Genomic DNA, 57,671 nt, shown 5'->3' with positions numbered 1-57,671 from the left:
GAGGGTAAAGCGCAGCTGCAGCTTGTCCTTGAGAGTTTTCTGATCTAGGTTGATTTTGCCGATAACCCGCTCACTATCGGAGGTTTTGATGACCCCGCCCCGCTTGAAGTAGTTCACGCTGGCATTGAAAGCCGACTTCTCGGAGCCGCCCCCGTAGCTAATGGTGTGGTTGTGGCTCAGGCCGGTGCGCATCACCTCCTTCTGCCAGTCAGTATTCACGCCCGCGTCGTTGTCGGCGGGGCTGAGGCTTTTGCTGTTGGCATCGAGGTAGCCCCGCAGCTGGTCGCCGTTGAGCATCTCAATGGTGTTCGACACCTGCTCCACGCCCACGTAGCCGCTGTACGACACGGCCGCGTTGGGCTTCTGTCGGCGGGTAGTAATGATGATAACCCCGTTGGCTGCCCGGGCCCCGTAAATGGCCGTGGCCGAGGCATCCTTCAGTACATCAATGCTCACAATATCGTCGGGGGCTACCAGGTTGATGCTGGCCGCGGGTACGCCGTCAATCACGTAAAACGGCTCCTGAGCCTGACCCGTGCGCAGGGACGAAGCGCCGCGCAGCACCACGGAGGCCGTGGCGTTAGGGTCACCGCTGCGCGTAATGTTGAGGCCGGCCACCTTGCCTTGCAGCACCTGGTCGGGGGTAGCCACCACGCCGCGGTTAAACTCCTTCGGATCAACACTGCTGATGGAACTGGTGACTTCGCCCTTCTTCACGGCCCCGTAGCCAATCACCACCACGTCGTTGAGCAGCTTGGTGTCCTGGGCCAGAGCCACGTCCACGCTGGCCCGGTCGCCGATAGTTATTTCCTGCCCCAGGTAGCCCACAAAGGAGAAGACCAGGGTCGTAGCATCGTCGGGCACCTGCAGAGTGTAGAAGCCCTCCGAATTGGTGACAGTGCCCACGGTAGTACCCTTCACAATAACCGTGACGCCGGGCATGGCCGTGCCAGTGCTGGCGTCGGTAATCTTGCCCTTGATTTCGCGGGCGGCTTTGCGGCTGGGGTTGGGGGTTTCAGCAGGGGTAGGCCCACCTAATTTCAGGATGATGACGCCTTGCTTTTCCTCGAATTGCAGCGGCGTTTTGCGCGTCATCTGCCGCAGGATGTCGCCCACCTTAGTGTCGCGGAATTCGGCGGCTTCCACCCGGGCCTGCTGCACGTCGCGGGCTTCGTAGAGAATATTGACGCCGGTTTCGCGCTGGAGGCGCTGCAGGGCTGAAGCCAGCGAGCCGCTCTGCATAGCGAAATAGGGCACGGCGGCGCTGGTTTTCTGAGCCTGGCTAGCGGGCGGCAGCGCCGTGGCGGCGGCCAGCAGGGCCGTGGTCAGCAAGAGGGTACGGCCGTGCGGTCGGCCAGGAAAGAAGGGGTCCAGGTGCATCATACAAGGGGTAGAGTGGGGGCAAGGCGGTGCCCGGCAGGCCGTGGGGCCTGTGATGAGAAGAAGAAAGGAGAGGGGCCGGCAGGCGCGTTATTCTACCTGATAGGCGGTGGCAGAAAGCTTGGTAATGCGCAACTGGTGGCGTTGCAGGAGCACATTGAGCACGTCGGTAATCTGGTCGGCAGAAAGGGAGGGGTCCAGGGTTCCGGTAAGGGCTACAGTGGGGGCGGGGCGCCGCAGCGTGAAGTGCACGGGGTAATAATTCTCGAGCTGAAACAGGATGTCGGGCAAGGAGGCCTGCTCAAAGGTTAGCAGCTGGCGGGTAGGTAGGGCGGCGGTATAGTTATTAGAGGTAAGCGTAAGCTGCCCGGTGCGGGCGTGGTACTGGAGTTGGTCGTGAGGGTGCAGTACGCCCAGCACGCGCTGCTGGTGAGCTACCTGCACCCGGCCCGTGTGCACCAGCACGGTAGTGGCCGGTAGCTGGGGGTAGGCTTGCACCAGAAAAGAGGTGCCCAGCACTTTTACCGCTACTTCCCCAGCCTGCACCACAAATGGGTGGGCTGGGTCTTTGGTAACGCTGAAGAAGGCCTCGCCCCGCAGCTGCACGCGGCGCACTGCCCCGAAGGAAGCCACGCAGGTCAGCTCCGAGCGGGGCCGAAGCCAGACGTGACTGCTGTCGGGCAGCACTACCTCGCGCTGCTCGCCTACGCCGGTTGCGTAGTGCAGCAGCTCCGGTTGCTGCCCCCGGTGCCAGAGTACCGCTCCAGCCACCAGCAGCGGTACTATTACGGCCGCCACCCGTAGGGTGGGCCAGAGCGACAGCACCCGCCCGGAAGGCCGGGTACGGGCCCGAACCCCCTCCAGAATCCGGGCCCGCCGCTGGGCTTCCTGTTCCGGGTCGAGGAGCTCGTCATCGTCCGGAGTAGCGGCTACCAGCTCATCCAGCCAGTGCTCCACCTGCGGTTGTGGCCGGGCAGCCGAGTGGCCCCGCAAGTAGCGCAGCAGGTGGGCAGGTAAGTGGTTGAACCGGGAAAGAGGCGACTTCATACAAGAGTTGCACAAGCCCCGGCAAGTAACTACTGGCAGGGCCTGATTTAACGAAAGCGTAATCTGGTAGGAGAGAGGCGGCTAGCGTGTAACCTCACCCCCGGCCCCCGCAAATGCTTGAGGCGCATTACCACGGGGAGAGGGGGAGCCTGACGAGACTCAGAGGCGGATGTGCCAAGAGCCAGCCACGGGCTGCCAACCCAAGGAATAACGAATCAGAGGCGGATACATCCGTTTGCCAGGGCTAGCGGCGCTTTTTGGGGCCAGCAGTGGAAAGCACTTCCGGTATGGCCTGGCCGGTGCAGGCGCTGGGCAGCTTGCTTTCCACTAGCATGGCGGCCGTGGGGGCAATATCAGTGATGGTGTGGTATTGGTAGCTGATGCCCGGCGTGATGCCGGCCCCAAACCAGAGCAGGGGTACGTGGCTGTCGTAGGCGTAGCCCGAGCCGTGGGTGGCGCCTACCCCCATTTCCCAGGTCCAACCGGGTTCCAGCTCAAAGCGCACATCACCGAAGCGCTTGTAATACAAGCCATTCTGAAGTTTGGATTCCAGGTAGGCCGTTTGGCTGCTCGCTAGTAGCTGGGCCGAGGTGCTCACCTGAGCAATGCCGTCTTGGTTGCGCAGGTACTCGGCCAGCATCTCCTGTACCCGGGCCAGCTCCAGCTTGCGGCTGGCAATGAGCGGGCGGTTGAGGTAGTACATGTTGTTGCGCTCCGTCTCAATCCAGGCGCCGGGCCCCAGCTGTTGGTTCAGGTAGTCGGCAACGCCTTTGTTCAGGGTAGCGTGCGACTGGGCCCCGCTGGGGGCATGGTGCCGAGCCAGGTAGCGGGGCACTTCGCTGGCGCCGTGGTCGGCGGTCAGGAAGATGGTGTAGTTGCCCTTGCCCACAGTTTTGTCCAGGGCCTGCAGCAGGCGGGCAATTTCCAGGTCCAGGCGCAGGTAGAGGTCGTTTTCTTCCTTGGACAGGGGGCCGAAGGTGTGGCCGACGGGGTCGGGGCTGGAGTAGCTCAGGGCCAGCAAATCGGGCACGTCGTCGCGGCCCAGATCCGTGTGCGCCAGCGCTTCCAGGGCCAGGTCCGTCAGCAGGTTATTGCCGAAGGGCGAGATGTTGACCATCTCGTAGGGGGGCGGATTGAGCGGGGCCAGCTTGCTGAGCTCGTAGGGAAAGGTAGCAACCGTTTTGCCCTTGAAAATGCGCTCAAACGAGTTGGAATCGGCGACGCTGTTGAGGTAGGCCTCGGGGCCGCGCAGGGGCGTCCAGGTTTGCTGGCGGTAGTAGTCGGCCTTTTTCTGGGCGTTGAAATCGGCTACCCACTTGGGCAGCGCGGGCATGTAGTACGTGCTGGAAATAAAGTCGCCGGTGTTCATGTCGAACCAGAAGGCTCCATCGGCCATGTGGCCCGCCGGCAGGGCCGAGGCGCGGTCCTTAAGCGACAAAGCAATGACTTTGCTGCGCCCGTTCGAGACCATCTTCATCTCGTCGCCCAGGGTAGTGCTAACCTGGTTGCGCGCCGAAACGCCCATGCCTTTGGGAGTGCCTACCAACTGCACCGTGGAGTCATCGGTGCAGTACACATCACGGCGCAGGCGGCGGTCGTACCAGGAGTTGCCCACAATGCCGTGGTAGCGGGGGGTAGTACCGGTGTACACCGAGGAGTGGCCGGGCCCCGTTACGGTGGGCACGTAGTTGTAGTGGGTGTTGCGGCACTGAAACCCTTCGCGCAGCAGGCGCTTAAAGCCGTCGGGGCCCATCTGGTCGGCGAAGCGCGGGAGGTAGTCGGCGCGCATCTGGTCCACCATAATGCCCACCAGCAGCTTAGGTTTCTTAGGGCTTTGGGCAAGCAGAGCCGGTGCACTCCCCAACAGGAGTGCGGAAAGCAGAAGTTTTCGAATCATACTAGAGGAAGGCACTACCTCGGGGCGACATACGCCGGGGTGCCAAAGCGGAAAAGGAAGATGAAGAAGCCTACCCCGCCGCGGGCGTAAACCCGGCGGAGGCGCGTTCTGGTAAGAGCTACAGGCCGCAACTCGGCCACCTGATGACGAGCAACTTGCTTTTCCCGGCCGGGGCGCCATCTACTCTACCAGTTGCACTGCCTCGGTTTTGTAACTACTGTCTTTCGCTGATTTAACGAAGACGTAACACCAGCTCTCGGCGGCGGCTGACGCGGCTAGCTCAGGATTTTGGTTAGGAAGGGGGAAAGTTTGTGCAGGGCGCTGTTGAGTTGGTTGCGCACGGTTTGCTCGGAGGTGGCGAAGCGCTCGGCCATTTCCTTTACTGAAAAGTCTTCCAGCATGCCGAGCAAGAAGACTTCTTTTTCCTTGGGGGGTAGTACCTGAGCCTGCACCTGAATGGCGGCCAGGGTATCGTGGCTGACCAGGCGCTTGAGGCCCAGTTCCGTGCTGGGCTCTTGGGTAGCGCCGAACTGCTGAAGGTGGCGGGCCCGGATGTCGGCGTCGCGGAAGCGGGTAAGGATTTTTTTGCGCAGAGCCCCCACCAAGTAGGCCTGGGCGCTGGTGTGCACGCTGAGCCCGGCGCGGTTAGCCCACAGGTCGCAGAACAGCTCCTGGGTGAGGTCTTCCGCCTCCGGGGCGTCGCGCAGCACCTTATAGGCGTAGCGAAACAGGTCCTGCCAGTGCAGCTCAAACAGCTGTTCAAAGGCCTGGTAGTCGTCGTTGCGGATCCTCTCGAGTAACCCGAGTAAGTTGTCAGTAGCCACGGCGCGTTGTTTGCGCCAAATGTAGAGGGCCCCGGGTAGGATAACAGACGGGGCCGGCAGACATCATAAAAGCTTCATCCCGGAGTAATGAATTCATAAACTAAGAACTTAGCTGCGTGCTGGCTGCAGTTGCCGTACTTCATGCCTTGGCCTCGGGGCTGCGGGTGATGATCTTCCGGTGGCCACCGCCCGCTGGTACGCCCCGCTTACGGACGATAACCTGCAGCAGGACGCAATACAGGTTGCGTACCCCTTCAGCCTTACCGAAGGAAATCTTCCTCATGCCAGAAAGTAGAGCTATCGGGCAAGCAGGCACCCGCGGAGTAGGGGCAGCAGAAGTTAGGTCGTAACAATTTCTTCATCCTGCCTGCGTGACGGGGCAGGGCTATTCTGCGTTACCCTCCAGGTCGCCTGTTCCGTGGCCGCTTCGGGTATGGCATCTTCTCCCGTATCAATTGTGCTGCTGGCCGGCAGCGGGCTGGTTTTGTTTCTGTATGCTGTAAGCCGCTTGGCCTTGGCGCTGCGGCACGTGGCCAGCCAGCAGGTGCAAAACGTGCTGCACCGGTTTACCAGCACCATTCCCCTGGCTATGCTCACGGGCACCGTCGTAACCGCCCTGCTGGACTCTTCTTCCGTTGTTATTATCCTGGCCATTGCGCTGGTAAGCGCCGGGGCTCTGCCCTTTCGCAACTCGCTGGGGGTCGTACTGGGAGCCAACATTGGCACTACTATCTCCAGCCAGCTTTTCGCCTTTGATCTGGGGCAGTATGCTATTGTTGCCATGCTACCCGGCTTCGTGTGGCTTTCCGTAAGCAAAAAGCGCACGGGGCGCACCGCCGGACGGGCCCTGTTCTGCTTTGGTCTGCTGTTTTTCAGCTTGTACTTGGTGGGGGAGGCCGCCGCGCCCCTCCACGACTATAAGGGGGTGCAGGCCTGGCTGCTGCAACTAGAAAACCCTGTGCGCGGGGCCGGCACCGGCGCTATCATAACCCTGGTAATCCAGTCTTCGTCCGCAACGCTGGGTATGGTGATTAAACTAGCGGCAAAGGGGCTGCTAACTCTGCCCGCGGGTATTGCCGTGATGCTCGGGGCCGAACTGGGCACCTGCTCCGATACCCTGCTGGCTACCCTGGGCCGGGGACGCGCAGCCCTAAAGACCAGCCTTTTTCACCTGGGTTTCAATACTATTTCTATTGCCCTGGGCTTGGTACTGATTGCGCCCTTTACCACCCTGGTGCTACGCCTTGCGGGGCAAGCCGACGTAGCCCGACAACTGGCACACGCGCACGTGCTGTTTAACGTGGCTGGGGCGCTGCTCTTCGCTCCCTTGGTTCCGCTGTGTCAGCGCCTGCTGGACGCCTGGCTGCCCGAAGCGGCCCCCTCGCTACAGCTGCGCGTTCAGCCAACCTAAGCGTTACCCTTCTGCCCGGGCCTACCGCGAACTTCGCCGGCTTTCCTTTACGGAGGTGGTGCGCCGCGGCGCCCGGTGTATACGGTACAGGCCAAGGGCGGCTCAATTACATAAACCAGCCTTCACGGCCTGGTAACACTGTGCTTCTACCTTCACGGCCAGAACGTTACCTCTCCCGGATATGGCAGCAAAAAAGACTACCCCGCTAAATCGTCGGCAATTTCTCAGGAACTCCGCTCTGCTTTCCGGCGGCGTGGTGCTGCTACCTTCCTTACTCACCGGTTGCACCGAGGAAGGCAGCTTGCCGGAGTATACCGGCAGCTTTGGCTTTCACGAGGGGGTAGCCAGCTTCGACCCCACAGCCACCAGCGTGCTACTCTGGACCCGGTATACTCCCGCCGATAACGAAGCCGCTGAGGCACAGATACGCTGGGAAATAGCCGAGACCAGCAGCTTTACACCCCTGACGGCTAGCGGTACGGCTACGGCCACGGCCGCCGCGGACTATACCGTGCGGGCCGATGCGGCCGGCCTTACCGCCAACAAAACCTACTACTACCGTTTCCGCAACGAGCAAACCAAGGCCGAGTCCGTGGTGGGCCAGACCCGTACCCTGCCCACGGCCGGCCAGGTCGCCAGCATCAAACTAGCCGTGGTTTCCTGCGCCAACTATCAGGCGGGGCTGTTCAACGTGTACGGGGCCGTGGCCGAGTCAGAGGCCGACGTGGTGGTGCACCTGGGCGACTACATTTACGAGTATGGGCAGGGCCAGTACGGGACCACCAGCGCCACGGCCCGTCTGAACCGGGGCCATCAGCCACCCACGGAAATCCTGAGCCTGACGGATTACCGCACCCGCTACCGCCAGTACCGCGGCGACCAGCAGCTGCAACGGGCTCATCAGCTCAAACCTTTTGTCTGCATCTGGGACGACCACGAACTCACCAACGATGCCTACCTCGACGGGGCCCAAAATCATCAGCCCGAGGAAGGCAGCTTCGCCCAGCGCAAGCAGATTGCCCAGCAGGTGTGGCACGAGTACCTGCCGGCGCGGACCTCCGCCCCCGATAAAATCTACCGCAGCTTCGACTTCGGCGGCATTGCCCACCTGCACCTGCTCGATACGCGCCTGGCCGGCCGCGACCAGCAGCTGAGCCTGAGCGACTATTTCGGGAGTGGCGGCAGCTTTGATGCCACCCGGTTCGGGGCGGCCTGGCTGAACCCCAACCGAAGCCTGCTGGGGGCAGAGCAACGCACGTGGCTGGCCGCAGCCCTGGCTGGCAGCACGGCCCGCTGGCAGGTGTTAGGCTCGCAGGTGCTGATGGGCAAGATGTACATTCCGGCCGAGCTGCTGCCGCTGGTAGCTCAGCTGGCTTCCGGGGGTGCTACGGCGGCATTGCTGGCGCAGTATACTGCCCTGGCAACTCAGCTTATCGCCCTCAAGCAGCGCCTGCAGCAGAACGACCCCACTCTGACGGCGGCCGAGCGGGCCCGTGTGACGACGGTGCTGCCTTACAACCTGGATGCCTGGGACGGCTACCCCGCCGAGCGGGAAAAAGTATACGCAGCAGCCAGAGGCAAAAAGCTGATTTCCCTGGCCGGCGACACCCACAATGCCTGGTACAACGATCTGACCGATGCCACCGGGCGCAAGGCGGGGGCGGAATTTGCCTGCTCTTCCGTTTCCTCGCCCGGCTTCGAGGCCTTCTTTGGGGGCAACGCGGCGGCAGTGCAGGGTTTCGCTCAGTCCAACCAGCTTCTGATCGACGACCTGCACTACCTCGACGCCTCCCAGCGTGGTTACGTACTGGCCGAGTTTACCGCGGCGGCCGCTACGGCGCAGTGGCGGTACGTGGCAAGCCTGGAGCAGATAAACACCCAAACTACCACGGGTAAAACCGTTACTGAGTCGTAAACGCCGCAGCCTACGCCAGCTCAGTGCTAACGCTGGCCGGTATAAAACGGCCCGGCTGCAGAACGCTGTAGCCGGGCCGCTCGGTAGGGTGAGGATATGGGCTTATTCAACCACGACTTTGCTGCTGGCTCCGTCCGAGGCGCGCAGCAGGTACACGCCGGCGCTCAGCCCACTGGTAAGCAGACGGTCAGTAGCCGTAAGCTGGCGCACGGGCCGCCCGGTCAAGTCCGTCAGCGTACCCGATACGGGCCGGCTCAGGCGCACGCTCTGGCCCCGGCTGGGGTTGGGGTAGGCGAACAGGGGCTCGGCAGCGGGGCGGTTGCCGCGAGTGGCGGTGGGTACGGCTGGCTGCAGGGCATACACGGCCAGGGTGCTGCTGACTTCGTTGGCCAGCACCAGCAGGGGCTGCCCCGTGGGGCTGTCGGCGGCGGCAATAAAGATCAGGCCCTCGGGTCCCAGGTCGCCGGTACCGGCCGTGAGGCTGCGGTTGTTGGCGTACAGCTCCAGCACCGGGCTGGCCGGGTTGTTTATATTAAACACGGCTACCCCGCCTACCCGCTCCAAGGACACGAAGGCATACAGGTTGCTGCCGATGCGGCCCGTTGTGACGCCTTCCGGCTCCGGCCCTTTGTCGTCGGAGCGGTTCTTGCGCGTGGGCGCTTCCCCAAAGCTGTTGCTGGCATTGAAGATGTCTCCGTAGGTAGGAGAGGTGGACGTCAGGCGCTCCAGTAGGTTGCCGCTGTCATGCACCTCGGCCCCAGTGGTGGCGTTGTAAATGCTGAAGGAGCGGCCCCCAAAGGCGTAAATCTCATCAAAGTCTCCGTCTCCGTCGGTGTCGCCCAGGCGGTTGGTAACGTTGAGGCGGCCCAGGACGGCGGCGTTCTTGAGCAGGGCGGCGTTTGGGAAAACGGTGGGGTCGAGCACGTAGGGGGAGCTGGTGCTGGTAGTGCCCAAGCGCACCTGCTCGCTGAAGCCGGTGTAGTCGCGGGCGTCACCTTCGTTGGCCGTAATCAGGTAGGGCACCCCGCCCACCTCAAAGCTGGCCAGGGCATCGGGCAGGCGCATGCCCTTTACGGGCCAGTTGGCAATAAGCACATCCGTGGTCTGGTCGGAGGCGTCAATACCGTGGCCGGGCTGGCGCAGGTCGCTGTAGCCCACCGGGCGCAGGGCCGTAATCTGCTTGGTTTCCAGGTCCAGCACTGCAATGGCATTGTTTTCCTGAAGGGTCACGTAGGCCGTTTTGGAGTCGGCACTCAGGGCAATGTATTCAGGCTCCAGGTCCTGGGCCACGGTAGCGGGAGCCCCGGCCCGTCCGCCGTACACCCGAATGCCCTGGGCGCGCAGCGCAGCAGCTTGGCTATTATAGCTGGTAAAGCCTACCGTCGTGACGCTGGCCTGGGTAAGGCCGGCCACGCCGCCGCTCACGTCCACTACCGAAATGCTGCCTTCGGGGTCTACGCTGTAGTCGGCGCGGGGCTCGCCCTCGTTGGCTGTCAGCACGGTGCGCCCGTCCGGAGAGAAGGTAATCATGTCGGGCATAGCCCCTACGGTTACCTGCTTGAGGAAGGCTCCGTTCTGATCGAAAAACACCACGCTGCCCTCAGCCTGCGGATTCGTGTTTTCAATGGCGCAGGCTACCACCCCGTTGCGCACGGCCACGGAGTTGATGTTGCCGTAGGGCTTGATGTCGATGGAGGCCACCGGGGCCAGGGCCGTTGGGGTAGCCAGGCTAACAATGTCGAGCTTGCCGCCCAGGGAGTTAGCCACGTACAAGCGCTTGGCTGTTGCATCGTAGGCCGCTATTTCAGCCGAGTTCACCTGGGTGTTGCCGCTGAAGGGTGCGGCCGTCTGGTAGCTCTGCAGCAAGGTAAGCGTCAGGTTGCCCGCCGCCCGCGGGGCGGGGGTGTCGTTGTCGCGCAGGTACACCAGCACATCGGTGGCCCCAGCCGCAAGGGTAGCGTTGGTGGGGTTTTGCAGGCGCAGCACAAAGTACTCGGCCTCTTCGGCCAGGGCGTCGTCGCTGATGGGAATGGTCAGGGTTTGCGGGCCGGTAGCGCCGGCCGGAAACGTCAGCGTTTGGGTAGCGGCGTAGGTGAAATCCTGCCCGGCCGTGGCCGTACCCAGGGCCTGCAACGCTACCTCCACGGTGCTGGCCGCGGTGCCCGGGTTTTGAATGGCAAAGGAAAGGCTCACGGTTCCAGCTCCTTCGGCAACCGTAACGGTGGCGCTGGGCCGGCTGATGGTAGGGGTAGTCTGGGCCTGGCCGAGTCGGGCAATCAGGCTGAGCAGCAGGGCAGTGGCAGGTACTACAGCGTAAAGGGTAGGGCGCATATGCACTCGGTTAGGATGAGGGCTAAAGCTACCCGCAGCACATTACCGTAGCGTGACCAAGCTGTTAGAGAATTGTAAACTACCCGGCGGTTGGCTTCCTACTTTCCCTGGGTGTATAAGGGTGAAGAGAAGTGGCTTGCTACCCCCTCGTTTCCCTCAACCCCTGCCAGAAACTGCCGGTACCACCAGCCCGAGTCCTTTACGGTACGCTGCTGGGTGGCGTACTCCACGTGTACCAGCCCAAAGCGGGGTTCGTAACCTTCGGCCCACTCGAAGTTATCGGTAAAGGACCAGGCAAAGTATCCCTCCACCGGCACGCCCTCCCGCCGGGCGCGCAGTACCTGCCCGATGCAGGCCTGCAAGTACGCCTGCCGGGCTGCGTCGGCAACCCGTCCACCCCGGACCTCATCGGGAAAAGCCGCGCCGTTTTCCGTGACCAGCAGGCGCGGCGCGTTGGGGTAGCTGCTAAACTGCCGGAGCATGTGGTACAGGCTTTCCGGGTACACTTCCCAGCCCATCTGCGTGTAGGGCACCCCGCGGCGGGCGGCGCCTACCAAGTTGGCCCACAGCAGCGGTACGTAGGGCGAGTGACGCACTACTTCGCGGGTATAGTTCTGCACGCCCCAGAAATCGAAGGCAAAGGGCAGGCGCTGCTCATCACCCGGCTGCATATAGCGCGCTATCCGGCCCAGCAGTGGCAGGTCGGCCAGGGGGTAGCCCAGGCCCAGGGCCGGCTCGACGAACAGGCGGTTGAGGGCGGCATCGGCGCGGCGCACGACTCGCTCGTCGCGGGGTAGGCCCGGCCGCCAGGGCGTGAGGTAGGAGCAGGAAAAGGTGGTGCCAATCTGGGCGGAAGCGGACAGGGTGGCCCGCAGGGCCCGCCCCCCTTCGGCCTGGGCGAGGGAAGCGTGGTGGGTAGCGGCCAGAAAGGAGCCGAGGCCGCGGCGCCCCGGCGCGTGCAAGCCCAGCAGGTGGCCCGCCCCCGTAAACACCATGGGCTCATTAAGCACCATCCAGTGCTGCACCCGGTCGCCGAGGCGGCGGGCCAGCACCTGGGCGTAGTCCGAGAGCCAGCTTACGACGTCGCGGTTACCCCAGCCCCCGCGCTGCTGCAGAGCCTGGGGCAAGTCCCAGTGGTAGACCGTCAGCCAGGGTGTAATGCCCCGCGCCAGGCAGCCATCCACCAGCCGGTCGTAGAAATCCAGCCCCGGCGCGTTGACCGGGCCGGTACCCTCCGGCAGCACCCGCGACCAGGCCGCCGAAAACCGAAAATCGGGGATGCCCAGGTGCTGCATCAAATCCAGGTCGGCGGACCAGCGGCGGTAAAAGTCCGTGGCGACGTCCGCGGTTTCGCGGCCTTTGATGGCGCGCCGCCCTCGCACGAACGTGTCCCAGATGCTGGGCCCTTTACCATCGGCTGCCCAACTGCCCTCCGTCTGGTAGGCCGCCGTGGATACGCCCCACCGGAAATCGGGACCGAAGTCGGCGCGGGAGTAGGGGGTAGGCGTAGTCGGCGGAAAAAAGGCAGCGGGTAATGCAGGCATGAGCAGCTATACGGAGAGGGTGCAGCAGCACGCCACCCCTTCTTCAGGTAAACTAAGTGAGCCTTCCTTTTGAGTAGCAAGAGGGGCCTAGGCTAAGCGCTGGAAGCCTACCCCGGAATTCCTCCCTCGCCCGGCAAAGAGCAGATTCGGTTCGAAATCGAGGGTAGGAAAGCCTAGTGCTCTGCTACGCCAACAAGGCCGGTACCGAGCTGGTCTGCTCCTGCAGGACCCGGTCCAGGAGCAGGGCCGTTTCATCGGGGTAGTGCACCGGTACCGGGCGGCCCTCGCGCAGCCATTGATCCAGGGTAGCCAGGTGCTTATCCCGCAGGCTTTTGACCACGGGCACGCCCATAGCAGCCAGGGCGGCGGCGTTGCAGGCTTGCTCGTACTGGTTTTTCATGGGTATCACCAGCAGCTTTTTACCTAGGTACAGGGCTTCCGCGGGCGTCTCGAACCCGGCCCCGCAGAGCACCCCGGCGCTGCGGGCCAGGCTGTCGGTGAAGGCGGCGCCGCTCACCGGACGCACCCGCACATTGCCGTATTCCGCCTCGTGGGGGCTATGGCGGGAAAACACCTCCCAGCGCACGGTGCGGCTCAGGTAGCGCAGGCGCCGCACCAGGGTGGGCTCATCAAAAGCCGGCAAGTAAACGGTGTAATGCTCCTCGGTGCGGGGCGTGAGCTGGCGCACCTGCTGGCGGATAACGGGCGTATGGATGCCCGGTGCGTAGGCCTCGAAGTGGAAGCCGTAGCTGGCCGTAGCCGGCGCGTAGTGGCGCAATACCGATTTTCCAATCACATCGGGGCGGGCCGGCTGGGGGGCAGCGGCGTGCAGCACGGCACTCTGGTGGCTCAGGGCCACGCACGGCTTCTGGCGCAGGCGGCAGGCCCAGGCCGAGACCGGCTCAAAGTCGCTGATAACTATATCATAGTCCTGCACTGGCAGCTGGCGCATCTCGCGCAGAAAACTTGCCGAGTTCAGCTGCCAGAAGGTTTTCAGAAAATCGATGCCGCCCTTCTTGCCGAAAATAAAGCCCATGCCGTGGCAGCGGTACCGGACCGGAAATGGCAGGTCGCTGTCGGCCGCCGGGCCGCTGACCAATACATCGAGGTGGCTGGCGCGCTGTTGCAGCAAAGGCACAATATCGAGGGCGCGACTGAGGTGGCCGTTGCCGGTGCCTTGGATGGCGTACAGAATGCGGGGCATGCAGAAAAGAAAAGAGAGGCAAAAAAGCTTAGCGGGATAAATTGAATTCGGCCAGCAGCCCCGCCAGCAGGGCATCATCCGAGTCATCGGGCGCGTCGGGCTCGGGGGGCGGCGGCAACTGCATGGCCGGGTCGAGGGCGTAGTGGTAGAGCTGCCAACCCTGGTTCGCCGTGTACTCCAGGGCCGTCAGGTTTTCTACCCAGTCGCCGGAGTTCAGGTAGCCTACTTCGCCGCGCGGTGTGTTAATAGATTTCAGGGCGGGCTGGTGGATGTGCCCGCAGGCCACGTAGCGGTAGCCGGCATCGGCGGCAATAGTGGCGGCTGTCTGCTCAAAATCTCCAATCAGGCTCACCGCTCCTTTTACCCGGTCTTTCACGGCTTTGGAAAGAGCCACGCGCGGGCGGCCTGCTTTGGCCAGCAGAAAGTTCACTAGGCGGTTAAGCAGAATCAGAGCATCGTAGCCGTGGGCGCCCAGCCGGGCCAGCCAGCGGGCATGGCGCATGGTCACATCGAAGACGTCGCCGTGGAACAGCCAGGTTTTGCCGTGGGGTAGCTCCAGTACCAGCTTGTTGGCAACGGACAGGGCTCCCAGTCGGGTACCGGCAAAGCGGCGCAGCAGCTCATCGTGGTTACCGGTGAGGTAGTGGACGCGGGTGCCTTTGGCCATCAGCCCTACCAAGTGGCGCACCAAGCGCATGTGAGCTGGCGGCCAGTAGTTTTTGCTGAACTGCCAGATATCCACAATGTCGCCGTTGAGCACCAGTACCTTGGGCCGGACGCTGCGCAGGTAGCGCAGCAGCTCGGCGGCGTGGCAGCCGTAAGTGCCCAGGTGCACATCCGAAATAACGACTACCTCTACCCGGCGACGCTTGGGGCCTTTGCTCATAGCGTAGGACGGGGCCAGAAGCGCGGCCGAGCGGGGGTAGGGGGTAGCTCATTCGCCCGGAACGGCGAGCGGAAGGCTTTGGCCAGGTGCAGGCCGTAGAGCACCACGAGCAGTACCTGGAAGAGAAGGTAGCCCAGCCAGCCGGCGCCGTAGCGCAGAAGCGGAATCAGGACAGGAGCATGCATAACGGCAGACCAGTTGCTTCACTGCAAATTTCCAAACCAGGTATGACTCAGGCGTTAAGCAGGCATTATGCTTCTGTTGCATTCAGGCAACAGCAGTTGTTCCCGGGCTCATTATAGCCAGTACCGCATTCGGGTAGCCCAGTGGTGTAGGCAGGGGCCGTACCGGGCATAGCAGGGAATAATGGAAAGATAACACGCTGTTTGGGCCGCAGGGCCGGCGCCCAGGGTAGCTTTGCAGCGCCCACCGCGTCGTGCTGCCAGTGGGTATTCCTTGTTGCTCCCGTTGTCTACCTCCTCTGTCCTTGCTGGTCAGCGGCCCGCTACCAAGCGGTTCCTGACGCTTTCCCCCGCTGCTCAGCAGGCCGTTGTGCAGGCTTTGCGGGAGCAGTTTTCTCCGCAAGGCATGTTTTCGCCGGTTCCCGCCGCCGAATGGCTGCGGCTGCTACGCCTGACCGACCCCCTGATTCAGAGTGTGCAGGGGCCCTGCCCCGAGTATCGGGTGGCAGAGGGCCGCCTGCTGTGGGAACTGCTGGGCCATTACCTAGATGTCACGTAACCCTTATCCGGCTGCCTATGCGTACCATTCTCTTCGAGCGGCATCCGCGGCTTAGTACTGAGCCAGTACGGCCACCCGCACCCGCTGAGCTCACCACCATCCGCCGCCTGCTCAGCATCCGAATTGCGCTGGGAATCAGCGGAGTGCCGGCACCCGACGCAGCCGGCTACCTGCAACTCACGCGCTATAGTGCTGGTCGGGTGGCACTGGCTGATATTCTACCCCTGCTGTCAGTACGCTAGCGGCTGGGCCAGCCATAGCGTTGCCGGGTTACGGCGGCCTTATGGCTGAGCTGCTTTTTTCCACCTTGCGCAACCTTTTACCCTCTCCCGACGGCGGCTACCCTGCGTAGCTCTGGCCAGGGTGCGTTTCCCCATCATCCATGAATTCACAGAAACAAGAGCTTGTTGCGCACCTCCTGCAGCAGCTGGCCCCCCAGCTTGAACAGACGACCCCCGCGGGACAGGCGCCCCCCAAAGCCGTCCTCAAAGCCGTTCAGGAGCTGGCCAGTCAGTTGCTGCGGGCCCAGGCAAAACAGGAAAAGCGTGCGGCGAAGGCACTGAACCCCTCGCCCCGTGAGCTGAAGCAGCGGCTGACGGATGAACTGACCACGGTGCTGACCTCGCATTTCTCGGAGGAGGAATTGTTCCCGCAAGAAAGCACCTTGCTGGCCGAGTCGGCGGAAGAATTAGCCGAGAAGCTCACCCGCCTCCGTCTTAAGCAAACTCGCAAAACTGCCGCTTCCGATTCTGCCGCGCCGCCAGCAGCACCTCCGGATGTTGCTACCCCTACCCCCACGCGCACCCCGCGCCGGGCTGGGCGCAAGACTGCGTTAGCCGCTAACCAGGCGGCCTAACCCTGCCACAGTAAGAAGAATACAAGCACAGACTCCGTAGAATACTAGCGAGGCCTGCGCCCCAGCACGACAAGGACTCCGGTCGGGTTGGCGGTGCCTGAAAGCTTACAGAACCTGGTCAAACAAGCCCCCAGCGGATGCACAGGTACCAGAGTAGGCGTCCTGCCGTACTGGGGCGGGTAGTGAAGCTTCGTGGCTGAGCTAGGTAGCAGTATCTTACTTTGCAGCTGCATACTGCGCTGGGGTGGTGCATGCTGTTGAGGCAGGAGCCGGCCCTGCCATCTGTATCGGTGGGTACCTGAAACGGCCGGTACCAGGCACCGAAAGCCCCAGTAGGAACCGCTGGTTAACGGGGCCACAGGCAGGATAGTGCAGGCCCGGACTCTGCCTGCCGAGCGGCTTACGTGTGCCAGTACCTGGGTAGGGTGTCAGACTGGGGGGCCGTGTAGCCCGTATGTAGCCTGCGGGAGCCGCGGCGCAGGCCCGTAGTGAGTCCTGGCCACTACCCCGGCACCTTCGGGCCAGGGTAGTGGCCAGGTCCGGTTTTTTTTGCAGCTTGGGCCGGCCCTGTTGTTTTAATTCCCGGGAGCGGCCCGCCTCTCGCCCGCGCTGGAGTAGTAAGGCAGCACTGCTCCTAGCTGGCCAGTGAGCGAATCGGGAGCCGCAAGCAGGAAATGTAACCCCGGACAAGGAGAACAGCTACCCCAGATACATGAGCATCCTTCTTCTGCTAACTGCCCTGCTGGTACTGATTGCCTTAATCAGCTGGGCCAAAGTGCATGCATTTCTCGCGTTTCTGCTGGTAAGCATCGGGGTAGGGCTAGTGTTCGGGCTGGCCCCCACGGCCCTGATGCAGGCCGTGTACGTGGGGGTAGGAGACACGCTGGGCGCCGTGCTGCTCGTGATTGTGCTGGGAGCCATGCTGGGCAAGCTGGTAGCGGAAAGCGGGGCGGCCCAGCAAATTGCCTCCGCGCTGATCGGCACGTTTGGCACCCGCTACATTCAGTGGACGCTGATGATGGCGGGCTTTATCATTGGCATTCCGCTATTCTACAATGTGGGCTTTGTGCTACTGATTCCGCTGATTTTCTCCGTGGTGTACCAGTACCGCCTGCCGGCCGTGTACGTGGGCTTGCCCATGCTGGCGGCTTTATCGGTTATGCACGGGTTTCTGCCGCCGCACCCTTCCCCCACGGCGCTGGTGGCCCAGTTTCACGCCAATATGGGCCTTACTTTTCTCTACGGGCTGCTGATTGCCATTCCAGCTATTATTCTGGCCGGGCCTGTGTACGGCCGCACGTTGCGCTCTATCGTATCGGCGCCTTTGCCCGGCTTTGGGGCCGCATTTATCCCGGCAAACAGCTTGCCGGGGAAGCTCAACAGCTTCTGCTCCTCCCTGCTACCCGTGTTCTTGCTGGTCGGGGTGCTGGCTTTGCAGCGGGCAGTACCTCCGGGCGGCCCGTGGCAGCCGGCCCTGGCTTTCCTGGCTGAGCCTTCCGTAGCCCTGCTCTTAGCGGTGGTAGTAGCCACCTGCAGCCTGGGCCTGGCCTTGGGCAAGTCTGTTGCGGCCGTTATGGATACCTACTCGGCGGCGGTAAAGGATGTAGCCCCCATTCTGCTCATTATTGCCGGAGCCGGGGCGTTGAAGCAGGTGCTGGTAGCCAGTGGGGTAAGTGCCGAAATTGCCGTTGCGCTGCAAGCAGTAGGGCTGCCGCCCTTGTTGCTGGGGTGGTTGGTGGCCGCCGGTATTCGCGTGTGCCTGGGCTCGGCTACCATTGCCGGCCTCACCGCCGCCGGCGTGATGCTGCCCACCATGGCCAGCACGCATGCCAACCCCAACCTCATGGTACTCTCCATTGGGGCCGGGAGCCTGCTGCTTTCCCACTTCAACGACACAGGCTTTTGGCTGTTCAAGGAATACTTTAACCTGAGTGTGCGGGATACGCTCCGGTCCTGGACGGTAATGGAAACCATTGTGTCAGTGGTCGGGCTCATCGGGGTGCTGCTGCTGAACTGGGCCCTGGGGTAGCCTCCCGTAAGGCCAAGCACTGATTTCAAGCCAGGAGCTGCTGCACGCGGCAAAATTCTCTTGCCACAATCAGGCTACACGGTACCGCGCGCCCTGACAATGACATAGCACCCACGAGATACGATGCGCCGGCACACAACCAGTTAGCCAAAAGCTTTTGCCACAACAGCTACCGTCCACGCCCTCTCCCGCGCGTATACGAAGGCCCCCTGGCTTCATCAGGACCGTAGTGGCCTCGGGCGCCCCTGCGGCGCCTCATTCATAAGGTGCTGGCAAAGCTCATCGGATTCCACGTGGCTCCCGCTAAGCAGCCCGCTATTTTACCAGCAGCTCGGCGGGCGCACTCTTGCGGCCGTTGGGAGCGATGGTAACGGCGCGCACCGTGAGCTGGCGGTTGCGGGGCACGGCCAGAGGCTTGGTGTACAGCTCGGTAGTTTCGTCGGGCAGCTTGCCATCCAGGGTGTAGCGGATTTGGGCCCCGGGCACCAGGGAGCGGAGTGTGAAGATGGCTTTTTCGCCGGGAGCCGCCAAGCCGGTGCTGTCCAGGCCCAGGGGCTCGGGCACGCGGTAGTTAATTTTCTTGGCATCGAGGCGGGCAAAGTGCTGGCTCATGCGGGGCACAAACGCGGCGTAGCTCTTACGGGCGGCGGGTGTCCAGCCTACCTCCGAAACCGCCAGCAGCCGCGGAAACAGCATATACTCCACCTTTTGGGGGGTAGTGATGTACTCCGTCCACATATTGGCTTGGGGCCCGAGAATGTGCTTTTGCTGCTCCAGGGTCAGCTCTTTGGGCAGGGGGTTGTAGTTGTAGATCCTGTCCAGGGGCAGGTAGCCGCCAATCATCAGCGGCTCATTGGGGCTGTGGGGCTGCGGGTTCTGGCCGTAATCGATGTACAGATTCGTAGTAGGCGTCATTACCACATCGTGGCCCGCCTTGGCTGCCTCAATGCCGCCTTTCTCGCCCCGCCAGCTCATCACGGCCGCGCTGGTGGGAATGCCCCCCTCCAGAATTTCGTCCCAGCCAATGAGCTTTTTGCCCTTGCTGGCCAGAAACTTCTCGATGCGGCGGTTAAACCAGCCCTGCACTTTCTCCACGTCCGTGATGCCCTCCCGCTTCATAATATCCTGCACGGCCGCACTTTCCTTCCAGCGAGTTTTGGGTGCTTCGTCGCCGCCAATATGCACGTAGGGCCCGGGAAACAGGGCACTGACCTCCGTGAGTACATCCTCAAAAAAGCGGAACGTGGGCTCGGTAGGGCACACAATGTCCTCGTTCACGCCCCACATGGTCCAGGTTTCGTAGGGGCCGGGCTTGCAGGCCAGCTCGGGGTAAGCAGCCAGAATAGCTACCGAGTGGCCAGGCATCTCAATTTCGGGCACGATGGTGATGTAGCGCTTTTGAGCGTAGGCCACTACCTCCCGGATTTGCTCCTGGGTGTAAAAGCCGCCGTACGGGGTAGCATCGTACTTGAAATCCTCGGGCTTTTTAAACGTCTGCTGGGCCCCAATCAGGGTTTCCTTGCGGAAAGCGCTGACCTGCGTGAGCTTGGGGTACTTCTTGATTTCAATGCGCCAGCCCTGGTCGTCGGTAAGGTGCCAGTGGAAGGTATTGAGCTTGTAGGCGGCCAGGAAATCAATGTAGCGCTTGATAAACTCCACCGGAAAGAAGTGGCGGCACACGTCCAGCATGGCCCCGCGCCAGCGAAACGCCGGCTCGTCGGCAATGCGCACGTAGGGTACGCTCGTGGTAGCCGCGGACCGCGGAGGCAGCAGTTGCAGCAGGGTTTGGGCCCCGTAGAACAGCCCCGCCCCCCCGGCGGCCGTAATCTGGATGCCGTCGGTGCCAACGGCCAGTTGGTAGCCTTCCGGAGTGGGCCCCGTCCCGGCGGCTGTTACCAGCCTGATCTGGGCGGCTTGGCGGCTGGTGGTGAGGGTAGCGGTTTTGCCCAGGGGCGCCAGCAGGCCCTGCAAGAGGGTGGCCACGTTGCGCTCCTCAGGGCTGCTGGCGTAGATGCTGATTTTCTGGGGTAGGGAATAGGTGCCGGCCGAGGTCTTTACTTCCCGGGGCAAGGGAATCAGGCCCAGCCGCTGGGCCGGCGTTTCTGCCTGCTGCGCCAGCCCAGGCTGACCGGCAAGAAAGATGACCGACGCTACGACGAAAAAACGGGTAGGGAGAGAAAATCGAACGGGCATGAAAGGCTGGGCTAGAAAAGGAAGGTAGGAACGTATTGGGTGAAATAAACGAATAAAGAACGTCCTGTTGAGCGGATCGGCAGCAGCTCTGCCGCTTCGTTGCCCAAGCAAGACGTGTCCTGCTAATCCCCGCGAGCAGCTCTACCTTAGGTTAACCCACCCCTGGGAACCAAGACGGAGAGCTGCCTCGCGGGGCTCAACAGGATGTGTTTTGCTTTATAGACCCTCGACATCAACCAAGTAGGATGCTTGCCTCCGTCGACCTTGGGCTCGACTCCGCTTGGCGGAAGGTTCTTTTTGCACTGAAATACCTTACAACAAGCACGCGGCACGCCTATCGGTTGCTTACTTATCCCACCACACGCGGCCGGTGAGGTTGTCGCCGCCGGGTACGGCGCCGCTGGCGGCGCGGTAGTTATCGGGGTTGCTGGTGATTTCCGAGGTCGGGTACGGGAAGCGGCGCGGAATCTGGCCGTTGGTGGCATTGTTGGGGTAGACTACCGGCGTCAGGACCGGGAAGCCCGTGCGGCGCCAGTTCGACCAGGACTCGTAGAAGTCCAGCATGGTGTTGGTTAGGGCCCAGTATTGCGTGTTGATTTGCTCCAGGCCCCGGCCAGCGTTGTAGGGGTTGGCCGTGAGGTAGGCGCTGGCTTCCGCGGGCGTCACGGTCAGGGCTGGGTCGTACTGGCTGAGGTAGGTCATGGCGGCCGTTACGCCGTTGGTGTAGTGCTGGGTGGCGCTGCCCAGGCCCCAACGCTGGGCTGCCTCCGCCAGCAGCAGCTCCGTCTCGGCGTAGGTCATCACGAACGTGGGGCCGTTGCGCTTAATCATGCCGGGGCTGGGCGAGGAATAGTCGGGGAAGGTGGTGTAGCCCGGAGCCGTGGAAACATCATAGGCAGCCCGCCCGCTGAGGTCCCGGCCGTTGGGCAGGCCTTTTTGCGCGGCAGCCGTCGAAATGGGGGCCGCGTTCTGGGTTTTGCTGGTGGGCGTGAGGTAGAGCTGGGTTACGGCTATCTTCGACAGGCGCGGGTCGTTGTTGGTTTTCAGGTAGTCGATAAAGGTTTTCGACCACTTCACGTAGTAGTGCTCCTGACCACCGTCGCCGAGCAGCACCTGGCTGTTGCGGTTCTGGGTAGCGCGGCCCCCGGCCACGTCATGCGGAACGATGGCGTTATCGGCGTTGCTCTGTAGGGTTTTGCCCTGTACCTGGGTAGCGTAGGTGCGGGCGGTGGCTTCGTTCACCTTGGTCAGGCGCATGGCCAGGCGCAGCAGCACGGAGTTGCCCAGGCGCTGCCACTGCGCGATATTGCCCTTGTAAAATACGTCGCCGGCCGGCGCGTCGGCGGCCGGGTCGAGGGCGGCGGTAGCCTCGCTCACTTCCTTGAGCATATCGGCGTAGATGGCCTCCTGCTTGTCGTACTGAGGCGTAATGATGTTCTGGTAGTAGCCCTGGCCCGCCTGGGTGTAGGGCACGTCGCCGTAGAGGTCGGTGAGGCGCTGCATTACCAGCACGCGCATAATACGGGCTATCTGGTGCAGGTTTTTGTAGGAGCCTTTACCCCGGGTAGACTCCACTAGGTCCGTAACGGGCTTTACCTGCTCGCTGTAGCTTTTTTCCCAGTAGGCGGCCGTGTAGCCCTCGTTGAGCAGGTATTTGTCGCCGCCCCAGTAGCTGATTACCGTGGCCATTCCTTGCATCATGGTGGCGCAGTAAATCAGGTTGCCGCGCCAGGTTTCAAAGGCAAAGTCGGTGCTGCCGGTGTACGTGAGCTGGGTCTGGGTCAGCACGTAGTTCGGATTGAACGAGGCCTGGCTGTAGGTCGTCGGGTTGGTGTTGATGTCGTCGAAGTTGTCGGTGCAGCCGCCGGCCAGCAGCAGAGCGCCCACCAACGCAGTATAGTTAGGAAATAGGCTTTTCATGGAGCTTGACAGTAGAATGAGTGGATGAGGCGGGCCCTAGAACTTCGCGCTCAGGTTGAGGCCGTAGGTGCGGAAGGGCGGCACGCCGCCCAGCTCCAGGCCCTGCGAAAAGGCGTTGTAGCTCCCCTCGGGGTCGATGTTGTCGGCCAGGCGCCGGATGAAAAACAGGTTCCGGGCCACCAAACTCAGGTTTAGCCGCTGGATTTTGCCGCCCAGCAGCGAGTTGCCAAACGAGTAGCCCAGCGTTACCTGCCGCAGCTTAATGAAACCGGCATCCTGCACAAACTGGCTGGAAACGTTGTTGGCCTGGGTGCTGTAGTAGGTGGCCGCATCCAGGTTGCTGGGGCCGAAGGTGCCTTCCCGGTTTACCAGGGTTTGCTTGTGCAGGCCGAAGATGGTAGCGTAGTAATCGGTGGCCGAGAAGATCTTGGCCCCAAACTTCCCATCAATCAGCACGCCCAGGCTCAGGCGCTTGTAGGTGAAGTCGTTGCTCCAGCCGCCGGTCCAGGGGTGGAAGGCGGTGCCGAAGGACGTCAGGTTGCCGCGGGCCGGTACGCCGTTGGTTGTCAGCACAATGTTGCCCTCCGCGTCGCGCTGGTAGTCGTAGGCCAGAATTTGCCCGAACGGCTTACCCACCAGCTGCCCCACGAAGCCCACGCCGGAGCGGGAGGTAGCGTACACCGACTGCTCCTGCCCAGCCGCCAGGGAAAGCACCGTGCTCTTATTGTAGGCCGTGTTAAAGGAGGAAGTCCAGGTGAAGTTGTCCGTGCGCACGGGCGTCACGGTCAGCAGCAGTTCCACGCCCTTGTTTTCCAGCTCGCCCGCATTAAGCACGGCCCCCGAGTAGCCCGAGGTGATGGAGGCGGGCGTGTTTACAATCTCCTTCGAGGATTTCTTCTTGTAGAAAGTTAAATCCACCCGCACCCGGCTGTCAATAAAGGCCAGCTCGGTGCCTACCTCTACCTCCGTAGCTTCCGAGGCTACTAGGCGGCTGTTCGGGATGTTGGGGTCCGAGGGGCCCCCGTAGGGAAAACCCGCCAACGGAATGGAGGACAAAGAGTAGTTCAGCTGCGTCCGGTACGGATCCGTGGCCTGACCTACCCGAGAGTAGCCCGCCCGCACCTTGCCGAAGGACAGGAAATCCGGCTTCCACAGCTCTGAGAATACAAAGGAGCCACTGACAGCTGGGTACGTGGTGCTCAGGTCGTTATCGAGGCCCGGCGTGGCCAGGGTGGAAAACCAGTCGCGCCGTACCGTGGCAGTCAGGAACAGAAACTCCTTATAGGACAAATCCAGCGAACCGTACACTGATTGCACCTCCAGGTCGCTGAATAAGGGTGCCACAGTCCGGGTGCGAGTGTTCCCCAGCGCGTTGATGCCGAATACGGCAAAATCGTCGCCCGAATTACGGAAGCCCTCCAGCTTGGTGCGGCGGTAGCTGGCCCCCAGGTTAGGCGTGAAGCTGAAGGCTTCGCCCACCGTAAAGGTCTTGCCGGCCAGCACGTCGGCGTTGAGGTCGGTGAACTGGGAGGTGATTTCCGTGATGCTGCCCGTGGGCCGGTAGGCTGTGCCCGAGGGCGTTACGTTGGTGATGCGGTCGGTGTAAGAGTCACGCCCCGCCCGCCCCTGCAGAAACAGGCCGTTATCCAGGGTATAGCGCGCCGACAGCGAGGAAATCAGCCGCTCGCGCCGGGTGTCGTTGACAAACTGGTTGGCCGCGAAATAAGGGTTGGTGTTGAAGGGGTTGCCCGTGTTGAAAGTCAGCTCATTGCCATCGGCCCCAGTGCCATTCCCATTCGGGCCTTTCAGGTCGCGCACGTCCAGGCTGGTAGGCAGGAAGGTAACGTTGAAGTTGGCATTGCCGGCCCCGTCGGAGAGGATGGGCCGGTTCTTAGCCTGCTCCAGAATGTAGTTGGCCCGCGCATCAATCACCAGGTGTTTGAAGGGGTCAAACGTGCCTACAAAATTGAACGTCTGACGGTCGAGCCGGGAATTGGGCACCACCGATTTATTGTCGAGGTTGCTGGCCGACAGGCGCACGGAGCCACCCGTGAAGCTTTTGTTAAAGGCCAGCGTGTTGGTAAAGCTGCTACCCGTGCGGTAAAAGTTCTCAATGTTGTTTTTCTGGGCCACGTAGGGCCGCGTTGTGCCATCGAACTGCACCACCTGGGAGCCGTCGAGGCGGGCGCCCCAGCTGGAGTTGCCGGCCTGCGCAGCAATGACGGCCGTAGTAGGCTTGATGTTGTTGGCGCCCTGGCCGTACTCGTACTGCCAGTCGGTGAGGTTGAACACCTGCTGGGCCACGTAGTTGCTGTTGAACTCCAGGCCGTCGTTGCCCTTGGCGCTCTTGGTGGTAATCAGAATAACGCCGGCCTTGGCCCGGTAGCCGTACAGAGCCGAGGCCGCCGCCCCCTTAAGCACCGAAATACTTTCAATATCGTCGGGGTTGAGGTTGGAGATAGGGTCGCCGAAGTCGGGGGCGTTATCGTACTGGCCGCCGCTGTTACCGATGGTAGCGCCCGCGCCGCCGCTGGGCTGGCTTTCCACCGGCACCCCGTTGATGACGTAGAGCGGCTGGTTAGTCTGGTTCAGGCTGGAGGCACCCCGGATGATGACGTTACTCGAGGAGCCCGGCCCGCCCGATGTGGAGTTGACGTTCAGCCCGGCCACTTTGCCTACCAAGGAGTTGGCCACGTTCGTTTCCCGCGCCTGAGTCAGCGACTCGCCCTGCACTTCCGTGACGGAGTAGCCCAGGGCTTTGCGCTCCCGTGCTACCCCCAGGGCCGTTACAACTACCTCATTCAGCACCTGGGCGCTTTCGCGCAAGGTCACGTTGATGACGCGCTGGCCGCCCACGCTCACGGTCTGCGGATCGAAGCCAATGGAGGAGAAAACCAGCGTAGCCGACTCCGCTGCCTCCACCGAGAACCGGCCTTCCGCATCGGTGCTGGTGCCTTGCTGGGCTCCGCGCACGAGCACTGTCACCCCCGGCAGGGCCTGCCCTTTGCCATCGGTTACTTGTCCGGTTACGGGTGCAGTTTGGGCCTGGGCCAGGCCAGGGGCACCCAGCACAAGCAACCAGGTAAGCCTAGTAAATCTTTTCATAAACTGTCGGGTAGAAGGTTGAAAAAAAGCGACAAGGCAAGCAGGCTCCGAAGGCGAAAGAAGGCAGGAGACAGGCAGAGCAAGAGAAGCAGGGCAACGGGAAATGAATCCGGGGGGGGAAAGAGTGGGTAGCGCCGGTCAGGCCCAATAGGTAACTAATCAATAATACGATATAGCAACATAGTAACAATCAGTGCACTACATTGCCACGACGGGCCTTGTACCTAGCTAAGCGCCTTTTTAGCGCCTCTTGGAGGAGCGGCCCGGTTGCTTGGCTAAAGCCTGGGTAATGGCCGTGAGCAGGGAATTGCTACCCGCGGCGTCCTGGGTTAGCTCCCAGATCATGATGCCGCTGGCTTGACGTAGGGCAAGATGGGTTTTGCTGACGATGGTGGGCAGCCCGTTGTAGCCCTCCCCCTGAAACCGGTCGGCCTGCGGGCTGGCGCCCCGGGCCAGCAGCACACGGAACGCTTCCCCACTCGGCTTACCGTAGAAGGGCACGCCCAGCACAGCTTTGCTAGTGGGCAGCCCGCGGCCCTTCCAGTAAGCCAGGGTTTGCTCAGCGGCCGCGTAGGTAGAGTGGTCGGGCGGGGTGTCGTCGTAGGCCATGATGTTGAGGAAATCAACATTCTTAAAAACGCTGGGCAGAATGCCCGGCCCGGCCCAGGTGCCCCCGGCCACGGCTGCCGTCAGCAGCTTGCCCCGGGCGTGCAGCTCTAGGTCGAGCTGCTGCATCAGGGCTGCGTAGCCGGGAGCCGTGGTGGAATCAGGGTGCTCCCAGTCCATATCCACCCCATCCAGTTGGTACTCCTCCACAAAGCGCAGCAGGTTGGTAGTCAGCGCCTGGCGGTAGCTTGGGCGGGCTCCAATAGAGTCGAAAGCGCTGTGGTCCCCGTCGTGCCAGCCCCCTACCGATATCAGCACCCGCACCCGGGCCGCGTGGGCCGCGGCTACCAGCTGCCGCAGCTTCTGGGGGTTGCGGATGGGCTCCAGGCCGCCGGTGGGGGTAGGCTGCACAAAGGCGTAGTTGACGTGGGTAAGCTGGCGCAGCTGGGCGCCGCTGACTTCCCCGCGCCAGGAAGGCACGTAGCCTACCACCCGGAACTGGGCCCAGGCTCCGGCCGGCCCCAGCAGCAGAGCTACCAGTACAAAACGCAGTAAACAGGTTACTTTCATAGGCGTGCCGTTTGCTACCCAAGTGAATACCAGCAGAAGTCACAGGCGCCCGGGGCGGATCTGGGGAGCCTTTCAGGGGCGAAAACGCCGGCTAAAACCGGTAGCGCACGAAGGCCTCAATGGCTTCATACTCCGTCAGGCCCAGCTGGTCGTAGAGCTGGGCTGTAGCGTGGTTCCGGTCTTCGGCCCGCTGCCAGAACTCGCGTTTGTCGTTGCCAGGAAACACGGCGCTATCCTTCTGCGACTGATGCTTGAAGATGGCTTTGCGCTTGCGCAGCAGCTCTTCCGGGCTGATGGGCACGGCCATTTCAATTTCTTCCACGTCCCATTCCTGCCAAGCTCCGCGGTACAGCCAGAGGTAGCAGTCCTCCACCCAGGCTTCGCGGCCCTTTAGCCGGGCCAGGGCCGCGAAGATGGCGTCCAGGCACACCCGGTGGGTGCCGTGCGGGTCGCGCAGGTCGCCGGCCGCAAAAATCTGGTGGGGTCTGATTTGCTGCAGAATATCCACCACGGCCTGGATGTCGGCTTCTCCCAATGGGTTCTTTTTCACCTGGCCCGTTTCATAGAACGGCATGTTCATGAAGTGCACGTTTGGCTCTTTTACCCCGCAAAAGCGGCAGGCGGCCTCGGCTTCCCCCTTGCGAATCAGGGCCTTGATGTTTTGCACCAGCGGGCTGTCTTCCTCCCCCAGCTTTTTACTCCGCAGAAACTCCACCACTTCCGCCCGCTCGCGCCGCATTCGGTCCACGTCGGCGTTCAGCCGAACCGCGAAATCATAGGCAAAATCGGCGTAGCGCCGGGCATCGTCGTCGAACACGGCAATGTTGCCCGAGGTCTGGTAGGCCACGTGCACGTCGTGGCCCTGGTCGACGAGGCGCAGCAGGGTACCGCCCATAGAAATAACGTCGTCATCGGGGTGGGGGCTGAAAATCAGGGAGGTTTTCAGGGCCGGCAAGGCCCGTTCCGGACGCTGGGCATCGTTGGAGTTGGGCTTGCCGCCCGGCCAGCCGGTAATGGTGTGCTGAATGGCGTTGAACACCTTGATGTTCAGGTTGTAGGCATTGCCCGCCTCTACCAATAGGTCACTCAGGCTGCCATCCTTGTAATCCTCATCCGTCAGCTTCAGAATGGGCTTGTGCATTTTCAGGCTCAGCCAGATAACCGCCCGCCGGATCAGGGCGTCGTCCCAGGTGCACATGCCCACCAGCCAGGGCGTCTTGATGCGCGTCAGTTCCAGGGCTGCCCACTGGTCTACGACTACCTGCACGTGGGGGTGCTGCTGCAGAAACGAGGCCGGCACCTCCTCCGACACCCGGCCTTCTACGGTTTGCTGCAAGATCTTGGCCTTGCCTTCACCCCAGGCCATTAGAATGATGCGGCGGGCTTTCATGATGGTGCCTACCCCCATCGTTAGGGCCCGCAGGGGCACGTATTCTTCCTTAATAAAGTCTTTGGCCGCGTCCGTAATTGTCAGCGCATCCAGCTTTACCAGCCGGGTGGTGGAAGTAAGGCCCGAGCCTGGCTCATTGAAGCCGATGTGCCCGGTGCGCCCGATGCCGAGTAGCTGCAAATCCAGCCCGCCCGCGTCCTCAATCTGCTTTTCGTAGGCCTGGCAATACTCCTTTATCCGCTCGATGGGGAGGGTGCCGTCGGGGATGTGCACATTTTCGGGCCGGATATCAATGTGGTTGAACAGCTGCTCGTGCATGAAGTAGACGTAGCTCTGCAGCGCATCCGGCTGAATGGGGTAGTACTCATCCAGGTTAAAGGTGATGACGTTGTGAAAGCTCAGGCCTTCTTCCCGGTGCAGGCGGATCAGCTCCTGGTACACGCCAATCGGCGAGGAGCCCGTGGCCAGGCCCAGAACTGCCGGCTTGCCCTTTTGCTGCTTGCGCCGGATAAGGGCCGCAATTTCGTGGGCAATCTGCACTGCGCCCTCCTGAGCCTGCTCGCAGATAGTGACTGGCAGCTTTTCGTAAGTGGTTTCGGGGTAGCTCAATACTTCCATAGCTGTCTGGCGAAGAGAAACGGTGAAGAAGCAAGAATATGGCGGGGAAACTACGGGCGGCCAACGCACCGGTCGGGGTAAGGAGCAGGGCCGGAACCGGGCTTAAGCAACGCGTGGTGCAACGTGGGGCGGGCACTCTTCTGCCCGTCGCAGGGGCTACTACCGCAATTGAACTTTTCGAATCTTTAGCGGCTATATGTCTTAAACATAGCGGTATACAATTTATAAGTCAAGCTATTTATAATATAAATGTGTGCGCACACGCAAATTCCCTGGCTGCGGTGTGCGCGCGCACGCACGCACCGCAGCCAGGGCTAGGCCCTTAGGTGCTGGCATAACCAGGGCTTAGGACAAATAAAGGATGAAAGTAGACGTATATAGTATGGCCGGGAACCGGACTTCGTGTATATTGAAGTAGCCTAGGGCTCCTGGCAGGTAGGGCCGCAGGCGGCATACTTTCCGGCAGACAACAGCAGCAGGGAGGCCCCGGTGGGCTGGCGGGATGATAGCGCCTGCCCTCGCACCAAGACGCCTGCCGCTGGCTTTCGTATGCCTTGCTGACTTTCGATTTCAGCTCGGGGGTCCCTTCCCCAGGGATGCTAAACACTATCGGTATGGGTAACAAAGCGGTGCGGCTCAAGGATATTGCGCTAAAGGCAAACGTTTCGGTAGGAACCGTTGACCGGGTATTACACAACCGGGGCCGGGTATCGGAGCCGGTGCGCCAGAAGGTGCTGCTCATGATGGAGGAGTTGGCCTACGAGCCGAACCTGATGGCGCGCACCCTCGGGGCCAACCGTAGCTACCAGCTGGCGGCCATCCAGCCCGACCCTACCCTGGACCCGTACTGGCAAGCCCCCTGGGAGGGCATCGAACAGGCCGCGCGGGAGCTAAAGCCTTACAGAGTGACGCTGAGCATGTATCCTTATGACCTGGGCCAGGTAAACTCCTTCCTGGAGCAGGCTGGCCAGGCTACTGCGGCCCGTCCCGACGGCATTTTGATTGCGCCGCTGTTTTACCGGGAGTCCCTGGCCTTTTTTCAGCGCTGGCAGCAGGGGCGTATTCCTTATGTGCTGTTCAACACCCACATTGCCGAGCTGCCCTACCTGAGCTACGTGGGCCAGGACTCCTATCAGAGTGGTTTTCTGGCGGGCAAGCTGGCGCAGCTCGGGCAGGCCGAGGGCGGGACTTTTCTGGTGGCGCATATTGCCGAGGATTTGGCCAACTCCCTCCACGTGACGCAAAAGGAACAAGGTTTCCGGGATTATTTCGCGCAGCGGGCAGCAGAACGCGGGAGCCCAGGCCCGGCGTATAAAGTGCGAAGCATTGCGCTGCCCAGCCCCGCCGAGCCCGCGTTTGCCCGGCAGCTGAACCAGCTGCTGGATGAAGAAGGGCCCCGCCTGAAAGGAATATTTGTGAGCACCTCCAAAGCGTACGAAATTGCCCCCTACCTACAGGCCTATCACCGCGAGGACATCCGGCTGGTAGGCTACGATCTGCTGGAGCGAAATAGGCATTTCCTGCGGGAAGGAATCATTGATTTTCTCATCAATCAGAACCCGAAGCAGCAAGGCTACCGGGGAATTTGCGCCTTGGCTGACCAGCTGATTTTCAAGAAGGAAATTGCCCCGGTTACGTATCTGCCCCTGGACATCATTACCAAGGAAAACCTGCAGTACTACATATAATCATCCGCCTGATTAGCTGCTTTGGCGCTACGCCGGAGCCTGGCTGGCACTGAAAAAGGTAGGCGGGCCAATTCGCCTACACGTAATAGAGGTAAAGGGTAAGGTATAGCCTGCGCGCCTTCAGTGGGGAAACAGGTGCTACGTCTTTCCCTTAAAATAACGAACTAGCTACAACCAACATCAGCCGGAACTTATGAGCGCGCCCTTTTCACCTGAATGCTTTGTGCACCACGTGCTGTTTTACACCCCGGCCAACGCCAGCGCAGAGGAAAAAGCCAGATTACTAGAAGGGCTGACTATGCTCAAAACTATTCCCTCGATTAAGCTGGCGCACATTGGCACGCCCGCTCAGACTACCCGCGACGTTATTGAACGAACGTATACTTACTCCTGGCTGTGCTTCTTCGACAGTGCCGAGGAGGAAGAACGGTATCAGCGGCACCCCACCCACGATGAGTTTCGGAACGCGTATGCTTCGTGCTGGGAGAAAGTTGTAATCTACGACTCCATTGGCCTGAAGGAGGAAAAGTAGCCACCCGAATTAATGGAACGGACTCCCAGGCCGCCCGGGTGCTGACGAAGGGGTGTAGCCTAACGGCTCTGTGTCGTCGTCTACGCAGGCTGTTGGCGGCGCTTGTTGGCGGGCATGCTTGCCGGGCCGGTGCTTTCTGCGTCGCTTACACGAGCAGCTGGGGCTTCTGCTGGTAGATTTTCCAGAGAAATTCGCCGAAGAGGGTGTTGGCCCAGGCAAACCAAGCCCGCGTGAACTTGGTGGGGTCATCCTTGTGAAAGGCTTCGTGCATGTAGCCTGTACCGGCGTGGGTAGCGCGCAGGCTGTGCACGCAGGCCCGAATTTCGGCGTCGCTGGTGCTGGTGAGCCCGCGCATGGTAATGGCAAGGGGCCAGATCATGTCCTGGCCCACGTGGGGGCCCCCAATGCCTTCGGCGGCCCGGCCTGTGAAAAAGAACGGGTTGTTGTCGGACAACAGAAACCGCCGCGTGTTCTGGTAGATGGGGTCGGTGGCCAGTACGGCCCCCAGGTAGGGCAGGGCCAGTAGGCTGGGCACGTTGGCGTCGTCCATCAGCACCTGGCTGCCGAAGCCATCCACTTCGTAGGCGTACAGGCGGCCGTGCTTCGGGTGGTCGACGATGGCGTACTGGCGCAGGGCGGCTTCCACTTCGTCGGCCAGGGCAGTAAGTTCCCGCGCCGTGGTAGCGTCCTGGGTTAGCTGGGTTATCATCTCAGAAGCCTGGCGCAGGCTTACCACGGCAAAAAAGTTGCTGGGCACCAGAAAGGAGTAGAGCGTGGCATCGTCGCTGGGGCGGAAGGCCGAGCAAATCAGGCCCACCGGGCGTACGGGGTAGCCGTAGCCATCCATGGGCTGGGTATCGGTGGCCTTGGCGGTTTCCCGCTGGAACTTGTAGGGCCCCAGGCTGGTTTTGCGCTGCTGCTCGCGGAAGGTTTGCAGCACCATCCGGATGGATTGCTGCCAGGCCGCATCAAATGGGGTAGCGTCGCGGGTGATTTTCCAATAGTGATAGGCCAGCCGGATGGGGTAGCAGAGCGAGTCTATTTCCCACTTCCGCTCGTGCACACCAGGCTGCATGGCGGTCAGGTCCGACTTCCACTCCCCTGCCCTCGTCTCGTCGCCGTAGAACGCATTGGCGTAGGGGTCTTTCAGAATGCAGCGCGTCTGGCGGTTAATGACGCCGGCCACCAGCTGCCGCAGCTCCGCATCCTTCCCGACAAACTGCAGGTAGGGCCACACCTGCGCCGAGGAGTCGCGCAGCCACATGGCGTCAATGTCGCCGGTGATGACGTAGGTATCGGGGCGCCCCTCGCGCAGGGTGTAGGTAACGGTGGTATCCAGGGTGCTGGGAAAGCAGTTGGCAAACAGCCAGCCGAGCTCCGGATCAGGCACCTTTTTTTGGAACTCCTGGATGGCCGCCTCTACGGAGCGGCTCCGAAACCGCCGTTTTACCGCCGCAGGGCGCACCACCGGGAAGCTGGGGCCCGCAGCCAGCAGCGAAGCAGGTTGCAGCAGCGCGCCGCCCGAAAGCAGCGTGAGGCCCTGAAGGAATAGTCGGCGGTTCATAGTGGCGAGGGAATAAGAGGGTAAAGCTTTGATGGGCAAGCTGTCAACGCGTCGTGCAAGGCAACTCGCTGACTGCTACCTGGTTTCTGCAGTTCTGAGGGGTGTCGGGTGAGCTGCGTAACGGCGCTCCGCCTGGCAACTCTCAGCCCCTTTATTGCAGCACCGACTTTGGCCGGTCGGCGGGGGCCACCCCCCAGGTAAGGCTGGGGGTAGCCCCCATGCTGAACGTGAGGGTACCGCCTTGTAGTAGCTGCTGGTGCGTGATGTACGACTTGGAATAGGCCTTGCCGTTCAACGTAACGGCCTGAATGTACTTATTTGTCGAGCTATTATTTCTGGCTTCAATGGTCAGCGTTTTACCGCCGGCTAGCCGGATGGTAGCCTGCTTAACGGCCGGGCTGCCGAACACATAGGCACCGTTGGCCGGGTTCAGGGGGTAGAACCCCAGGGTAGAGAAGACGTGCCACGCCGACATTTGGCCCACGTCTTCGTTGCCGATGATGCCGTCGGGCTTGGCCGTGTAGAAGTTATCGGTGATAAACCGAACCTTGTCGGCAGTCTTCCAGGGCTGGCCCACGTAGCTGAACAGGTAGGTAATGTGGTGGCCGGGCTCGTTGCCGTGGGCGTACATGCCCATCAGGCCCGAAATATCAGGTGAGGCTTCTTCCCCCATGCTTCCCTTCACCAGAAACAGGGAATCCAGCTTCTGGCTAAACCGCTGCTCGCCTCCCAGCAAGCCAATGAGGCCCTCCACATCCTGGGGAACCAGCCACGTGTACTGCCAGGCGTTGCCCTCGGTGAAGTCGCTCTTCATGTGCACGGATTTGAAGGGGTCGAAGGGCGTGCGCCACTCATTTTGTCCCACGCGGCCGCGCATGAAACCCGTCCGCTGGTCAAAGTAATTCACGTAGTTTTTGGCGCGCTGGCTGAAATAGGCGTAGTCCTCGGCCTTGCCCATCTTCCGGGCCATCTGCGCAATGCACCAGTCGTCGATGGCATATTCCAAGCCTTTCGACACGCTTTCTACCTCGCCATTGGCCGGGATAAAGCCTACCTCTTTCACGGCTTTCAGCCCGAACTCGTCGCGCATGGCGGTGGCTTTTACGGCCTCGTAGGCCAGGGCGGCGTCGAAGCCCCGGAAGCCTTTCAGGTAGGCGTCGGCCACCACGGGTACGGCGCTGTAGCCCACCATGCAGTTGGTTTCGTTGCCCATCAGGTGCCATACGGGCAGCTTACCCTGCTGCTGGTAGATGGCCAGCATGGAGCTGACCATATCATTCACCCGCTCGGGCTGCAGAAGGGTGAACAGCGGGTGCGCCGCCCGGTACGTGTCCCAGAGGGAAAAGGTAGTCAGGTTGGTAAAGCCCGGGGAGCGGTGCACCTGCTGGTCGGTGCCGCGGTAGTCGCCGTTGTGGTCGTTAAAGACTGAGGGCGCAATCAGGGTGTGGTACAGAGCCGTGTAGAAGGTTTTCAGGCGGGTTTCATCGGCCTGAATCCGAACTTTCTGCAGCTCCTGGTTCCAGGCGGCATCGGCCTGGGCCACTACCTTATCGAAATTCCAGTGCGGAATTTCAGCGCTGATATTGGCCTGGGCCCCGGCGGTGCTCACGGGGGAAATGCCCACTTTCAGCCTTACTTTTTCCCCCGCCTCGGTTGCAAAAGTAACCACGCCTTTAATTCGGTTGCCAGTGGCGGCGGGGGTCGTGTTGCCCAGCGTATCCAGCACCTGCACGCTGCTGAAGCTGCGAATGGGTTTCGAGAATACGGCCGCAAAGTAGAGGCGCTGATCCACGGCCCAGCCCTTGGAGTTGCGGTAGCCAATGAGGGTAGTGTCGTTGAGCTGCTCGATGTGGGTGTCCGTGGCCAGGTCCCAGCCGATGCCCTGCTGCAAGTCAAAGATCAGGTGCGAAGCGTCGGATTTGGGAAAAGTGTACTGGTGAAAGCCTACCCGCTCGGTGGCGGTCAGCTCGGCCTTAATGTCGTAGCGCTGCAGGCGCACGGCGTAGTAGCCGGGCCGGGCATGTTCTTGCTTGTGCGAGAACAGGGAAACAAAGCCCCGTTCCGGATTCTTTACCCGGCCCTCGGTCACGCGCACCGCCCCGGTGGTCGGCATCACCGTCACGTCGCCCAGGTCGCCGATGCCGGTGCCGCTCAGGTGAGTGTGGGCAAACCCGACGATGGTAGAATCGGAGTAGTGATACCCTGAGCACCAGTCCCAGCCTTCGGTAATATTGACGGGCCCCAGCTGCACGGCCCCAAACGGCACGTTGGCTCCCAGGAACACGTGCCCGTGAAACCCCGTGCCGATGTAGGGGTCTACGTACTGCGTGAGGCTAGCCCCTGGGCTCCTGCTCGCTACCTTCTGGCTGGTGGTGCAAGCAGCCAGGGCGGCGCTACCACACACCAACGCGGTGACAGCACGGATGACTAAACGGTTACTGCGCATCATACGGGGCTTTCGTGAACCAGTAGACAGGGCGGAAAAGATAAGGCTTTCAGGCACGGAAGCTACCGTTGCGGTGGGTTAGTTGGCCAGTACAGGCACCAGGTGCTTCCCCACGTTCCACCCTTCCACCGCCACGACCGGGGCGGGCCCAGCAGTGGTAGGCGGGTAGTCCAGCACCACCGTTTTCCGCTCGCCCGGCAGCACCGACACGTAGTTATCGGAGTAGAACACGGGTAGGATGCGCTTCTGCGTGGTGGGGTTTATCAGGGCCAGGCGGTTGAAGAAGGCCACCGGGCCGCCGGCCGGATTGGTCAGGGTAACTTCAATCTGGTTCTTGCCTACGTGCCGGGCGGCGGCGTGCAGCGCCGTTTTCGGCATGGCTTTCAGGCCCGAGTGCTCCCCCCTGGCGTCGGGCAGCCAGTACAGGTTCTGGCTGATAGGCTGCTTGTTCAGGTCCAGGAGTTGCAGGGAAAGAAACAGGCCTTTTTCCTTCGCCAGCTGCCGCACCGCCGCGCTTACGGGCAGGTATTTTTTCGACATCGACGGGTTGATTTCCACAAGTACCTGCGTGATGCTGGTCTTCTTGCCGGCCATGTCATAGGCATCTACTACCAGCATCATATCCCGTTTCACGTCGAACCCGTTGTTGGTCATCATCACCACGCTGTCGACGGGGTTGTACATGACGTGCAGCGGCTCGCTGCCGGTGCGCAGGCCGTAGAGGCAGGCGTTCGGGTCGAGGTAGTAGTCGTACATCTGGCCGCGCAGGGCAGTCCAGGGGTTCTGGGTTTTCCAGATGATGCTACCCGTGTACCACTCCCACATGTGCGCGCTGAAGCCTTCCATGAGGGCGCGGTACTGGTCGTAGTTTACGAGCTGGGCTTTCAGGCCAAAGTCGCGGGCGTCGCGGGGGGCGCCGTAGGGCAGCAGGTGCTGCTCGTAGCCGATATACTTGTGGTAGTTCCACACCGAATCTACTTGCTCGGCGGGCTTGCCCGGCCCCCCCACGTACTGCGGCGGCACCAGGTTGGCGGCGGGCAGAAAACGCTCCAGCGACTCGTAGTCGCCTACCCCCACCGAGCCTACCTCCGAGTTGAAGGGGTAGGTGCGCTGCGCCCAGAAGCGGCTGAGGGGCTGAATGGTATACGGCCCGTCGCCGCCCCCACCCAGGGTATTCGTCGACATGCTGTCGGAGTTGGAGTACGGAATAAACCAGCGCGTACCATCAAGGGTGGGCAGGATGGAATCTTCCAGCGCGGTGAGAATGTCCCGGGGCGGGGTGATTTCGTTGCCCCCGCACCACATGCCCAGAGAAGCGTGGTTGCGCACCATTTTCACCTGGTCGGCGGCCGACGCCAGGAACAGGCGGTGGTCGGCGGGGTACTGGCGGCGGGTCCACTGGTCGTCCAGCTTCAGGGGGTCTACCCAGCGGCCGTTGGCGTCGCCCGACATCCAGAAGTCCTGCAGCACCAGCAGCCCATACTTGTCGCAGGCCTGGTAAAACTCGGGCCGCTCCACCAGGGCCCCGCCCCACACCCGAATCAGGTTGAGGTTCATGTCGCGGTGGAAGCGGATTTCAGCGTCGTAGCGGGCGGCGGTAAAGCGCAGCATGGCGTCGGAAATAATCCAGTTGCCGCCCTTCATAAAGATTTTCTGCCCGTTGAGCAGCACCTGCATGCTCTGGGTTTTCGCGTTCCACTCCGGCCGGATTTCGCGCACGCCCACCGTCACGTCTTCCGCATCCGATACGGTTTTACCCACCAGGAACTGGAGCTTGGAGGGGTACAAGTGTTGAGCACCATAGCCGTTGGGCCACCACAGCTGGGGGTTGGGGAGGGTTAGCCGGGGTAGCGCCACCAGCTGCGTAGCCCGGGCCGGCAAGGTTACCTTCTGCCTGACGGTTTGGCCAGCAATGGTGTACTGCAGCACGCCCGATACCTTTCTGCCGGTTGGGTTTTCCAGCTCCGCCGTCACGTCGAGGTAGGCCGGATGCTGGGGGCCAGTAGGCCGGCGCACGCCAGGGACCCGGGTTATCACGTGCGGGTTTTTCAGGTTAACCTGCTTGGTTTTCTCAATCATGACCTTGTCCCAGATACCCGTGTTCCGGTCCCGAATGGGCTGAATCCAGTCCCAGCCGGCCACGTACTGGTGCGCCACGTTGCGGGCAATGGTACCGTCGCCGCCCTGCCCGCCGTTGGGGTTACCCACGGGGTCGGGTGGGTACACTATCACGGCCAGGCGGTTGCGGCCGTCGGGGGCCAGGTAGGGCGTGATGTTGTAGGTCTGGCGCAGAAACATGCCGCGGTGGGTTTGCTGGTTAAGCTGCTGCCCATTCAGAAAAACCTCGCAGCTGTAGTTAACGCCCCGCAAGTGCAACCACACTTGGTCAGTGCCCGCGGCGGGAGCCTCCTGGAAATCCTTGACAAACCAGTAGGTATAGTAGCCGGGCCCCGTGTGGAAGATGTCGGGGATGCGGTTGTTGTTCATCCCGAAAAAGGGGTCGGGCACCTGGTTGTTGGCGAGCTGCGTGGTCAGCACCGTACCCGGCACTACGGCAGGCAGCCAGCCGCTCAGTGGGTAGGAAGGGCGCGAGAGGTGCGGCCCGTCGGCCTGCACTTTGGCTATAGGGTGCGCCAGCCAGCCTGCATTTAGCTCGTAGCGTTGCTGCGCCGCCAGCGGGTAGGCTAACCGCAACACTACTAGTACCGCCAGTAGGTGTTTCTTCATTCGACAGAGCTCAGGGAATCAAGGACAATCCAATCCGGCTGCTTATGCCCAGCCTTACCGCTGCTACCCGGGAGGCTTTCTCACAGGGAAGGTACGTTATGAGGATTGGTACGCAACTCCTGCTTTAGCTGGCACAGAGCCGCGGCGCCCAGGATGGCCGCGTTTTCAATGGCTGAGGGCGCAACAACCAACTGCTCCACCACTTTCGGGAAGGGAAACTCCCCCAGGCTTTCGTGCAGGCCGCCCTGGAAATACTTGAAGCATTTGCTGACCGAGCCACCGAGAAAGATGGCCTGCGGCGCCACCGCAAACAGAATGATTTTGAGGGCGTTGCCCAGGTGGCGGCCGTACTCGGTCAATAAGGCTAGCGCTTCGGGGTTGCCTTGCTGGGCCAGCGCATGCCACTCTGAGCCTGGCCGGCCGGTTTGTTGGGTAAAGAACTTACCGCTGCAATACTCCTCCACAGTTTTGTCGCGGTAGGGCACGCATCCAAACTCCCCGGCACTAGACAGCGCGCCGGAGTACACATCGTGGTTGATGATAAGGCCCGCGCCTACCCCAGTTCCGAGCGCCAGGCCTACCAGGTTGGCAAACGGCCGGCCCTGCCCGTACATCTTCTCGCCCACGGCGAAGGCATTGGCGTCATTGGTCAGGTAAACCGGCATATTGAAGCGGTGGGTAAGGTACTGCTTCAGGTGCACTTGCTGCCAGGAAGGAATATTCTGCACGCTGTACACAATGCCGTTTTCCTCATCTACCAGCCCCGGCGTCCCGATACCAATACCAGCCACCTCGGCATCCAGCACCACATCGATATGAGTTGCCAATTCCGCCAGAATCTGCTCTTTCGAGGCAGTAGCGAAAGTTTCGAACCGCCTTTGCTGGACTACCACCCCGTTCTGCACAACGCCGACCTGAACCTTGGTTCCGCCAATATCTATTCCGATGTACTTGGTGTTATGCATGCAATGTCAACCCGTGTAGTTGCTACTCCCCGGCGAAAAAGAATACGTAGTTGTTTGCCATAGAGAAGCAGGTAAGCCCCCGGGTGGAGCCTGGCACTACTAGCAAGATTGACTACTGGTCTAAAATATCTGCAAAAGTTTATCAAGTAAAGCAAAGAACCAGGACAATTACTAGCCCGCGTACTATACTACAGGAAGCAACGGATACAGAGACAAGAACGTACCAGGCCATGTCTGACAGCTGATGCTACAGTAAACAACGAATGCCGGTTAGCAAGTATTGGTCGTGTTTGCATAGCATATAGCCACCATCTAGTGGCGCTCTTTGAGCGCCCCATGCGCCGCCACATTGCGGCAGGCATACCTTCTACGCCTGCAAGGGCTGCCCCCTCAATTTCCTCTGGGCGCTACTGAGGGGCAGGCGCATTCCGCAGGGGTTGTATCTGCCCAATTCTTTGATTCGTCCTAAGGCGGCTTACCCCCATCGCCGGTAAGCTGTGCCAGACACAGGCACCCGGTAATCGGGGATCCTGCAGTTGCTAGAGAGCATTTAGCTAACCAGCGAGATACGTTAGCTATATCTACAGCGTAGCCTTTCACATTTCTACACCTAAAATTCCACCCGTAAGTATAGGTAGTATTGCACCTGTTAATACACCTATAATTGTTTTTCTTTACGCCAAAAAACGCAGAAATTCCGCACCTGATTAAACACGCTCAAACAGGTTAGATTCCAGGTTATGATCCGAACCTGTTTTTACACCTAGAATTGGGGTATATTATCACCCTGTATAACACCTACTTTCACACCTAAACAAGCGCCACAACTACATGATTATTACCGTAGGAGGAATAAAGGGCGGCACAGGCAAGTCCACCATTTCAACTAACTTAGCCGTGTGGCTTTCCCGGCAGGGTCACGACGTACTGCTAGTAGATGCCGATGAGCAGGAAAGCTCGTCTGACTTCACCGCGTGGCGGGGCGAAACCCGGGGCGGAGAACTGGGCTACACGCTGGTACAGCTAACCGGGGCGCTCGTTCGCCGGCAGGTAGAACTGCTAAAACCCAAGTACTCGCACATCATCATTGATACGGGGGGGCGGGACACATCCAGCCAACGGGCCGCCTTATTTGTCTCCGACCGGTACTTATTGCCCTTCGCGCCCCGCTCGTACGAAATCTGGACGCTCTCTAAAGTGCTGGCTCTGCTCGCTGAAGTGCAAGATGTGCGGACTACGCCCCTGCAGACTTTCTCCTTTCTAAACAAGGCCGATACGCGGGGCGTGGATAATGCCGAGGCAATGGAAGTACTGCGGGAAAACGAGGCGCTCAACTTCGTGGATTTTCCAATAGTTAACCGTAAGGCTTTTGCTACGGCTGCCAGCAAAGGCTTGTCCATTTTCGAAACCTCTCCTGTGGATGAGAAAGCGGTTGCCGAACTCAATGTTTTGTTTCATCACGTCACGCAGCAGTAGCATGGCCATCTCCAAGCCCCCCATTCGCAAGGCAACCGTGCCAACGCCAAGCCCGGTACCAGATGAAAAGAAGATTGAGGCTGTAATTAATCGTGGCAGCACCTCGGTGACTGCTGAGCCCTCCGTGGCGGTTACCATCAAGAACTTCAATATCAAGTTGCCCTCCACCATGCTCACGGTTATCGATGAACTCCGTGCCAAACGGCCCCGCAAGCCAACCAGTCCGAAGTTAGGCATCTCCACCCAAGACTGGCTCCTGGAGGCCATCCAGGAAAAAATACAGCGGGAGCAGAAGAAGTATGAAAAAGAGGGCAAGGGCAGTTAACTGTACACGTCAGTATACACCTACAATCAGGTTGGCTTTAGCACCTAGAATCAGGTGCTAAAGCCACTACAAAATACACCTAATTACACACTTACTTTTGAACGCACTACTAGGTGTAAAATAAGGTGTATTATTTTATATCAACATGCATATTATCAATATCTTATTACAACTAATACCTCTTATTATTATAGCGTAAGTTTACTTATAGCATCACCCTTTTACTTCTTCCTTTAAGGTCTTGCATACGCCAATCTGTGGAGCCGCCGTGAGTGCTGTAGCCTCTTACTTACGGTGACTACTAGGCGCGTGGAGTTTCGGGCTGGTTAGGGCTTGATCAGCCACTGTACTCCCTGCTCGTCGGTTTCCTGTCGGAACCCTGCTGCGAGCCAGACCCGCGCCAAATTCTCTTCAAATGTTTCCTCCCCAATCAGCTGACGCTGGCGCATAGTCTCGTACATGGCGTGCACATCATCGAGCGTATGCCGCTCCTGGAGCGAGAGCATCGGACTGGCCGGCCGACGCTTCGGTTCCTGGGCTTTGCCTTTGCGCACCTGTCGGCGATACTCCTCCAACAGGTAGCCCTCCACAAGGGCCTTGTAGACGGCCCCGCCTACCTTCTTCACTTTTCCGGCTGTTGCCTGCCGGCGGACATACGCCACAACGAAGTATACATATCCTTCGTCGTAGTATCCGTTTTCCAGCTGAGTCCGGATGCCGGCGATGCTTTTAGCGGCGATGCCTGTTTCCAGCAGGGCAGCTTCCCAGCCAGATTCGGGGACCGGTACCGCCGGTAAGGCGCTGCCGGTTGGCTTAAACAAAAAGCAGATGTGGGTAATTGTGCGGCCTTGCTTTTCTAGCTCATAGGTAAAGGCCATATCGGTTTGGGCTAGCTCGGCCCGGGCCCGGTCCAGGATGCGGGCCTTGAAGTTGGTAAACCGATCATACTCTTCCTCCACGCCCAGAATGCTTTTTAAATCGGCCACGGCCATTACTCGTTTACCGAAAGCGGCGTACTCGCGCAGCAGCAGATAGATGCGGTAGGCGTTGCTGCTCTTCAGCTTCAGCAGTTCGGTTAGTTGGGCCTTGGTAAAATTCTCCCGTAGCTGCAGTAGGTAGGGCATGAGCAAATCATTGAACCGGGCTTCGACAATACCCTCCCGGTGCTTGTACTCAGCAAAGGCAAGCAGGGGTAGAATGGAGAAGTCAGGCTTGCTCTGGCGACGGGCAGAAGTATCCAACTTCTCAATCAGCAAGGTGCGTGAGGCAAAGTGCTTGAGGGTTTTGCGCACCAGGTCATAGGTAGAATTGCTTGAGCTATGTCCCATCAGTTCCCGGACCGGGATCTGACACACTTGAAACTGGGTGTCATCCCGCCCGATGCGGCTGAGCAAAGCGAGAAACAGGCGCGACTCGGTGGTATTGAGTTCAAACCGGGCGTTGATCAGCGCGTTATGCTGCACAATGAGAGGATGAGCTGCGCTATCCTCCTTTACCAAGGCATCTTGTTTCATGAAGCCAAAGTAAGCAAATGCAGTACATTATGCTACATATTCACGAGGTTGTAGTCATATGACCCCTTTTTTGTAGTCATATGAGGCCCCGCTGACCCCTTTTTTGTAGTCATATGACCCCTTTTTTGTAGTCATATGACCCCTTTTTTGTAGTCATATGACCCCTTTTTTGTAGTCATATACGTCTATATAATACTGATGTACAGACAGTTACAACACCTGTAAACTAAGTAAACTTTATAAAGGAAGAAAACTACTAGTTTCTTGAGTAGCTTTTTTGAAAAATCAAATACAATACTGACTCTACTTTCTGCAGGTCCTGATTGAGTTATAAACAGGCTTTTGCGCTGACCCCTTTTTTGTAGTCATATCCCGCATGAAGGAAGGGGTGGGAGTGCATACAAGGGTGTATCTGATCAAATAGCCTTTCCCCTCACCCCTTTTTTGTAGTCATATGCTGAATGAGCCAGAGGGCACTGGAACAGGGAAAATATAGAGCTGTTTAGCTGCATAATGCTAATGGCATATGACTACAAAAAAGGGGTGAGGAGGTACTACAAACTAACAGCCGCCGCTTAGCGGAGAAAGCATACGACTACAAAAAAGGGGTGGGAGCGTTAAAAGGGGAGTCAAGGTAAGAACCAGTATATTCTCAAAAGCGAAGCAAACGGATCTAAATCTAAGGCGGTATATTTTAGTATAACTGGTGAACGGAATTTGTACTGAAATATACTTCTCGACTACAGACGTGAAAGCTTGGGTTAGCATTTTCTAAACGTGCGTTTGGAAAATGTTACGGGCCTCAAAAGATCTAGGACGTACGTGATAAATGAACTCAACACGCTGTTGGAGCAGTAAGCTCATCGTCTAGTGGCTCAGCACTATATCCGCTGAGACGGGCACTAGCACGGTCGCGAGATAGGCCTGGAGAGGCCATTCATTACTTTCATCACCTTTTGCATAAACTAGAAGCCCGCTTCCATTATTCGCGAACGGGCCAAAGCCGGCCTGACGGTGGCGCGGGCCGGAGGGCGACAGGGAAGGCGGGCGGCCCAAAGACCTCTCCAAGCAGGCCCTTTCCAAAGCACAGGCAGCCAAAACGCTCTACTTGCAGCCGGACAAGACAGTAGCCTAAAATCGGGCAGTTACACGGAATCGGCTGGGCCACCATTTACTGGTATCTATAGCGCATGTAGCTGTTCCTACCGGTGGCAGTATAGGAGCAGCCCCTGGTACTTAATGTAGAAGTATGCTTATACTACTAGAAGCTAACTGCGGGGAAACCACAGCTGAAACGCACTGCCTGCCCCCTCTACGGAATGGACCTGAATGCTGCCTTGGTGCAACTGCATGATTTGCTTGGCCAAGCTCAGCCCAATCCCGGAGCCGTTGGGGCGGGTGGTGAAAAAAGGAATAAAGATGCTGTCCAGCACGTCGGCAGGAATACCGCTCCCGTTGTCTTTCACCGCAATAACGACTCGCTGCTGTTCATCGGACCAAGCCTGCAGGCTAATGCGAGGGGTAGGGGTGTGGGTAACTGCCTGCGCCGCATTGAGTACCAGATTGATAAGCACTTGCTCCAGCAGGTGGCCGTCGGCGTGCAGGGTGAGGTAGGCGGGCCGGACGCTCAGGGTAACCTCAATGCCTTGCGCAGCCAGCTGCTCCGCCAGGAGCTGGCGGGTGGCCTGGAGCAGTTCCTGCACGTACAGGGTGGTGCGCTGCGGCGAGCCCAGGGTGCTGAAGTCCCGGTACACCTGGGCGAAGCGCAGCAGCCCTTCGCTGCGCTGCTGGATGATGCGAATGCCGATGCCCACGTCGTCGAGCAGCTCATCCGACGCCTCTTGCTGCCGGGCGCGCTGCACGTGGCGGCCCAACGAATCTGCCAGTGAAGCAATGGGGGCAACCGAGTTCATGATTTCGTGCGTCATGACCCGCAGCAGTTGCTGCCAGGCGGCAGTTTCGGTGTCAGCCAGGGCCTGGCTCACGTTCTTGAAGGCGAGGAGGGTAAACGCTTCGCCTCGCAGCTTAAACCGGGTGGCCGAAACGAGCAGCTGCACCGTCTGGCGGTCTACCGTCAGCTTCACCACCACGGGCTGGCCGGGCACTGCCCGGCAGATGGCTTCGTAAAGAACCGGCTGCCGGGATTGCAGCGCCCGGATATTTTTCAGGTACGGCAGGTGCAGCATCTGTTTAAATGCCTCGTTCACCCAGGCCACGGTGCCCGTTGCGTCGTAGGACACGATGCCGGTATCCAGTAGGGCCAGGATGGTTTGCAGGTACTGGAACTGCCCTTCCTGCGCGGCCCGCAGCTCCCGAAACGTGGCGTTGACCTGGTTGAAGGCCTCGTGCAAGGGCCGCAGCGACGCCGGACCGGACTGCGCCGGGTACTGCCGCGAAAAATCCCGGTACTGGAGAGCCAGGGTAAAATCGGCCAGAGCCTGCTGGCCGCGCGTCAGGTAGCGGGTTAGGTCCACGACCAGGAGGAGTAATAGCACCAGGCCCCCCAGGGCTAGCCCGTAGGCGTGGTGCAGCGCGGCGTACCCGCCCCCGGCCAGCGCGGCTACCAGCAGTACCAACCGTCCCAGCAGGCGGGCGTCCAGGCTATTAAATATCATGCTTGTCGAGCCGACGGTAGAGGGCAGTGCGGGTGAGGCCTAGTTCCTTGGCCGCTTTGGTAAGGTTGCCTTGGTGGCGCTCAATGGCCTGCAGAATGGTGTTTTTCTCGACTTCCAGCAACGGCAACGGCTGCTCAGCCCCGGTCGCAGCTGGCGCGGCAGCCGTGCCCGAGTCGGGGTTGCGAAACGAGAAATCGGCCGGTAGCAGCACGGGGCCGGTGCCCAGAATAACGGCCCGCTCTACGGCGTGCTGCAACTCCCGCACGTTGCCGGGCCAAGAGTGCTCCCGGAGCTTGCGCAGGGCAGCGGCACTGAATTCCGGCACGGGTTGCCGGTTGCGGGCGGCGTACACCTGGGCGAAGTGCTGGGCCAACAGCTGCACGTCGTCGCCCCGCTCACGCAGGGGCGGCAGCGTGATTTCGACCGTGTTGAGGCGGTACATCAGGTCCTGGCGGAAGGCACCGCGGGCTACCAGGGCGTGCAACGGGGCGTTGGTGGCCGACAACAGGCGGATATCTACCGGAACGGGGGTGTTGCTTCCTACGGGCACCACCTGGCGGTTTTGCAGGGCCGTAAGCAGCTTGGCTTGCTGCGGCAGGCCAATGTTGCCAATCTCGTCCAGAAACAAGGTTCCGTCGGTGGCCGCCTCAAACCGGCCCACGCGGCTAACCTGGGCATCCGTGAACGCCCCCTTGGTGTGCCCAAACAGCTCGCTTTCAAACAACCCTTCGCTGAGCGCGGCCACGTCGGCGGCCACAAAGGGCCTCGCGGCGCGGCGCGACTGCTCGTGCAGGGACCTGGCGACCAGCTCCTTGCCCGTACCGTTCTCGCCGAGCAGCAGCACATTGGCCTCGGTGGGGGCGACCTTTTCAAGTATGGCGCGCACTTCCTGCATGGCGGCTGACTCTCCCAGGAGAGCAGTGGCCGGCCCGGCTGGTTTTTTCGGGGTGCCCCCACTTTTACTGCCGGGTGTGGGTTGAAGGGCGGCGGCCAGCGTTTGCAGGAGCTGTTCGTTGTGCCAGGGCTTGAGCAGGAAGTCGGTGGCGCCGGCTTTAAGGGCGCGCACCGCCGTGCGCACGTCGCCATAGGCCGTAATGAGGATAACGGCCGTGGTAGGGTCGTGCTCCCGGATACGGCCCAGCCAGTAGAAGCCCTCGTTGCCCGTCGCCTGGCCGCTGCGGTAGTTCATGTCGAGCAGCACGGCGTCGAAGTGCTGCTGGCGGAGCAGGGAGAGCAGCCGTTCCGGGTTTTTCTCCGTCACGACTTCCCGCACCTCGGTTTTGAGCAGCAGCTTGAGGGCAAACAGCACATCGGGCTCGTCGTCCACCACCAGGAGGCGGGCGTGCGTAAGGTTCATGAAAAAACGGCTTGGTAAAACGTAAAAGTCGGGGATAACAGGTGTCGGTACCAATGCAGGCCACATAAACCGTGCAGGCCTTGGAAAATACTGGTTTTCAATCCGCCAAGCAGATTTCAGCCCAGCGGCTCAGGCGGAGTGTATCGGAACCGGACGGTCAACTGTAGCAAAACCGGACGTTTGGCAACAACTGACAGGTAGATTCTAAACCCATATTGTTGATTTACAATGCCTTGCGAGTAGGGCACCGTTCTTGGCATCTCCGGTCACTAGTTTTTTGCTGCTAGTTCCTGCCTCGAACCAAATGGATGTCCTGATACCGAAGAAAAAATGGTGGTTTGTTGCCCGCTGGTGGTGGCTGGGGGGCCTGCTGCTGGCGGGCCTGGGCGCGGCTGGCCTCTACTGGCCCAGGCCGGGCCAGCGGCTGCACGTGGCGGCCAGCCGGCTCACCATCAGCCCCGTCACGCGGGGCAACTTTCAGGAGTTTACGGCCCTCGACGGGGTAGTGCAGCCCCTGCGCACCGTGTACCTGGACGCGGCGGAGGCTGGCACGGTGCAGCAGGTACTGGTGGAAGAAGGCGCGACCCTGACGGCGGGCCAGCCGTTGCTGCAGCTGGCCAACCCCGACTTGCAGCTGGAAATGGTAAACCGCGAAACGGCCGTGTACGAGCTGATGAACAACCTGCGCAACACCCGCAACCAGCTGCTGCAAAACCGCATTCTGCGCCAAAATCAGCTAGTCGAAATCGACTTTCAGCTGGCCGAGGCTCGGCGGGAGTTCGACACCAACCAGGTGCTCTACGACCAAAAGGTAATTGCCCGGCAGGACTACCTGCAGAGCCAGAACGCCTACCGCTACCAGCGACGCAGGCGACAACTGACGCAGCAAACCCTGCGCCAGGACTCAATAGCCATGCAGCAACAACTGGGCACCATGCAGGAATCGGTGCAACGCATGACCAGCAACCTGGCCCTGATGCGGCGCAAGATGGACGACCTGCTGCTACGGGCCCCAGTCGGCGGGCGGCTCAGCTCGTTGGCCGCGGAAGTGGGCGAGGCCAAAACGCGGGGCCAGCGCCTAGGGCAGATTGACGCGCTGGCGGGCGTGAAATTGCACGCCGCAGTGGACGAGTTTTACATTGCCCGCATTGCGGCCGGCCAGGTGGGCGAAGTGGTAGTGGATGGCCAAGCGTATGCCTTGCGCGTGACCAAAATCTTCGCCCAAGTGGCCAAAGGCCTGCAAATCGACCTGGCCTTTACCGGCCCCCCGCCACCGGGCCTGCGGCGAGGCCAGACCCTGCCCATCCGGCTGGCGCTGAGCGCAAAGGCCCCGGCGGTGCTGCTGCCCAAAGGGGGCTTTTACCAGCAAACCGTGGGCAACTGGGTGTTCAAGCTAACTGCCGACGGCACCCGGGCCCAACGGGTAGCCATCCGGCTAGGGCGGCAGAACCCCGATTATTACGAAGTGCTGGCGGGCCTGCAACCCGGCGACCAAGTGGTGACTTCCAGCTACGAAGGCTACGCCGACCGCCAGGAGCTGGTGCTGGACAGCCGCCAGCCCTAGGCATTTTACTAATTACTTGGCTCAACAAGACTACTGCTCATGATTAAGACCGAAAACCTGGAAAAGGTGTACCGCACAGAAGAGGTGCAAACCAAGGCGCTGAACCACGTCTCGCTGACGGTAGAGCAGGGGGAGTTTGTGGCCATCATGGGCCCCTCGGGCTGCGGCAAGTCAACCCTGCTCAACCTATTGGGCCTGCTCGACGAGCCCGATGGCGGCAGCCTGCAACTGCTGGGCACCGAGACCAGCCGCTACTCCGAGCGCCAGAGAGCCGAACTGCGCAAGCGCAGCCTGGGCTTCGTGTTTCAGAGCTTCAACCTGATTGACGAGCTGACGGTGTTTGAAAACGTGGAGCTGCCCCTGCGCTACCTCGGCGTAGGAGCCGCCGAGCGGCGGCAGCGGGTGCAGCAGGTGCTGGAGAAAATGCAGCTGCTGCACCGGCGCAACCACTTTCCGCTGCAGCTCTCGGGCGGGCAGCAGCAGCGCGTGGCCGTGGCCCGCGCCGTGGTGAACGCCCCGCCGCTGCTGCTCTGCGACGAGCCCACCGGCAACCTCGACTCGGCCAGCGGCCACGACGTGCTGGGGCTGCTGACCGAGCTGAATGAGGCCGGCACCACCGTGCTCATGGTCACGCACTCCGAGCATGACGCCCGGTATGCCCGGCGCGTCGTCCGCCTGCTCGACGGGCAGGTGGTGCTCGAAAACAGCCGCAGCCAATTCTAACCGATTCCTCCCCCTTCGGCCATGCTTCCCTACCCCTTGCTGCTCATTTACCGCAACTTCAAGCGGTTCAAAAGCACGTTCTTCATCAACCTCGTTGGCCTCTCAACCGCCCTGGCCTGCGCGCTGCTCATCTACCTGTGGATAAGCGACGAGCGCAGCTTCGACCGCTACCACGCCTTGGACGGCCGCCTGTATCAGGTGCTGGAAAACCGCCGCACGGCCGCCGGCATCGAAACCCAAACCGGCACCGTGCCGCTACTGGCCGAGGCCCTGCGGCGGGAAATGCCGGAGATTGAACTGGTGGCCACCACCACGCCGGTCCCCTTCTTCCCCAGGTTCACGCTGGTGGCGGGCGGCCAGCACCTCACTGTCGCCCCCAAATACGCGGACCCGGCCTTCTTCCAGCTGTTTTCCTACCCCTTGCTGGTGGGCACCCCCGCCACGGTGCTGCAAAACAAAGACGCCATTGTCCTGTCCGAGGGCTTGGCCACCAAGCTCTTCGGGTCGCCGCAAAACAGCCTGGGTAAAGCCGTGGAATGGCAAATGGCCGACCGAAAACAGACCTGCCTGGTGGCCGGGGTGTTTGCCGGGGTGCCCCGCAACTCGTCCGAGCAGTTTGACTGCGTGCTGCCGTTTGCCTCGTTCAAGGACCTGATGCAGATGAGCGAAACCATCAACTGGGACGACGACGGCCCATTCACCACCTACTTAGCCTTGAAGGAGGGGGCCGACCCCGCGCAGTTTCAAGCCAAGCTGGCGGGGTTGCTGAAAACCAAAAGCGCGCAGGCCCAGGCCCGGGGGCGCACGCTGTTCGTGCGGCCGTTCTCGGCGGCCTACCTGCACGGCACCTACGAAAACGGCGTCGCCACTGGGGGGCGCATTACCTACGTGCGGCTGTTTGCCCTGATTGCCGGGCTCATTCTGGTGATTGCCAGCATCAATTTCATGAATTTGTTCACCGCCAAGGCCTCGCGGCGGGTCAAGGAAGTGGGCATTCGCAAGGCCCTGGGGGCGAGCCGCGCCGCGCTGGTGGGGCAATACCTGACGGAATCCGTGGTGATGGCCTTGCTGGCCCTGGTGGTGGCCGTGGGGCTGGTCCAGCTCGTACTCCCGCAGTTCAGCGAACTGACGGGCAAGCCGCTGGCTTTGCGGTGGGAGCCGCAGCTGGTGGGGGCTGGCCTGGCCCTGGCGCTGGGTACGGGGCTGCTGGCGGGCAGCTACCCCGCGTTCTACCTGTCGGGGTTCCAGCCGGCGGCCGTGCTGAAAGGCAAGCTGCCGACCAGGGCCGGCGACGTGTGGACGCGGCAAGGCCTGGTCGTGCTGCAATTCACGCTCTCGGTGCTGTTCATTGTGGCTGTGGTAGTGGTCAACGCGCAGCTGGCGTTTGTGCAGCGCCAGCCGCTGGGCTACGACAAGGCCCACGTGCTCCGCTTTGATACGGGCGGCAAGGCGGCGCGCCAGCAGGCGGCCTTTCTGGCCGAGGTGAAGAAACTGCCTGGCGTTGTACAGGCGTCCAGCGTCTTGGGCGGCTTCCTGGGGGGGCGTCACGTGGAGGAGGTGAGCTGGCAGGGGAAGCGCCTGCCAGTGGGGACGATGCTGGTCAACTACGACCTACTGGAAACCATGGGCCTGCACTTGGTAGCCGGCCGCAGCTTTGCGCCGCAGTTCCGCGCCGACAGCGCCGCCATCCTCGTCAACCAAGCCCTGGTGGCCGGCCTGGGGATGCCGGACCCCGTGGGCCAACAGCTCAACGGCGCCCGCATCGTGGGGGTGGTCCGCGACTTCCACTACGAGTCCCTGCACGAAAAAATCAAGCCTCTGCTCCTCAAGCTCGACCCCCAGATCAACACGGTGCTCGTGAAGCTCCAGCCGGGCGCGGAGCAGGCCACGATTGCGCGGCTGCAGCAGCTGTACGCGGCCTATAACCCCGGCTTTACGCTCGACTACACGTTTCTGGATGCCGACTACCAAGCCCAGTACGTGGCCGAGCGGCGGGTAGCGGTGCTCGCCCGCTACTTTGCCGGGCTGGCCATTCTCATTTCTGCCCTGGGTCTGTTGGGCCTGGCCGCCTTCACCGCCGAGCGACGGCGCAAGGAAATCGGCATCCGCAAGGCTTTGGGCGCTAGTGAGCTGAGTATTGTCTGGCTATTAACCAGCAGCCTGACCTGGCTGGTGGTCGTGGCCATCGTTTTGGCGCTGCCGCTGAGCTACCTGCTCCTGCAGCGGTGGTTGGAGGGCTTTGCTTACCGCGTGGCATGGCAATGGTGGTACTTCGCGGCAGCCGGGATGGGGGCCCTGCTCATTGCCTGGCTCACCGTAAGCGTGCAGGCCTGGCGAGCCGCCCGTCGCAACCCCGTGCTGAGCCTGCGGGCCGAGTGATAGGCAAATAGGGTGGGCGCTCTGTATTGCTAAATGATAGACGACCAACCCCGCTGCCGTTGTACGCCGGCGCAGGTATGCGCTAAGACCTCTGGTTCCGCACTGGTGCCTTTCCACGACAACCACAAGCCCTCCGATGCCGGTAGCGTTTCTGCGTGACGGTAAACTTCCTAGCTCGCTCATACTACGGTCAGCAGTGACTCGTAGGATTTCACGCTGTCCGAAGCTGTTGTGCCGACCAACTGCGTCCCTTGCGCACCCTAACTAATTGGGAAGCGTCGCTCAACGAATTGGCCTAGCGATATTTTCTATTCTTACTCGAGCGCTACCCCAATCAGGAGGAAGCTGTAAGTTGCCGCCTTCTTTGATCTTGACACTCTATGCTCCTTCACGGTACTCTTTCGCTGGCGGTTGCCCCTCCCAGTAGATGGCTAGCGCAGAATCAGGTGGCGGAAAACGATTTTCTCTGCTTTTGGTCTGCCGCACTACCCTACATCTTCGGAGCCCACGTAACGTCTGTTTCCGGTGGGCCCTTGCGGGTAGGAGAAACAAAAGGTGCGGTACTCGCTATTCCGGCAGAAGCAGCAGCCCCCTTACGAGCAGGAGCGAGTATCGCTATTGGCACGGCCCTCCGCGAGCAGATTGGGCACTTTGTGGTGGAGGTGTTGCAAGAGGAGCCCGCACAGGACCTGCCAGGCGTGCGACCGGTAATGGCCGCTGAGCGGGGTGCTCTTACCCACAGCGAGCAACAGTTATTTGCGTGTATTGAGCAGTGGGTGCAGCAGGCGGACAGGCTCTGTTGTGCCCTGCGGCAAGCCTATGGGCTTGATTTCACGCGCATCGGTTGGGTAGAGCGGAACGCCTGTATGGGGCAAAGGGGCAGGGTCAATGGAATTGCCTATTCCTTTCACGGCATCGGCTGCTACTTTGAAAACGAAGGGCTCAAATTGGATGTTGACTTTGATTCGAAAGGGGACTGGCATGGGTTCGATCTGTGGCGTATACAGTCGTTCATCGAATGGAATTACCCGCAGTTGGTTTCTTCCCTGGAGCCTATCGAACAAGGGCTAACAGCACTGCTTGGTAAGAAGTGGCTGTACCAAGTGGATCGGCGCTATGACCACGACTTCTACTTTGTAACGCCTACTACCTAATGGCCGTCCCATACGTCCAGTTATGTACACTTTCTCTCCAGGAGCAGGCGGCAAGAGTAGGTAGAAACAGCTGAGTAGCAGCTGCTACGGGGAGCCTAGCGACCGGAGAAAGCCAAAAGGGCGTGTTGGCCTGCAACGACATAGTGAGAGGGGTAGCACAAGAGTAGGAACAGAAAATATCACTAGACTAATTCACGAAGCGATACTTCCCAGGGGCGAGGGTGCGCAAGGGGCGCAGTTGGCCGGCGCAACGGTTTCGGGCTGGGGTCGGCGTGGTAGCGCCCGTAGCGGGCGGCCTGCTCGTCACGCAGGAATTCAACGGGCATGGTAGGAAAGGTAACAGATGGCAGCGTTGGTTACTGGTGGAGGCCGACTGGCCATCGTTCCGGCGCTACCCACCTATACCACCCCTATCACCCTGCGGCTGGTCTTCCATGGTGCTGTCGGACTTTTTGGTCCCCAGAAACCAGGAGAATCCCAGGTAGCCCACGCGCGTTTCGTACTTGGTTCGCAGGTCAGTGGCAAGTCCGTCGGCCGCGAGCTGCGTGTACTGGCGGCGCGTATTGAAAAGGTCACTCACGCGCAGGGTTAGCGCGGCCCGGTCGTGCAACAGGCGCTGGCGCAGGGCCACATCCACCCCGTACACGGCCAGCACGCGGCCCTGAGGAACCACCAGTGGGGCCTGGTAGTTGCCGCTGAGCTGCACGGCCAGGGTCTTGGTCGGGCTAAACTGGTTGAGCAGATACGCCGTGCCGGTGAAGCCAGCGCGGGTACCCTCGCCGCTGTAGCTGGCTACCTGGTTACGGTAGGCAGAGCCGCTGGTCGTGAGCTTCCACCATTTGGTCACGGGCTGCGTCAGCGAGAGTTCCAGCCCGTAGCTGGCCGTGTGGCCAAAATTGGCGTAGCTGGTGCGGGTGATGAAATCGGGCTGGCCGCTGCGGCGGGTGGCCAGGGTATCGATGGTGCGCAAGCTCTGGATGGACTGACTAGCAACGCGTCCAAACAGGGTAGTACTGAGCGTCGTGGCGCCCCACGTTAGCTGGTGGCCCAGTTCTGCAACGTGCCCGTACTCGGGGCGCAGGGCGGCATTGCCCACCACGTAAGTACGGGCATCGGAATAGATGGGCAGCGGAATGATTTGCAGAAAATTGGGCCGGTTCACGCGGCGCGAGTAGCTGAGTTGCAGGCGCTGGTCGTGGGGCAGCGTGCGCGCTACCGTCGCCGAGGGGAAGAAATTGAGAATCCGTTGGCTCTCCGCGCCCGTGGGCCGCACCTGGGCGGAGAGCCCCGTAAATTCGGCCCGCACCCCGGCCTGGTACTCCCACCCATCCGAGTTGTGTTGGTAGGACCCATAGGCCTGCGGAATGAGCTGCCGGTAGGTGTAGCGGTAGGAGCCCGCGTCCTGCCCGATAAATTCGCCTCCCGGGGTGGCTTGCACCGCATAATCGGCCGTGCCGGGCGTCACCAGGGCATCGGTTTTGACGCCCACTTCCCAGCGCCGCTTCTGGTCCAGCGGATGCACATAGTCCACCCGCACCGACGGCATATGAATGGTGACGTCGAGCAGTTGCTGGCGGGCATTGCGCGGGTAGCGGGCCGGCCCATCCAGAACGCGCTGCTGGGTCGTGACAGTGCCCCCGTCGAGGTAATACGAGGCGCTGGCGGTTAACGCCCGGCCAGGGGACGCGGCCCAGGTGCGCCGGTACGTGCCCGAGAACCGGCTGCCGTACAGGTTTTCGGCCTGCGTGTTCTGGTTGCGCAGCAGCAGCGAGGGGGTGGCGTCCTGGGCGAGCCGGGTGGCAAAGTTCTGCGTGGTGCGAAAGTCCTGGGCGTAGTACTGGGCCGTGAGGCTAACGCGCTGCTCGTCGCTGAAAGCGTACGCAACGCCCAGCCGCAGGCTGTAATTGGTTTGCTGGCGCGTGCTGGCCCCCGTCTGGTCGGTGCGGCTGGTGCGGCCATCTACCGCGGCGACCTGCTGCAAGGCCGAGCTGCCGCGGAACCGATTGCGCAACCCGTCGGCGTTGCCGGAAAAGGTGAGTTTGCCGACCTGCCGGTTGCCGCTGAGCGCCGCCGTGTACTTGTCCCGGGTGCCCACCGTAGCCCGGGCGTCGCCGTTCCAGCCCGCTTGGGTTTGTTTTTTCTGCACTAGGTTGATGATGCCCCCCGTACCCTGGGCCGCATACTGCGCGCCGGGATTAGTGATGATTTCAATGGTTTCCAGGCGACTGGCGGGCAGTTGATCGAGGCGCAGGGTAGGGGGCGCGGGCTGGCCGTCGAGGTAGAGGGTGACGCTGGCATTACCCCGCAGGCTGACCTGGCCGTTGTCGTCCACGGCCACCGAGGGCACTTTCTGGAGCACATCCGCCGCCGTACCGCCCGCGCTGTTGAGGTCTTGGTCCACGTTGAGAATAGTTTTACCCAGGTCGTTGACAACGGCCGCTTTTTCACCCCGCACAACCACGCTGCCGAGCTGCACGGCGGTTGGAACGGCCAGCCACTCCCCCAAGCGCACGACCGGAGCGGTAGCGTTCAGCGTGGCCGGTCGGCGGGCGGCCTGGTAGCCCAGGGCCTCGGCCCGCACGACGTACCGGCCCAGGGCGAGGCTAGTCAGGGCAAAGGAGCCGTTTGCAGCCGTTTGGGTATTTCCGATGAGCGTCGAGTCGGGCAGCCGCAACAGCACCACGTTGGCAAAGGGCAGGGGCTGGCGCGTGCGCTGGTCCAGCAGGGTGCCCGACACTTCCCCCAGCCCCTGGGCCAGCAGCCGGCCGGGCAGCAGACTGGCTGCTACTAACCCGAACCAGCCGAGCCACCCTACCCCTCGAAGCCAGCCGGTAACCCAGGACCATGCGGTAGCCGGATGCCCCGCCTGATGAATTGTAACTATTTGTCTAGTAGATTTCATTGCAATACATATTACCTTGTAATACATAGTAAGCAAGCCAAAGGAAGGGGGCTGTTTCATGGCATTGGCCGGGAACGGTAGTAGAAGTTGGTTGTGCTTGGCTAGTGGTTGATTGGGGGAATTCCCCTGCAGACCCTAGGATAGATTACTTGGGCAGATAGCCACGGCGGGCCCCGCTACCAACTGCTGACCGCTAGGTTTTTGACCACCACGGTGGCAGGCATCGCACGGGAAGTCAGCTTATTTACCCGCATGGACGAACCCTGATCTTGGGTCTGCACCCGTACCAGGCAGCGATACACCTGGCCGCCGGCCTGCAATCGCACGAGGTAGCGGCCGCTGGGCACATGGCGGAAGTCAAACCGGTGGCCGTACGCCGGAACGGTATAGGTTTCGCTGAAAAGGGTTTGCCGGCTGCTCAGGCGCACCACCTGCACGCTCCCGGGCAAGGCAGTAGGGTTTTCAATGCGCAGGCGCAGGGCGGTGGGGGCCACCTGGGTGAGGCTGATGGCCCCGGATGCCTGGGCCAGCGCGGACGTGGCGCCGGCGCACAGGGTCACTACGCAAAGGGGGCGGAGTAGTAGGGTCAGGAAGTGCATACAAAACAGCATAAAGGGGTAGGCTAACTACCTTGTGGGTAGTAGGAAGTAGTGCAATCGTACTAAGCAGAAGGGGCTGCCTACTTGGTTTGGCGGCGCAGAAAGAGGTAGTAAGCCAGGAAGCCGACGGCGGTGCTAAAGAGCAGGATGATGACGGAGTGCAGGCCCCAGGGCAGGTACCAGTTGCACAGCGCCAGCCCCGTGCCCGTACTCAGCAGCAGCGTCACCCACTTCACCACCTTGTTTTGCTCGTCCTGCGGGCGGGGCAGCAGGCGTTCGACAATGCTTTCCGAGGTAGCAGCCGCCACAATCTGCTTTTTTAGCAGGTAGTTTAACACCAGCTTGACGGCAGCCAGGACGAAGTTGCAAAGCAGGAAAAGCCCTACCACGGGCAGGAATACCCGTCGGGCCAGCTCCAACGCGCTACCATCAAGGACTGGGCCCAAAGCACTAGTGCCTTGGGCCGAAGCCTCCCAGGTGGCGAGGCAAAAAAGCAGGAGCAGCCAAAAACGTTTCATAGGGTGAGCCGGGGAGGAGCGGTACCGGATGAGACCGGCTGCCGCCCATCATGTTGCAAAAGTTTTTAAGAAAAAGCGAGTTGGCGCATTTGCCGGCGATGCCGGGCCACCAACTCCAGGCACTGCCCGGCCACGAACAAGCCCGCCACGGTTACCAGCCCGACTCCCAGACTGGTAGCGAAGCTTTGGAAAACCGGTACCAGCAGGCCCCCAAACAAGGCCAGAAACGCGACGACTACCCCCAGCACGAGAGCAGCCACGCCGCTCAGCACCCAAGGAAAAGCGGGCTTGGGCCGGGGCAACTGCGCCAAGACGCTCGCCGTGAGGTCGAATGCAAAGGTGGGAGGCGGCTGGTGCGCCACGGCCGTCAGCAGGTGCCGGTAGGTAGCTACCCGGCCCTGGCACAGGGGGCAGCTGCGCAGGTGGGCCGCTTGGGCAGCGGGCAGCCGGGAAGTCGATTCGGCGGCCTCCTGCTGGGCGTGCTCGGAAAGATGGGGACTCATCATAAGTCGTCGCGTTGATAGCTGGCCAGTAAGTGTTGTTTTAGCCGTTTCCGTGCCCGGAAAAGGTAATTTTTCACGGTTCCGTCCGGCAGGGAGGTTATCTGGGCAATTTCCTCGTAGCTCAGTTCCTGCTGGTGGTACAAGGCAATCAGGGTGCGGTAGAGGGGCGGCAGTTGCTCGATGGCCGCGCTCAGAATAGTGGCTACGTCTTGGTCAAACAGGGCCGTTTCCGGGTCATCTCTCGACTCAGCCACCAAGCGTACGGGAGGGCTGCGGCCTTCCTCGGGCGAGTCGTCCGGTTTTGGCTCCGACAGGTCGACCAGCACCAGGTGTTTCTTCTCTAAGTAATGCAGGCACGTATTGTAGGCGATTTGACCAACCCACGTCGAGAGCTTCGCCTGAAATTTAAACCCCGCTAAGTTTTTAAACACCTTCAGGTACACCTCTTGCGCGATATCCGGGCGGTCGGCGGGATGGCGAATCATTTTGAATACCATCTGCGTGACCAGCCCTTCCGTGCGCTGCACGATTTGCCCGAAAACCGCAGTATTTCCCCCCAGCACCTGCGCTACAAGCTGCTGATCGGTCGCGGGGGAGGTGGGCAGGTTGCTCATCTAGGCATGAGACCGGTCAGCCGGCAGGTTGTTGCACCAAGAGGCTGTAGCGGGAATTTCTTTTTTGATAAGGCTTCGGTACCGACAGTTCAGGTTGACGTGGCGGTGCTGCCAGTGGGTACGCGCAGATGGGCCAGGTACCGGTAACTGGTGGTCCGGCTCACGCCGAGCAGTTGGCCGTATTCTGAGACAACCGCCTGTGCAAATTTCCCCTACCGATATTTTCTGTTCCTACTCTTGTGCTGCCCCTAAGAAGAGTTGCTGCCTCTGAACTCGACCCGACAAAGTGAGGTAAACGGCCGATATCGGCACCGCTACCCATGCCGGTATCGGCCGTTCACCTAATGGGGTCACCCGGCTTTCTTCGCTCCTGACGGGGACAAAGGCGGTTTCCATGGTGCTGCGTACACCTACCTTATGGCACCAGCAGGTCGTGTCGGGAGGTAGGGTGTAAGCTAACCCTGTGTGGGCGCAGACCGGCACCCAGAGCGGCCGATTAGTCCCTCATTGTGCCTCAGACTGATATTAGACTGAACGGCCTGCCACAGCCGAAAAGGACGAACCAAACGCATGGCGGTTTTATTTCAATTCCACGCAGTCCGATTGAAGTATGTATTTGACCTCGAACACGGCAATACGCTCCCAATTTCAATTCCACACAGTCCGATTGAAGTTACGCAAGAAGAAACCCCGACTGCGCACGTCAAACGATTTCAATTCCACACAGTCCGATTGAAGTGGAGCATGCAGGCCTATGGCCCTACCCATAAGCACTATTTCAATTCCACACAGTCCGATTGAAGTCCGGTATCCAGAATGATGGACGCCACATCTACATTATTTCAATTCCACACAGTCCGATTGAAGTCAAATAGCCGGGTCGTTGTGTTGCTCTCGCCGCTATTTCAATTCCACACAGTCCGATTGAAGTCGGCCTCATCGGGGGAAGCGGCCTGCATCGGAATTTATTTCAATTCCACACAGTCCGATTGAAGTGAGGCAAAACAACCATTGCAACGCTTATTCATGTCTATTTCAA

At 60.9% G+C, this 57,671-nt stretch carries 42 protein-coding genes and 1 CRISPR repeat array (1 of these 43 running past the window's edge); of the genes, 14 read left to right on the top strand and 28 right to left on the bottom strand.

Annotated features, from left to right (window positions below):
• From K3G63_RS21610 to K3G63_RS21590, 5 genes are all read right to left on the bottom strand, one after another.
• Positions 1 to 1,383, bottom strand: the 5' end (the start) of a protein-coding gene (locus K3G63_RS21610; protein ID WP_220616231.1) for a TonB-dependent receptor. It extends 1,917 nt beyond the left edge of the window; 1,383 of the gene's 3,300 nt are visible here — the first part of the coding sequence; its start codon is at positions 1,381 to 1,383; its stop codon lies off the left edge, out of view.
• Positions 1,384 to 1,470: 87 nt separating this feature from the next.
• Positions 1,471 to 2,427, bottom strand: a complete 957-nt coding sequence (locus K3G63_RS21605) for a FecR family protein (RefSeq protein ID WP_220616230.1) — start codon at positions 2,425 to 2,427, stop codon at positions 1,471 to 1,473.
• Positions 2,428 to 2,671: 244 nt separating this feature from the next.
• Positions 2,672 to 4,324, bottom strand: coding sequence for an alkaline phosphatase PafA (pafA, locus tag K3G63_RS21600; protein ID WP_220616229.1), 1,653 nt, complete (start codon positions 4,322 to 4,324; stop codon positions 2,672 to 2,674).
• Between the two features lie 275 nt (positions 4,325 to 4,599).
• Positions 4,600 to 5,148, bottom strand: coding sequence for an RNA polymerase sigma factor (locus K3G63_RS21595; protein ID WP_220616228.1), 549 nt, complete (start codon positions 5,146 to 5,148; stop codon positions 4,600 to 4,602).
• Positions 5,149 to 5,287: 139 nt separating this feature from the next.
• Positions 5,288 to 5,431 carry a hypothetical protein gene (locus K3G63_RS21590; protein ID WP_220616227.1) on the bottom strand — a complete coding sequence of 48 codons (144 nt, stop codon included), beginning with the start codon at positions 5,429 to 5,431 and terminating at the stop codon, positions 5,288 to 5,290.
• Positions 5,432 to 5,581: 150 nt separating this feature from the next.
• Here K3G63_RS21590 and K3G63_RS21585 point away from each other — a divergent pair, with 150 nt between their 5' ends.
• Together K3G63_RS21585 and K3G63_RS21580 are read left to right on the top strand one after the other, a co-directional pair.
• Complete coding sequence (locus K3G63_RS21585; RefSeq protein WP_220616226.1) at positions 5,582 to 6,559, top strand: Na/Pi cotransporter family protein; 978 nt, start codon at positions 5,582 to 5,584, stop codon at positions 6,557 to 6,559.
• Positions 6,560 to 6,740: 181 nt separating this feature from the next.
• The gene (locus tag K3G63_RS21580) at positions 6,741 to 8,474 is read left to right on the top strand and encodes an alkaline phosphatase (RefSeq protein ID WP_220616225.1); all 1,734 of its coding nucleotides are present in this window, start codon (positions 6,741 to 6,743) and stop codon (positions 8,472 to 8,474) included.
• A gap of 102 nt (positions 8,475 to 8,576) precedes the next feature.
• Here the strand turns inward: K3G63_RS21580 and K3G63_RS21575 are convergent, their stop codons facing one another.
• From K3G63_RS21575 to K3G63_RS21555, 5 genes are all read right to left on the bottom strand, one after another.
• Complete coding sequence (locus K3G63_RS21575; RefSeq protein ID WP_220616224.1) at positions 8,577 to 10,805, bottom strand: choice-of-anchor I family protein; 2,229 nt, start codon at positions 10,803 to 10,805, stop codon at positions 8,577 to 8,579.
• 98 nt (positions 10,806 to 10,903) lie between these two features.
• Positions 10,904 to 12,349: a GH1 family beta-glucosidase gene (locus tag K3G63_RS21570; RefSeq protein ID WP_220616223.1), complete on the bottom strand. Its 1,446-nt coding sequence runs from the start codon at positions 12,347 to 12,349 to the stop codon at positions 10,904 to 10,906.
• Between the two features lie 184 nt (positions 12,350 to 12,533).
• Positions 12,534 to 13,553, bottom strand: a complete 1,020-nt coding sequence (locus K3G63_RS21565) for a glycosyltransferase family protein (RefSeq protein WP_220616222.1) — start codon at positions 13,551 to 13,553, stop codon at positions 12,534 to 12,536.
• A 28-nt stretch (positions 13,554 to 13,581) separates the two neighbouring features.
• On the bottom strand, positions 13,582 to 14,439 hold the full coding sequence (locus K3G63_RS21560) for a UDP-2,3-diacylglucosamine diphosphatase (RefSeq protein ID WP_220616221.1): 858 nt from the start codon (positions 14,437 to 14,439) through the stop codon (positions 13,582 to 13,584).
• A complete protein-coding gene (locus tag K3G63_RS21555) occupies positions 14,436 to 14,624 on the bottom strand; it encodes a hypothetical protein (RefSeq protein WP_220616220.1) in 189 nt (62 codons plus the stop codon). Before K3G63_RS21555 ends, K3G63_RS21560 begins: the two co-directional genes overlap by 4 nt.
• Before the next feature lie 283 nt (positions 14,625 to 14,907).
• Between K3G63_RS21555 and K3G63_RS21550 the strand changes: the two genes are divergently transcribed.
• The 4 genes from K3G63_RS21550 (at position 14,908) to K3G63_RS21535 (ending at position 18,065) form a co-directional block, all read left to right on the top strand.
• Positions 14,908 to 15,180 carry a hypothetical protein gene (locus K3G63_RS21550; RefSeq protein ID WP_220616219.1) on the top strand — a complete coding sequence of 91 codons (273 nt, stop codon included), beginning with the start codon at positions 14,908 to 14,910 and terminating at the stop codon, positions 15,178 to 15,180.
• Between the two features lie 17 nt (positions 15,181 to 15,197).
• Positions 15,198 to 15,422: a hypothetical protein gene (locus tag K3G63_RS21545; RefSeq protein WP_220616218.1), complete on the top strand. Its 225-nt coding sequence runs from the start codon at positions 15,198 to 15,200 to the stop codon at positions 15,420 to 15,422.
• 140 nt (positions 15,423 to 15,562) lie between these two features.
• Positions 15,563 to 16,036 carry a hypothetical protein gene (locus tag K3G63_RS21540; RefSeq protein WP_220616217.1) on the top strand — a complete coding sequence of 158 codons (474 nt, stop codon included), beginning with the start codon at positions 15,563 to 15,565 and terminating at the stop codon, positions 16,034 to 16,036.
• A gap of 712 nt (positions 16,037 to 16,748) precedes the next feature.
• Complete coding sequence (locus tag K3G63_RS21535; protein ID WP_220616216.1) at positions 16,749 to 18,065, top strand: gluconate:H+ symporter; 1,317 nt, start codon at positions 16,749 to 16,751, stop codon at positions 18,063 to 18,065.
• Between the two features lie 315 nt (positions 18,066 to 18,380).
• On the opposite strand, the gene K3G63_RS21530 is transcribed toward K3G63_RS21535, so the two are convergent.
• From K3G63_RS21530 to nagB, 5 genes are all read right to left on the bottom strand, one after another.
• Positions 18,381 to 20,258: a beta-N-acetylhexosaminidase gene (locus tag K3G63_RS21530; RefSeq protein WP_220616215.1), complete on the bottom strand. Its 1,878-nt coding sequence runs from the start codon at positions 20,256 to 20,258 to the stop codon at positions 18,381 to 18,383.
• Positions 20,259 to 20,603: 345 nt separating this feature from the next.
• A complete protein-coding gene (locus K3G63_RS21525; protein WP_220616214.1) occupies positions 20,604 to 22,178 on the bottom strand; it encodes a SusD/RagB family nutrient-binding outer membrane lipoprotein in 1,575 nt (524 codons plus the stop codon).
• 36 nt (positions 22,179 to 22,214) lie between these two features.
• Positions 22,215 to 25,283 (bottom strand): SusC/RagA family TonB-linked outer membrane protein, encoded by a 3,069-nt coding sequence (locus tag K3G63_RS21520; RefSeq protein ID WP_220616213.1) that lies wholly within the window; start codon positions 25,281 to 25,283, stop codon positions 22,215 to 22,217.
• A 240-nt stretch (positions 25,284 to 25,523) separates the two neighbouring features.
• On the bottom strand, positions 25,524 to 26,459 hold the full coding sequence (locus K3G63_RS21515; protein WP_220616212.1) for a glycosyl hydrolase family 18 protein: 936 nt from the start codon (positions 26,457 to 26,459) through the stop codon (positions 25,524 to 25,526).
• Between the two features lie 91 nt (positions 26,460 to 26,550).
• Positions 26,551 to 28,467: a glucosamine-6-phosphate deaminase gene (nagB, locus tag K3G63_RS21510; protein ID WP_220616211.1), complete on the bottom strand. Its 1,917-nt coding sequence runs from the start codon at positions 28,465 to 28,467 to the stop codon at positions 26,551 to 26,553.
• Between the two features lie 614 nt (positions 28,468 to 29,081).
• On the opposite strand from nagB, the gene K3G63_RS21505 reads away from it, so the two are divergent.
• Together K3G63_RS21505 and K3G63_RS21500 are read left to right on the top strand one after the other, a co-directional pair.
• Positions 29,082 to 30,155 carry a LacI family DNA-binding transcriptional regulator gene (locus K3G63_RS21505; protein ID WP_220616210.1) on the top strand — a complete coding sequence of 358 codons (1,074 nt, stop codon included), beginning with the start codon at positions 29,082 to 29,084 and terminating at the stop codon, positions 30,153 to 30,155.
• 193 nt (positions 30,156 to 30,348) lie between these two features.
• Positions 30,349 to 30,687, top strand: a complete 339-nt coding sequence (locus tag K3G63_RS21500) for a Dabb family protein (protein ID WP_220616209.1) — start codon at positions 30,349 to 30,351, stop codon at positions 30,685 to 30,687.
• A gap of 145 nt (positions 30,688 to 30,832) precedes the next feature.
• Here the strand turns inward: K3G63_RS21500 and K3G63_RS21495 are convergent, their stop codons facing one another.
• The 4 genes from K3G63_RS21495 to K3G63_RS21480 form a co-directional block, all read right to left on the bottom strand.
• A complete protein-coding gene (locus tag K3G63_RS21495) occupies positions 30,833 to 32,251 on the bottom strand; it encodes a glycoside hydrolase family 125 protein (RefSeq protein ID WP_220616208.1) in 1,419 nt (472 codons plus the stop codon).
• Positions 32,252 to 32,402: 151 nt separating this feature from the next.
• The gene (locus K3G63_RS21490) at positions 32,403 to 34,700 is read right to left on the bottom strand and encodes a GH92 family glycosyl hydrolase (protein WP_259404632.1); all 2,298 of its coding nucleotides are present in this window, start codon (positions 34,698 to 34,700) and stop codon (positions 32,403 to 32,405) included.
• A 75-nt stretch (positions 34,701 to 34,775) separates the two neighbouring features.
• Positions 34,776 to 37,424: a glycosyl hydrolase 2 galactose-binding domain-containing protein gene (locus K3G63_RS21485; RefSeq protein ID WP_220616207.1), complete on the bottom strand. Its 2,649-nt coding sequence runs from the start codon at positions 37,422 to 37,424 to the stop codon at positions 34,776 to 34,778.
• Positions 37,425 to 37,504: 80 nt separating this feature from the next.
• Complete coding sequence (locus K3G63_RS21480; RefSeq protein WP_220616206.1) at positions 37,505 to 38,389, bottom strand: ROK family protein; 885 nt, start codon at positions 38,387 to 38,389, stop codon at positions 37,505 to 37,507.
• Between the two features lie 831 nt (positions 38,390 to 39,220).
• On the opposite strand from K3G63_RS21480, the gene K3G63_RS21475 reads away from it, so the two are divergent.
• Both K3G63_RS21475 and K3G63_RS21470 read left to right on the top strand, forming a co-directional pair.
• On the top strand, positions 39,221 to 39,865 hold the full coding sequence (locus tag K3G63_RS21475; RefSeq protein WP_220616205.1) for an AAA family ATPase: 645 nt from the start codon (positions 39,221 to 39,223) through the stop codon (positions 39,863 to 39,865).
• Between the two features lies 1 nt (position 39,866).
• Positions 39,867 to 40,190 carry a hypothetical protein gene (locus K3G63_RS21470; RefSeq protein WP_220616204.1) on the top strand — a complete coding sequence of 108 codons (324 nt, stop codon included), beginning with the start codon at positions 39,867 to 39,869 and terminating at the stop codon, positions 40,188 to 40,190.
• Positions 40,191 to 40,516: 326 nt separating this feature from the next.
• Here the strand turns inward: K3G63_RS21470 and K3G63_RS21465 are convergent, their stop codons facing one another.
• From K3G63_RS21465 to K3G63_RS21455, 3 genes are all read right to left on the bottom strand, one after another.
• A complete protein-coding gene (locus tag K3G63_RS21465; RefSeq protein WP_220616203.1) occupies positions 40,517 to 41,704 on the bottom strand; it encodes a replication initiation protein in 1,188 nt (395 codons plus the stop codon).
• Positions 41,705 to 42,972: 1,268 nt separating this feature from the next.
• Positions 42,973 to 44,319 carry a PAS domain-containing sensor histidine kinase gene (locus K3G63_RS21460; protein ID WP_220616202.1) on the bottom strand — a complete coding sequence of 449 codons (1,347 nt, stop codon included), beginning with the start codon at positions 44,317 to 44,319 and terminating at the stop codon, positions 42,973 to 42,975.
• Positions 44,309 to 45,676: a sigma-54 dependent transcriptional regulator gene (locus tag K3G63_RS21455; RefSeq protein ID WP_220616201.1), complete on the bottom strand. Its 1,368-nt coding sequence runs from the start codon at positions 45,674 to 45,676 to the stop codon at positions 44,309 to 44,311. Before K3G63_RS21455 ends, K3G63_RS21460 begins: the two co-directional genes overlap by 11 nt.
• 304 nt (positions 45,677 to 45,980) lie before the next feature.
• Between K3G63_RS21455 and K3G63_RS21450 the strand changes: the two genes are divergently transcribed.
• From K3G63_RS21450 to K3G63_RS21435, 4 genes are all read left to right on the top strand, one after another.
• The gene (locus K3G63_RS21450; protein ID WP_220616200.1) at positions 45,981 to 47,240 is read left to right on the top strand and encodes an efflux RND transporter periplasmic adaptor subunit; all 1,260 of its coding nucleotides are present in this window, start codon (positions 45,981 to 45,983) and stop codon (positions 47,238 to 47,240) included.
• 39 nt (positions 47,241 to 47,279) lie between these two features.
• Positions 47,280 to 47,963 carry an ABC transporter ATP-binding protein gene (locus K3G63_RS21445; RefSeq protein ID WP_220616199.1) on the top strand — a complete coding sequence of 228 codons (684 nt, stop codon included), beginning with the start codon at positions 47,280 to 47,282 and terminating at the stop codon, positions 47,961 to 47,963.
• Positions 47,964 to 47,984: 21 nt separating this feature from the next.
• The gene (locus K3G63_RS21440) at positions 47,985 to 50,342 is read left to right on the top strand and encodes an FtsX-like permease family protein (RefSeq protein ID WP_220616198.1); all 2,358 of its coding nucleotides are present in this window, start codon (positions 47,985 to 47,987) and stop codon (positions 50,340 to 50,342) included.
• Positions 50,343 to 50,722: 380 nt separating this feature from the next.
• A complete protein-coding gene (locus tag K3G63_RS21435; protein WP_220616197.1) occupies positions 50,723 to 51,496 on the top strand; it encodes a DUF6896 domain-containing protein in 774 nt (257 codons plus the stop codon).
• A 182-nt stretch (positions 51,497 to 51,678) separates the two neighbouring features.
• On the opposite strand, the gene K3G63_RS21430 is transcribed toward K3G63_RS21435, so the two are convergent.
• From K3G63_RS21430 to K3G63_RS21405, 6 genes are all read right to left on the bottom strand, one after another.
• The gene (locus K3G63_RS21430; RefSeq protein WP_220616196.1) at positions 51,679 to 51,822 is read right to left on the bottom strand and encodes a hypothetical protein; all 144 of its coding nucleotides are present in this window, start codon (positions 51,820 to 51,822) and stop codon (positions 51,679 to 51,681) included.
• Between the two features lie 65 nt (positions 51,823 to 51,887).
• Positions 51,888 to 54,398 carry a TonB-dependent receptor domain-containing protein gene (locus tag K3G63_RS21425; RefSeq protein ID WP_220616195.1) on the bottom strand — a complete coding sequence of 837 codons (2,511 nt, stop codon included), beginning with the start codon at positions 54,396 to 54,398 and terminating at the stop codon, positions 51,888 to 51,890.
• Positions 54,399 to 54,574: 176 nt separating this feature from the next.
• Positions 54,575 to 54,997 carry a hypothetical protein gene (locus K3G63_RS21420; RefSeq protein WP_220616194.1) on the bottom strand — a complete coding sequence of 141 codons (423 nt, stop codon included), beginning with the start codon at positions 54,995 to 54,997 and terminating at the stop codon, positions 54,575 to 54,577.
• Positions 54,998 to 55,077: 80 nt separating this feature from the next.
• Complete coding sequence (locus K3G63_RS21415) at positions 55,078 to 55,515, bottom strand: hypothetical protein (RefSeq protein ID WP_220616193.1); 438 nt, start codon at positions 55,513 to 55,515, stop codon at positions 55,078 to 55,080.
• A gap of 65 nt (positions 55,516 to 55,580) precedes the next feature.
• On the bottom strand, positions 55,581 to 56,021 hold the full coding sequence (locus K3G63_RS21410; protein ID WP_220616192.1) for a hypothetical protein: 441 nt from the start codon (positions 56,019 to 56,021) through the stop codon (positions 55,581 to 55,583).
• Positions 56,018 to 56,632 (bottom strand): RNA polymerase sigma factor, encoded by a 615-nt coding sequence (locus tag K3G63_RS21405; RefSeq protein ID WP_220616191.1) that lies wholly within the window; start codon positions 56,630 to 56,632, stop codon positions 56,018 to 56,020. The genes K3G63_RS21410 and K3G63_RS21405 overlap by 4 nt, the downstream gene beginning before the upstream one ends.
• Before the next feature lie 581 nt (positions 56,633 to 57,213).
• Positions 57,214 to 57,628: direct repeats of the CRISPR family, unit length 29 nt; unit sequence ATTTCAATTCCACACAGTCCGATTGAAGT.
• Positions 57,629 to 57,671 lie beyond the last annotated feature (43 nt).

It is taken from the genome of Hymenobacter sp. HSC-4F20 (genome assembly GCF_019599275.1).
Lineage (GTDB): Bacteria > Bacteroidota > Bacteroidia > Cytophagales > Hymenobacteraceae > Hymenobacter.
This window is presented reverse-complemented; position numbering and strand designations above follow the sequence as displayed.

Coding starts and splice junctions, on each gene's coding strand:
- K3G63_RS21570 (WP_220616223.1), bottom strand. CDS start 12,349: ATGCCTGCATTACCCGCTGCCTTTTTTCCGCCGACTACGCCTACCCCC.
- K3G63_RS21525 (WP_220616214.1), bottom strand. CDS start 22,178: ATGAAAAGCCTATTTCCTAACTATACTGCGTTGGTGGGCGCTCTGCTG.
- K3G63_RS21515 (WP_220616212.1), bottom strand. CDS start 26,459: ATGAAAGTAACCTGTTTACTGCGTTTTGTACTGGTAGCTCTGCTGCTG.
- K3G63_RS21465 (WP_220616203.1), bottom strand. CDS start 41,704: ATGAAACAAGATGCCTTGGTAAAGGAGGATAGCGCAGCTCATCCTCTC.
- K3G63_RS21410 (WP_220616192.1), bottom strand. CDS start 56,021: ATGATGAGTCCCCATCTTTCCGAGCACGCCCAGCAGGAGGCCGCCGAA.
- K3G63_RS21415 (WP_220616193.1), bottom strand. CDS start 55,515: ATGAAACGTTTTTGGCTGCTCCTGCTTTTTTGCCTCGCCACCTGGGAG.
- K3G63_RS21435 (WP_220616197.1), top strand. CDS start 50,723: ATGCTCCTTCACGGTACTCTTTCGCTGGCGGTTGCCCCTCCCAGTAGA.
- K3G63_RS21530 (WP_220616215.1), bottom strand. CDS start 20,258: ATGCCCGTTCGATTTTCTCTCCCTACCCGTTTTTTCGTCGTAGCGTCG.
- K3G63_RS21590 (WP_220616227.1), bottom strand. CDS start 5,431: ATGAGGAAGATTTCCTTCGGTAAGGCTGAAGGGGTACGCAACCTGTAT.
- K3G63_RS21430 (WP_220616196.1), bottom strand. CDS start 51,822: ATGCCCGTTGAATTCCTGCGTGACGAGCAGGCCGCCCGCTACGGGCGC.
- pafA (WP_220616229.1), bottom strand. CDS start 4,324: ATGATTCGAAAACTTCTGCTTTCCGCACTCCTGTTGGGGAGTGCACCG.
- K3G63_RS21560 (WP_220616221.1), bottom strand. CDS start 14,439: ATGAGCAAAGGCCCCAAGCGTCGCCGGGTAGAGGTAGTCGTTATTTCG.
- K3G63_RS21490 (WP_259404632.1), bottom strand. CDS start 34,700: ATGATGCGCAGTAACCGTTTAGTCATCCGTGCTGTCACCGCGTTGGTG.
- K3G63_RS21495 (WP_220616208.1), bottom strand. CDS start 32,251: ATGAACCGCCGACTATTCCTTCAGGGCCTCACGCTGCTTTCGGGCGGC.
- K3G63_RS21405 (WP_220616191.1), bottom strand. CDS start 56,632: ATGAGCAACCTGCCCACCTCCCCCGCGACCGATCAGCAGCTTGTAGCG.
- K3G63_RS21555 (WP_220616220.1), bottom strand. CDS start 14,624: ATGCATGCTCCTGTCCTGATTCCGCTTCTGCGCTACGGCGCCGGCTGG.
- nagB (WP_220616211.1), bottom strand. CDS start 28,467: ATGGAAGTATTGAGCTACCCCGAAACCACTTACGAAAAGCTGCCAGTC.
- K3G63_RS21535 (WP_220616216.1), top strand. CDS start 16,749: ATGAGCATCCTTCTTCTGCTAACTGCCCTGCTGGTACTGATTGCCTTA.
- K3G63_RS21440 (WP_220616198.1), top strand. CDS start 47,985: ATGCTTCCCTACCCCTTGCTGCTCATTTACCGCAACTTCAAGCGGTTC.
- K3G63_RS21605 (WP_220616230.1), bottom strand. CDS start 2,427: ATGAAGTCGCCTCTTTCCCGGTTCAACCACTTACCTGCCCACCTGCTG.
- K3G63_RS21470 (WP_220616204.1), top strand. CDS start 39,867: ATGGCCATCTCCAAGCCCCCCATTCGCAAGGCAACCGTGCCAACGCCA.
- K3G63_RS21480 (WP_220616206.1), bottom strand. CDS start 38,389: ATGCATAACACCAAGTACATCGGAATAGATATTGGCGGAACCAAGGTT.
- K3G63_RS21505 (WP_220616210.1), top strand. CDS start 29,082: ATGGGTAACAAAGCGGTGCGGCTCAAGGATATTGCGCTAAAGGCAAAC.
- K3G63_RS21520 (WP_220616213.1), bottom strand. CDS start 25,283: ATGAAAAGATTTACTAGGCTTACCTGGTTGCTTGTGCTGGGTGCCCCT.
- K3G63_RS21485 (WP_220616207.1), bottom strand. CDS start 37,424: ATGAAGAAACACCTACTGGCGGTACTAGTAGTGTTGCGGTTAGCCTAC.
- K3G63_RS21445 (WP_220616199.1), top strand. CDS start 47,280: ATGATTAAGACCGAAAACCTGGAAAAGGTGTACCGCACAGAAGAGGTG.
- K3G63_RS21565 (WP_220616222.1), bottom strand. CDS start 13,553: ATGCCCCGCATTCTGTACGCCATCCAAGGCACCGGCAACGGCCACCTC.
- K3G63_RS21545 (WP_220616218.1), top strand. CDS start 15,198: ATGCGTACCATTCTCTTCGAGCGGCATCCGCGGCTTAGTACTGAGCCA.
- K3G63_RS21455 (WP_220616201.1), bottom strand. CDS start 45,676: ATGAACCTTACGCACGCCCGCCTCCTGGTGGTGGACGACGAGCCCGAT.
- K3G63_RS21475 (WP_220616205.1), top strand. CDS start 39,221: ATGATTATTACCGTAGGAGGAATAAAGGGCGGCACAGGCAAGTCCACC.
- K3G63_RS21575 (WP_220616224.1), bottom strand. CDS start 10,805: ATGCGCCCTACCCTTTACGCTGTAGTACCTGCCACTGCCCTGCTGCTC.
- K3G63_RS21425 (WP_220616195.1), bottom strand. CDS start 54,398: ATGAAATCTACTAGACAAATAGTTACAATTCATCAGGCGGGGCATCCG.
- K3G63_RS21580 (WP_220616225.1), top strand. CDS start 6,741: ATGGCAGCAAAAAAGACTACCCCGCTAAATCGTCGGCAATTTCTCAGG.
- K3G63_RS21450 (WP_220616200.1), top strand. CDS start 45,981: ATGGATGTCCTGATACCGAAGAAAAAATGGTGGTTTGTTGCCCGCTGG.
- K3G63_RS21420 (WP_220616194.1), bottom strand. CDS start 54,997: ATGCACTTCCTGACCCTACTACTCCGCCCCCTTTGCGTAGTGACCCTG.
- K3G63_RS21540 (WP_220616217.1), top strand. CDS start 15,563: ATGAATTCACAGAAACAAGAGCTTGTTGCGCACCTCCTGCAGCAGCTG.
- K3G63_RS21460 (WP_220616202.1), bottom strand. CDS start 44,319: ATGATATTTAATAGCCTGGACGCCCGCCTGCTGGGACGGTTGGTACTG.
- K3G63_RS21500 (WP_220616209.1), top strand. CDS start 30,349: ATGAGCGCGCCCTTTTCACCTGAATGCTTTGTGCACCACGTGCTGTTT.
- K3G63_RS21585 (WP_220616226.1), top strand. CDS start 5,582: ATGGCATCTTCTCCCGTATCAATTGTGCTGCTGGCCGGCAGCGGGCTG.